Origin of the sequence: Parageobacillus caldoxylosilyticus NBRC 107762 (assembly GCF_000632715.1) — a bacterium.
Lineage (GTDB): Bacteria > Bacillota > Bacilli > Bacillales > Anoxybacillaceae > Saccharococcus > Saccharococcus caldoxylosilyticus.
In genome coordinates this window covers 1-57221 of sequence record NZ_BAWO01000034.1, presented here as the reverse complement: position 1 = coordinate 57221, position 57221 = coordinate 1, and the positions used below count along the sequence as shown (strand labels likewise).

55 protein-coding genes and 2 pseudogenes are annotated in these 57221 nt (G+C 45.6%); 49 read left to right on the top strand and 8 right to left on the bottom strand.

Annotated elements, in window-relative coordinates; all coding sequences use genetic code 11:
* Positions 1-18 precede the first annotated feature (18 nt).
* Together GCA01S_RS19395 and GCA01S_RS10945 are read left to right on the top strand one after the other, a co-directional pair.
* Positions 19-171 (top strand): hypothetical protein, encoded by a 153-nt coding sequence (locus GCA01S_RS19395; protein WP_255212285.1) that lies wholly within the window; start codon positions 19-21, stop codon positions 169-171.
* 15 nt (positions 172-186) lie between these two features.
* Complete coding sequence (locus tag GCA01S_RS10945) at positions 187-750, top strand: shikimate kinase (protein WP_017436014.1); 564 nt, start codon at positions 187-189, stop codon at positions 748-750.
* A 176-nt stretch (positions 751-926) separates the two neighbouring features.
* On the opposite strand, the gene GCA01S_RS10940 is transcribed toward GCA01S_RS10945, so the two are convergent.
* Entirely contained in the window at positions 927-1241 is a 315-nt protein-coding gene (locus GCA01S_RS10940) for a hypothetical protein (protein ID WP_042409911.1), read from the bottom strand.
* Positions 1242-1434: 193 nt separating this feature from the next.
* Between GCA01S_RS10940 and GCA01S_RS10935 the strand changes: the two genes are divergently transcribed.
* From GCA01S_RS10935 to GCA01S_RS20145, 4 genes are all read left to right on the top strand, one after another.
* Positions 1435-3447, top strand: coding sequence for a glycosyltransferase family 39 protein (locus GCA01S_RS10935; protein ID WP_042409909.1), 2013 nt, complete (start codon positions 1435-1437; stop codon positions 3445-3447).
* A 13-nt stretch (positions 3448-3460) separates the two neighbouring features.
* On the top strand, positions 3461-4429 hold the full coding sequence (locus GCA01S_RS10930) for a glycosyltransferase family 2 protein (RefSeq protein WP_042409906.1): 969 nt from the start codon (positions 3461-3463) through the stop codon (positions 4427-4429).
* Positions 4401-4823: a GtrA family protein gene (locus GCA01S_RS10925; protein ID WP_042409920.1), complete on the top strand. Its 423-nt coding sequence runs from the start codon at positions 4401-4403 to the stop codon at positions 4821-4823. The genes GCA01S_RS10930 and GCA01S_RS10925 overlap by 29 nt, the downstream gene beginning before the upstream one ends.
* Before the next feature lie 205 nt (positions 4824-5028).
* Positions 5029-5244, top strand: coding sequence for a hypothetical protein (locus tag GCA01S_RS20145; RefSeq protein ID WP_155835571.1), 216 nt, complete (start codon positions 5029-5031; stop codon positions 5242-5244).
* Here the strand turns inward: GCA01S_RS20145 and GCA01S_RS10920 are convergent.
* From GCA01S_RS10920 to GCA01S_RS10910, 3 genes are all read right to left on the bottom strand, one after another.
* Complete coding sequence (locus GCA01S_RS10920; protein ID WP_042409904.1) at positions 5195-6436, bottom strand: glutamate-5-semialdehyde dehydrogenase; 1242 nt, start codon at positions 6434-6436, stop codon at positions 5195-5197. The two genes, GCA01S_RS20145 and GCA01S_RS10920, sit on opposite strands and share 50 nt — an antisense overlap.
* Positions 6433-7557 (bottom strand): glutamate 5-kinase, encoded by a 1125-nt coding sequence (gene proB / locus GCA01S_RS10915; protein ID WP_017436007.1) that lies wholly within the window; start codon positions 7555-7557, stop codon positions 6433-6435. Before proB ends, GCA01S_RS10920 begins: the two co-directional genes overlap by 4 nt.
* A 326-nt stretch (positions 7558-7883) precedes the next feature.
* Positions 7884-8441, bottom strand: a complete 558-nt coding sequence (locus GCA01S_RS10910) for a VanZ family protein (RefSeq protein ID WP_042409901.1) — start codon at positions 8439-8441, stop codon at positions 7884-7886.
* Positions 8442-8629: 188 nt separating this feature from the next.
* Between GCA01S_RS10910 and ilvD the strand changes: the two genes are divergently transcribed.
* The 4 genes from ilvD (at position 8630) to paaI (ending at position 14323) form a co-directional block, all read left to right on the top strand.
* Complete coding sequence (gene ilvD, locus GCA01S_RS10905) at positions 8630-10321, top strand: dihydroxy-acid dehydratase (protein ID WP_375781804.1); 1692 nt, start codon at positions 8630-8632, stop codon at positions 10319-10321.
* Between the two features lie 620 nt (positions 10322-10941).
* Positions 10942-12093: an iron-containing alcohol dehydrogenase gene (locus GCA01S_RS10900; RefSeq protein WP_017436003.1), complete on the top strand. Its 1152-nt coding sequence runs from the start codon at positions 10942-10944 to the stop codon at positions 12091-12093.
* Between the two features lie 24 nt (positions 12094-12117).
* A complete protein-coding gene (locus GCA01S_RS10895) occupies positions 12118-13587 on the top strand; it encodes an aldehyde dehydrogenase family protein (RefSeq protein WP_042409898.1) in 1470 nt (489 codons plus the stop codon).
* Between the two features lie 334 nt (positions 13588-13921).
* Positions 13922-14323 carry a hydroxyphenylacetyl-CoA thioesterase PaaI gene (gene paaI / locus GCA01S_RS10890; RefSeq protein ID WP_017436001.1) on the top strand — a complete coding sequence of 134 codons (402 nt, stop codon included), beginning with the start codon at positions 13922-13924 and terminating at the stop codon, positions 14321-14323.
* 236 nt (positions 14324-14559) lie between these two features.
* Here paaI and GCA01S_RS21320 read toward each other — a convergent pair whose 3' ends face one another.
* Positions 14560-14643: a hypothetical protein gene (locus GCA01S_RS21320; protein ID WP_369492342.1), complete on the bottom strand. Its 84-nt coding sequence runs from the start codon at positions 14641-14643 to the stop codon at positions 14560-14562.
* Positions 14644-14901: 258 nt separating this feature from the next.
* Between GCA01S_RS21320 and paaK the strand changes: the two genes are divergently transcribed.
* The 13 genes from paaK (at position 14902) to paaX (ending at position 26430) form a co-directional block, all read left to right on the top strand.
* Positions 14902-16227 carry a phenylacetate--CoA ligase PaaK gene (gene paaK, locus GCA01S_RS10885; protein ID WP_042409895.1) on the top strand — a complete coding sequence of 442 codons (1326 nt, stop codon included), beginning with the start codon at positions 14902-14904 and terminating at the stop codon, positions 16225-16227.
* 91 nt (positions 16228-16318) lie between these two features.
* Positions 16319-17287, top strand: coding sequence for a 1,2-phenylacetyl-CoA epoxidase subunit PaaA (gene paaA / locus GCA01S_RS10880; protein WP_042409893.1), 969 nt, complete (start codon positions 16319-16321; stop codon positions 17285-17287).
* Between the two features lie 19 nt (positions 17288-17306).
* Positions 17307-17660, top strand: a complete 354-nt coding sequence (gene paaB / locus GCA01S_RS10875) for a 1,2-phenylacetyl-CoA epoxidase subunit PaaB (RefSeq protein ID WP_017435998.1) — start codon at positions 17307-17309, stop codon at positions 17658-17660.
* Positions 17636-18478 (top strand): 1,2-phenylacetyl-CoA epoxidase subunit PaaC, encoded by an 843-nt coding sequence (paaC, locus tag GCA01S_RS10870; protein WP_042409891.1) that lies wholly within the window; start codon positions 17636-17638, stop codon positions 18476-18478. Before paaB ends, paaC begins: the two co-directional genes overlap by 25 nt.
* A 30-nt stretch (positions 18479-18508) precedes the next feature.
* Positions 18509-19003 carry a 1,2-phenylacetyl-CoA epoxidase subunit PaaD gene (paaD, locus tag GCA01S_RS10865; protein WP_042409888.1) on the top strand — a complete coding sequence of 165 codons (495 nt, stop codon included), beginning with the start codon at positions 18509-18511 and terminating at the stop codon, positions 19001-19003.
* A 31-nt stretch (positions 19004-19034) separates the two neighbouring features.
* Complete coding sequence (locus GCA01S_RS10860) at positions 19035-19346, top strand: EthD family reductase (RefSeq protein WP_017435995.1); 312 nt, start codon at positions 19035-19037, stop codon at positions 19344-19346.
* Positions 19339-20115, top strand: a complete 777-nt coding sequence (locus GCA01S_RS10855; RefSeq protein ID WP_042409885.1) for an enoyl-CoA hydratase/isomerase family protein — start codon at positions 19339-19341, stop codon at positions 20113-20115. The genes GCA01S_RS10860 and GCA01S_RS10855 overlap by 8 nt, the downstream gene beginning before the upstream one ends.
* Before the next feature lie 15 nt (positions 20116-20130).
* Complete coding sequence (locus GCA01S_RS10850) at positions 20131-20904, top strand: enoyl-CoA hydratase-related protein (protein WP_042409884.1); 774 nt, start codon at positions 20131-20133, stop codon at positions 20902-20904.
* Positions 20905-20925: 21 nt separating this feature from the next.
* Entirely contained in the window at positions 20926-22443 is a 1518-nt protein-coding gene (locus tag GCA01S_RS10845; protein WP_042409883.1) for an aldehyde dehydrogenase family protein, read from the top strand.
* Between the two features lie 97 nt (positions 22444-22540).
* Positions 22541-23419: a 3-hydroxyacyl-CoA dehydrogenase gene (locus GCA01S_RS10840; RefSeq protein WP_042409881.1), complete on the top strand. Its 879-nt coding sequence runs from the start codon at positions 22541-22543 to the stop codon at positions 23417-23419.
* On the top strand, positions 23413-24621 hold the full coding sequence (locus GCA01S_RS10835) for a thiolase family protein (protein WP_042409878.1): 1209 nt from the start codon (positions 23413-23415) through the stop codon (positions 24619-24621). Before GCA01S_RS10840 ends, GCA01S_RS10835 begins: the two co-directional genes overlap by 7 nt.
* Before the next feature lie 13 nt (positions 24622-24634).
* The gene (locus GCA01S_RS10830) at positions 24635-25423 is read left to right on the top strand and encodes an enoyl-CoA hydratase-related protein (protein WP_017435989.1); all 789 of its coding nucleotides are present in this window, start codon (positions 24635-24637) and stop codon (positions 25421-25423) included.
* 131 nt (positions 25424-25554) lie between these two features.
* Positions 25555-26430: a phenylacetic acid degradation operon negative regulatory protein PaaX gene (gene paaX / locus GCA01S_RS10825; protein ID WP_042409918.1), complete on the top strand. Its 876-nt coding sequence runs from the start codon at positions 25555-25557 to the stop codon at positions 26428-26430.
* 61 nt (positions 26431-26491) lie between these two features.
* Here the strand turns inward: paaX and GCA01S_RS10820 are convergent, their stop codons facing one another.
* Complete coding sequence (locus GCA01S_RS10820) at positions 26492-27016, bottom strand: gamma carbonic anhydrase family protein (protein ID WP_042409875.1); 525 nt, start codon at positions 27014-27016, stop codon at positions 26492-26494.
* A 68-nt stretch (positions 27017-27084) separates the two neighbouring features.
* Between GCA01S_RS10820 and GCA01S_RS10815 the strand changes: the two genes are divergently transcribed.
* From GCA01S_RS10815 to GCA01S_RS19870, 22 genes and pseudogenes are all read left to right on the top strand, one after another.
* Positions 27085-28038: an NAD(P)H-dependent flavin oxidoreductase gene (locus GCA01S_RS10815; RefSeq protein WP_042409872.1), complete on the top strand. Its 954-nt coding sequence runs from the start codon at positions 27085-27087 to the stop codon at positions 28036-28038.
* Positions 28039-28245: 207 nt separating this feature from the next.
* Positions 28246-29253: an ABC transporter substrate-binding protein gene (locus GCA01S_RS10810; protein ID WP_042409870.1), complete on the top strand. Its 1008-nt coding sequence runs from the start codon at positions 28246-28248 to the stop codon at positions 29251-29253.
* 27 nt (positions 29254-29280) lie between these two features.
* A complete protein-coding gene (locus GCA01S_RS10805; RefSeq protein WP_042409914.1) occupies positions 29281-30267 on the top strand; it encodes an ABC transporter permease in 987 nt (328 codons plus the stop codon).
* Entirely contained in the window at positions 30242-31036 is a 795-nt protein-coding gene (locus GCA01S_RS10800; RefSeq protein WP_017435983.1) for an ABC transporter ATP-binding protein, read from the top strand. Before GCA01S_RS10805 ends, GCA01S_RS10800 begins: the two co-directional genes overlap by 26 nt.
* Positions 31037-31258: 222 nt before the next feature.
* Positions 31259-32395, top strand: coding sequence for a Leu/Phe/Val dehydrogenase (locus tag GCA01S_RS10795; protein ID WP_042409867.1), 1137 nt, complete (start codon positions 31259-31261; stop codon positions 32393-32395).
* A gap of 17 nt (positions 32396-32412) precedes the next feature.
* A complete protein-coding gene (pdhA, locus tag GCA01S_RS10790) occupies positions 32413-33483 on the top strand; it encodes a pyruvate dehydrogenase (acetyl-transferring) E1 component subunit alpha (protein ID WP_042409865.1) in 1071 nt (356 codons plus the stop codon).
* Entirely contained in the window at positions 33480-34475 is a 996-nt protein-coding gene (locus GCA01S_RS10785) for an alpha-ketoacid dehydrogenase subunit beta (protein ID WP_042409862.1), read from the top strand. The genes pdhA and GCA01S_RS10785 overlap by 4 nt, the downstream gene beginning before the upstream one ends.
* Positions 34476-34492: 17 nt before the next feature.
* Positions 34493-35725 (top strand): dihydrolipoamide acetyltransferase family protein, encoded by a 1233-nt coding sequence (locus GCA01S_RS10780; protein WP_042409859.1) that lies wholly within the window; start codon positions 34493-34495, stop codon positions 35723-35725.
* Complete coding sequence (gene lpdA / locus GCA01S_RS10775) at positions 35726-37180, top strand: dihydrolipoyl dehydrogenase (RefSeq protein ID WP_042409856.1); 1455 nt, start codon at positions 35726-35728, stop codon at positions 37178-37180.
* Between the two features lie 465 nt (positions 37181-37645).
* Positions 37646-38188 (top strand): helix-turn-helix domain-containing protein, encoded by a 543-nt coding sequence (locus GCA01S_RS10770; protein WP_042409853.1) that lies wholly within the window; start codon positions 37646-37648, stop codon positions 38186-38188.
* Positions 38189-38228: 40 nt separating this feature from the next.
* On the top strand, positions 38229-40274 hold the full coding sequence (locus GCA01S_RS10765) for a hydantoinase/oxoprolinase family protein (protein ID WP_042409850.1): 2046 nt from the start codon (positions 38229-38231) through the stop codon (positions 40272-40274).
* A gap of 3 nt (positions 40275-40277) precedes the next feature.
* A complete protein-coding gene (locus GCA01S_RS10760; protein WP_042409848.1) occupies positions 40278-42044 on the top strand; it encodes a hydantoinase B/oxoprolinase family protein in 1767 nt (588 codons plus the stop codon).
* Between the two features lie 81 nt (positions 42045-42125).
* Positions 42126-42311, top strand: coding sequence for a cupin domain-containing protein (locus GCA01S_RS19875; protein ID WP_052510036.1), 186 nt, complete (start codon positions 42126-42128; stop codon positions 42309-42311).
* A gap of 251 nt (positions 42312-42562) precedes the next feature.
* On the top strand, positions 42563-43915 hold the full coding sequence (locus GCA01S_RS10750; RefSeq protein WP_042409846.1) for a purine-cytosine permease family protein: 1353 nt from the start codon (positions 42563-42565) through the stop codon (positions 43913-43915).
* 368 nt (positions 43916-44283) lie between these two features.
* On the top strand, positions 44284-46341 hold the full coding sequence (locus GCA01S_RS10745; RefSeq protein ID WP_042409844.1) for a BglG family transcription antiterminator: 2058 nt from the start codon (positions 44284-44286) through the stop codon (positions 46339-46341).
* A gap of 32 nt (positions 46342-46373) precedes the next feature.
* A complete protein-coding gene (locus GCA01S_RS10740; RefSeq protein ID WP_042409841.1) occupies positions 46374-46640 on the top strand; it encodes a PTS sugar transporter subunit IIB in 267 nt (88 codons plus the stop codon).
* Positions 46641-46789: 149 nt separating this feature from the next.
* On the top strand, positions 46790-48052 hold the full coding sequence (locus tag GCA01S_RS10735) for a PTS ascorbate transporter subunit IIC (RefSeq protein WP_042409838.1): 1263 nt from the start codon (positions 46790-46792) through the stop codon (positions 48050-48052).
* A 62-nt stretch (positions 48053-48114) separates the two neighbouring features.
* Positions 48115-48315: a hypothetical protein gene (locus GCA01S_RS10730; RefSeq protein ID WP_155835569.1), complete on the top strand. Its 201-nt coding sequence runs from the start codon at positions 48115-48117 to the stop codon at positions 48313-48315.
* A gap of 185 nt (positions 48316-48500) precedes the next feature.
* Positions 48501-48815 carry a hypothetical protein gene (locus tag GCA01S_RS10725; RefSeq protein ID WP_042409834.1) on the top strand — a complete coding sequence of 105 codons (315 nt, stop codon included), beginning with the start codon at positions 48501-48503 and terminating at the stop codon, positions 48813-48815.
* Positions 48812-49990, top strand: coding sequence for a pre-toxin TG domain-containing protein (locus GCA01S_RS10720; RefSeq protein ID WP_042409831.1), 1179 nt, complete (start codon positions 48812-48814; stop codon positions 49988-49990). The genes GCA01S_RS10725 and GCA01S_RS10720 overlap by 4 nt, the downstream gene beginning before the upstream one ends.
* A gap of 9 nt (positions 49991-49999) precedes the next feature.
* Positions 50000-50416, top strand: a complete 417-nt coding sequence (locus GCA01S_RS10715) for an immunity 70 family protein (RefSeq protein ID WP_003251423.1) — start codon at positions 50000-50002, stop codon at positions 50414-50416.
* A gap of 222 nt (positions 50417-50638) precedes the next feature.
* Positions 50639-50849, top strand: a pseudogene (locus GCA01S_RS19870) (peptide-methionine (R)-S-oxide reductase); the annotation flags it as partial.
* A gap of 123 nt (positions 50850-50972) precedes the next feature.
* Here the strand turns inward: GCA01S_RS19870 and GCA01S_RS10710 are convergent.
* Positions 50973-52304 (bottom strand): APC family permease, encoded by a 1332-nt coding sequence (locus GCA01S_RS10710; protein ID WP_042409828.1) that lies wholly within the window; start codon positions 52302-52304, stop codon positions 50973-50975.
* 222 nt (positions 52305-52526) lie between these two features.
* On the opposite strand from GCA01S_RS10710, the gene GCA01S_RS10705 reads away from it, so the two are divergent.
* From GCA01S_RS10705 to GCA01S_RS10690, 4 genes and pseudogenes are all read left to right on the top strand, one after another.
* Complete coding sequence (locus GCA01S_RS10705; RefSeq protein WP_042409824.1) at positions 52527-54272, top strand: ATP-binding protein; 1746 nt, start codon at positions 52527-52529, stop codon at positions 54270-54272.
* A 261-nt stretch (positions 54273-54533) separates the two neighbouring features.
* Positions 54534-54713, top strand: a complete 180-nt coding sequence (locus GCA01S_RS10700; protein WP_042409821.1) for a small acid-soluble spore protein H — start codon at positions 54534-54536, stop codon at positions 54711-54713.
* A gap of 831 nt (positions 54714-55544) precedes the next feature.
* Positions 55545-55661, top strand: a pseudogene (locus GCA01S_RS20140) (carbohydrate ABC transporter permease); the annotation flags it as partial.
* A 312-nt stretch (positions 55662-55973) separates the two neighbouring features.
* Positions 55974-56417 (top strand): MaoC/PaaZ C-terminal domain-containing protein, encoded by a 444-nt coding sequence (locus GCA01S_RS10690; protein ID WP_042409818.1) that lies wholly within the window; start codon positions 55974-55976, stop codon positions 56415-56417.
* Positions 56418-56554: 137 nt separating this feature from the next.
* Here the strand turns inward: GCA01S_RS10690 and GCA01S_RS10685 are convergent, their stop codons facing one another.
* Positions 56555-56890 carry a hypothetical protein gene (locus GCA01S_RS10685; RefSeq protein WP_042409816.1) on the bottom strand — a complete coding sequence of 112 codons (336 nt, stop codon included), beginning with the start codon at positions 56888-56890 and terminating at the stop codon, positions 56555-56557.
* Between the last annotated feature and the right edge of the window lie 331 nt (positions 56891-57221).

The window sequence follows — 57221 nt, the reverse complement described above, 5'->3', positions numbered from 1 at the left end:
AATGCTCCTTTAACCACGATTGCGGCGTTTCCTGAAAAAATCGGCATTCATGCGGCTGATATTTTGCATCAACGCATGACAGGCGAAATAAGTGAACCGAAACGGCTTATTTTACAGCCGGAGCTTGTCGTGCGGCAGTCGAGTTCATCTCATTTTCATGATCTGTTTTAAAGGAAGGGCGCTGATATGGGGACATATTGTAACATTCCGCTTCGGGAAAGAAATATAGTGTTAATCGGTTTTATGGGAGTAGGAAAAACAACGATTGGCCAGCTTGTAGCGAAAAAGCTGTATCGTGACTTTATTGATGTAGATCAGGAAATCGAGAAACGGCATCAAATGTCGATTCCGGCCATTTTTGAACAAATGGGAGAAGACTATTTTCGAAAAGTGGAGAGGGAACTGATCGTTGATCTTTGCACGAACACCCGCTTAAAAATTCTTTCCCTCGGGGGAGGCGCGTATTTGCAAGAGGAAGTAAGAAACGCTTGTTTATCCCATTGTATTGTCTTCTTTTTAGATTTGTCATGGGAGTGTTGGAAAGAGCGCCTTCCGTTAATTGTCGATAATCGTCCTGTGCTAAAGAATAAAACATTAGAGGAAATCGAACAATTATTTTTCCAGCGAAGAAACGCCTACTCCATCCACAATTCCCGTGTGTTAACGAACAACCTTGATCCGGAAACAGTAGCAAACGAAATCGTGGAATCGATCAAATGGACATGGGAAGTGTACGAACCAAATGAGTAACAGCGAGTTTGTTCCCATGCGATTCCGCTGAGCGGTAGCTGTTGTACAGACAGACGGCTTAATTAAAGATCGAACAGCTTATTTATTGTAATGAGAAACGGCGAGTCCGCAAATGGCGGGCTTGTTTTTTTATGGGAAAAATAGATAGGCAGACAACGGGAGAGGAAGTAAAAAGATTATTGCTGCCGATATAACTCGCGGATTTTCCGTTCATGCTGGAGCGTTTTGCTTGAGAGAAAATCGACCGTTTCCTGTGTTTCTGACAGTTCGATGCGCAGGCTGTCTACTTTTGTTTCCAACTGATTAAATCGCTTATCCATTTTTTCTTCTAGTTTTCCGACCATCTCTCGCATTTCTGTTCTAAGTTGGTTACCCACCTCTTGCATTTCCGCTCTAAGCTGGCTGCTCATTTGTTGAATTTCTGCATGAATATGGCCAGAATGCAGTTCCAATGCCTTCAAAATTTCTTTTAGCATGGCTTCTTGTTCCATTCTCTCCCCTCCTCCTTCTCCTATAAAAGCAAAGTAGAAAAGGAACATCTATTTTTATTTTGATATGTTGGTATGTAACTCGAATCAGCGTATGCGGCGAATGAGCTTTTTCACTCAATTTTCACCGTCCTGTTGTATGTTGGAAACACGTAAAAGAAGAGGTGGCGAATCAAGAAAGGGAGTGGGAAGGAAGATGAAATCGATCAGGCGGGTGGATGGATGGCTGCTTGTCATTGTCCTTCTATCTATTTTTTTCAATTTCTATCATATCGGCAATGCAGGGTCAAATGTATATTATACCGCGGCGGCGAAAAGCATGACGGCGAACTGGAAGGCGTTTTTCTTCGCATCGCTTGATCCAGAAGGATTTATTACCGTTGACAAGCCGCCTGTCGCGTTATGGTTTCAAGCGTTAAGCGTGGCCATCTTTGGTGTAAGCGACTGGGGTGTCCTGCTTCCGGAAGCGCTCGCTGGCGTCGGTTCGACGCTGCTGATTTATTTTATTGTCAGGCCATTTGCCGGCAAGGCGGCCGCTAGATGGTCGAGTCTGATTTTCGCTTGTACCCCTATTTTTGTGGCGGTGGCGCGCACGAACAATATTGATGCGATCTTAATTTTCACCTTGTTGGCGGCGTCATGGGCATTGATGAAAGCCGTACGGAAACAGCGGGTTTCGTGGCTGCTCGTTAGCTTTGCGCTCGTGGGCGTGGGCTTTAACATGAAAATGCTGCAGGCGTATATGGTGCTGCCGGCGTTTTATTTGTTCTATTGGCTGGCAGGAAAAGCGTCCTGGAAAAAGCGGCTTTGGCATTTAACGGCCGCTACGGTCGTCGTCTTGGCTGTTTCGCTTTCCTATGCGGTCATCGTCGACGCGATTCCGAAAGATAAACGTCCGTATATCGGCAGCAGTCAAACGAATTCGGTGCTCGAGCTGGCGCTTGGCTATAATGGGATCGACCGTTTAACAGGAGCGGCGGGGCCGGGCGGGAAGCGGGCCATGCACGGCGATATTGTATTACAAGGTGGAAATGGACCAACGAATCGTTCCGCAAACGAATCTTCTCCTTCATCGCTTTCTGATCATCCAAACGATCCGCTACATAGCCGGCCAAATTTCCCGAACGACGGGCGGCCTCCTGGCGGAATGGGGGGAATCGGAAAAGGAGAGACGGGAGATCCAGGTTTGTTCCGCCTATTTCAGCAACAGTTAGCCGGACAAATCAGCTGGCTTCTGCCGTTTGTGCTGTTTGCCGCGATTGGGTTGTTCGCGTCGATCCGCCGGCAGCGGGCGTTCACGCCGTTTCATCAATTTATGCTGTTTTGGTTCGCCTGGCTCGTGCCGATGGCCGTGTTTTTTAGCGTAGCCGGATTTTATCACCGTTATTATTTAAGCATGATGGCGCCGGCGATCGCTGTGCTGGTCGCGGTCGGAAGCGAGCTTTTGTGGCAGTTTTACAAGGAACAGAGCGGCTTTTGGCAATGGCTGTTTCCATGCGCGCTGCTTATGACGCTTTTGTTCGAATCGTATATTGTATTTCAATACAGCTCTTCATTATCAAGCATTTGGCCGCTGTCGATTGCGCTCTATGGACTGGCCATGTTTTGTTTTCTCATCGCATTTCGCCAGCAAAGGAAAGCGGCGCGCTATTTGAAAATAGCCAGCTTGTTTGGACTTCTTGTCATGCCGTTTTATTGGTCGCTCACCCCGCTATTGTATGGAGGCAATAGCACGCTTCCGTACGCCGGACCGGATTTAAAGCGTCCAAACGAATACGGACAGCGCGTTTTCGGAGATAGGGAGGAAAGAGAAGTCCATGCGGATTTGCTTGCTTATCTGGAAAAGCATTATAACGGGGAAAAATATTTGGCGGCAACTATCCGCGCTAATACGGCGGCCGAGCTGATGCTAAAGACGGATAAAGCAGTCATGGCGATGGGCGGATTTTTAGGGACGGATCCGGTGCTGACAACGGAACAATTAGCGAAAATGGTGAGAAATGGCGAAGTGAAATATTTTCTTATCTCCGGATTTGGCGGAGGCGGCGAAGGAAACAGCGAGCTGATTCAGTGGATTCAGACGCATTGTCAAGAAGTGCCGCAAGCGGAGTGGCAAACGAATGCGGCAACAGCGGCGCGCCGGAGCGAACGGAATGGAATGCCGTCGCCGATGGAGCGCGGTGTGAAGCTTTACAAATATGAAGGATAGGAGGGGTTGATGTATGGTAAAGTATTCCATAGTGATTCCGGTCTATAATGAGGCGCTTGTCATTCGCGAAACGTACCGCCGGCTAAAGCGCGTGATGGAACAAACCGATGGGCCGTATGAACTGTTGTTTGTCAACGACGGCAGCGAAGATGAAACCATCGACATTTTAAAAGAACTTGCCGTGAAAGACGAAACGGTCAAATATGTAGATTTTTCCCGCAACTTTGGCCACCAAATCGCGATTACGGCTGGAATGGATTATGCGGCGGGAAAAGCGATCGTCATTATTGACGCCGATTTGCAAGATCCGCCTGAATTAATTTTAGACATGATTGACAAATGGAAAGAAGGGTATGACGTTGTTTATGCGAAGCGCGTGAAACGAAAAGGAGAAACGATGTTTAAAAAGGTTACCGCCTATCTGTTTTACCGGGTGCTGCGGGCGGCGACCGAAATCGACATTCCTGTTGATACCGGCGATTTCCGCCTTATTGACCGGAAAGTGCGCGATCAGTTAGTCTATATGAGAGAGCGGAGCCGCTTTGTCCGTGGGCTCGTAAGCTGGGTCGGATTCAAGCAGACAGCCGTGGAATATGAGCGGGAGGAGCGGTTTGCCGGGGAGACGAAGTATCCGCTCAAGAAAATGATTCGCTTTTCGCTCGACGGAATCACTTCGTTTTCGTATAAACCATTGAAGTTCGCCAGTTTGTTAGGCTTTTTCCTTTCTGCCTCAAGCGTGATTGGCATCATCATCACTTTATATTTAAAGCTATTTACGCATTCGACGGTGGCGGGATGGGCGTCGCTTTTCATGGCGACCTTATTGTGCAACGGCGTTATGTTTATGATGCTTGGCATGATGGGAGAATATATCGGCCGTATCTATGATGAAGTAAAGCAGCGCCCGCTATATATCGTCAAAGATACATGGGGAGTCGGAACAAAATATGAATATGAAAAAGTACCGTTTTATATGGAATGAACGAGAAAACATGCGAATGTTATGGCGCTTTTGCCTTGTCGGGGTCGGAAATACGTTCGTGGACTTTATTGTCTTTTTTCTTCTTACCTCGTTTGGTGTTACTGCGCTATTGGCGCAAGTATGCTCTTATACCGCCGGCGTGGTCAACAGCTATGTATGGAACCGGATGTGGACGTTTCAAGTGAAACAAAAAGCGAACATCGGAGAGTTTTTGCGTTTTATGATCGTCAATGTGCTGTCGCTGGCGGTGACGCTTCTTCTGCTTTTTCTCTGCCGGGACGTTGGGCACTGGCCGCTGTTTGCCGGAAAACTGATCGCGACGTTGGGAGGAATTGCTGTCAATTTTGCCGGCAGCCGCTTTTGGGTGTTTGCCTCGAAACCGTCCCATTCCTAACATGGGTGTACAAAGTTTCTCGTACATCAATGTTCTATTAGTTAGGCGTTTGATATTCCAAATCGGATGAACAAAGACAAAAAGGAAAAGCACCATGCAAATGTATTTTTGTTTGGGAAAAATATATGTGGTTACTTGTCCGGATACCATTAGCGGTGCATTCGTGATCAAGAAAAACTGACGGGAATGATGGGGAAATTATAATATGATCGTTGGCATTGCCGCAACGGCTGGAAGTATGATTGATCATCCTGATACGATGGTTATTTTCCCGCTTGCCGTCATTGGGCATGTGGCCTTGCGGCTTATGCGAACGTCAAAATGGCAGAGTCAAAGCCGAATCCATCGCGTTGGATTCGGCTTTTTCCGTGTTAAGAGCGGATTTGCCCCGTGCCGTAGACGAGCGATTTGGTCGTCGTGATCGCGCGCAATCCCATCGGGCCGCGGGCGTGGAGCTTCTGTGTGCTAATGCCGATTTCCGCTCCGTAGCCAAACTGTTCGCCGTCGGTGAAGCGGGTTGAGGCGTTATGGTAAAGCACGGCGGCGTCAATCGCTTGGAAAAAGAAGCGGACGTTGTCGTTTTGTTCGGAAATAATCGCTTCCGAATGCTTCGTGCCGTAACGGTTAATATGGTCGACCGCTTCTTTGATGTCTTGCACGAGTTTAACGGCTAAAATCGGCGCCAAATATTCGGTGCTCCAGTCGGCTTTGGTAGCCTGCTGGATAAAGGAATACGATGAAGCAAGTCGCGAATCGCCGCGCAGCTCGACGCCGCGCGCATGAAGCGTTTCGATGAGTTCGCTGATATACGGCCAGTTTTGATGGATTAACACCGTTTCCACCGCATTACAAACGGATGGACGCTGCAATTTCGCGTTCAATACAATATCGATTGCCATTTGTTTTTGCGCCGATTCATCGATAAAAATATGGCAGTTGCCGACACCGGTCTCCAGCACCGGCACGGTGGCGTTTTCGATGACGGAGCGAATCAGCCCTGCCCCGCCGCGCGGAATTAATACGTCTAAGTAGCCGTTTAAACGAAACATTTGCTGGGCCGCCTCCCGGCTGGTGTCTTCGAGAAGCTGGATGGCATCGGCAGGGACGGCGGTATCGCGAAGCGCCTCTTTCATGACGTAAACGAGTGCTTTGTTCGAATGAAGCGCGGAGGAGCTGCCGCGCAATAAGACGGCGTTTCCCGTTTTTAAGCAAAGGCTGGCGGCATCGACGGTGACGTTTGGCCGCGCTTCGTACACCATGCCGATGACGCCAAGCGGCACGCGCACCGTTTGAATGCGCAGTCCATTTGGCCGCGTCCATTCTTCGACGATTTCGCCGATTGGGTCAGGAAGCCCCGCAACTTGGCGGACGCCGTCGACGATTTGGTCGATTCGTTCGCTGGTTAGCTGCAACCGGTCGATTAAGGCAGGAGAAAGTCCTTGTTCTTTTCCGAGCGCAACGTCTTTTTCGTTTTCTTGCAAAATCCATTCTTTTTGTTTTATCAGCGCTTCGGCGATGCGTGCTAACGCTTCGTTTTTTTCTTCCGCTGACAGGAGGGCTAACGTTTTCGCTACTTGTTGCAGCCGCTTGGCTTTGGTAAGCAATTCGTTCATTTGATAACACTCTCCTTTCGTAATGATACCCAATTATCGCGGTGGATCACTTCAGGGCGATGGTTAATCGAATATTTTCTTGCCTCATTGCTGGCAAGGCCTTTGACTTGTTCTAAATCGCCAGAGGAGTAATACACTTGGCCGCGGCCGATGACGGCTCCTTTTCGGTTGACGACTTCAACGACATCCATGGCGGAAAACGTGCCATACACGGCGGTAACACCGGCGGGCAGCAAGCTTTTTCCACGCTGCAATAGGGCGGTTTCCGCTCCTTCGTCAATTTCGATTTTCCCAGCCACAGGTGCGTGATAAGCAATCCATTGCTTGCGCATTTGCATATGTCCGTGGAACGGTGAGCCGATATACGTCCCGTCTCCTTTTCCTTCCAAAATGTCGAAAAGTTTTTCTTTCCCTGTACCCGTTCCGACAAACACGCTTACCCCAAACGATAACGCTTTTTGCGCGGCGAGAAGCTTTGATTTCATGCCGCCGGTTCCGACCGCAGAGCCGCTGCCGCCCGCCGCTTCAATCATTTCATCGGTAATATTCGGAAGAAACGCGTATTTTTTCGCCTTTGGATTTGTTCTCGGATTATCATCATACAACCCGTTAATATCGGTTAAGATAATGAGCGCATCCGCGTGCAAAAAGCCGCTGACAAGGGCGGAAAGCATATCGTTGTCGCCAAATGTCAATTCCTCGACGGACACGGAGTCGTTTTCGTTAATGATCGGCAAAACTCCGCATTCCAGCAATGTGGTGATGGTGGAAAATAAATTATGAAACCGTTCGCGGCTATAAAAGTCTTCTCTTGTTAATAAAATTTGTCCGGTCGTAATACCGAACTGTTTAAACGCGGAAATATAGCCTTGCATCAGCAGCCCTTGCCCGACCGCTGCCGCTGCTTGTTTTCCCGCGGTGGTCGTTGGCCGGGACGGATAGCCGAGCGGTCCAAATCCGGCAGCGACCGCACCCGATGTAATCAAAATGACTTCGTGGCCTAATTGTTTCATATAGGCGATCGCTTCGACATGGTCGAAAAGTTTTTCGTGGCAAAGAACGCCTTTCGCGTCCGTTAATGAACTGCTTCCGATTTTCACGACGACTCGCTGCTTTTTCATACGTATCCTCCTTTCTGCCTGCTAATAAAAAACGCTTTTTCCCTTCCTTGTAAAAGGACGGAAAAAGCGTTCCGCGGTACCACCTTTTTTGGCGCGACATGCGCCCACCTCTTGGCCCGTAACGAGGGCGGACGGCTTATGTTTGCATAAGCGGCCTTTGTAGGGCAGGTTCAATCGACTTCCCGTGAGGAACCTTCCAGCCTACGAGTTCCACTCTCTTGCACGTTCCATCGATTTACTAGTCCCGTACCGTTTTCCGTATCAACGATTTGTTAGAAATTATCCATACAAATCAGCAGATTGTCAAGGGGTTTTTCTTCACTTTGTTATTTGCTAGAGTAATTGCTTTGTTTAGCGCGTAACGGCTTTGCCATCAGCTGGTCTAATAGGCGAAACAATAACACTCCGATTGCTGTTCCGAACGTGTTTAAAAGAATGTCATCGATATCAAACGAGCGAAACGGAACGAAAAACAATTGGACGATCTCAATACATAAGGAAAGAAGAAATCCAACGATAACGATGGTTTTCGGCCGAAGGGTAGAAGAATAGCAAGAAGCAAAAAAACCAAACGGTATAAACAACGCAATATTGCCGCCAATGTTTCGCACGGGAACGAGCCAATAAAAATGGTGAAGCGACTGCCGGATGCTCGCAAATGGAATGAGATTGATGCCGACATACGTTTCCCCTTGCAAGTGCGGATATGCATAAAACGGAAATGGGAAAATCGTTACACTATATATAAATGCGAGGGAAAAAGCGAATAATCCATGGATGATTTCGTGTTTGATAGAAAAAGTCCGTTTCCATATGTACACAATACCGCGAAATAATGCCCAAATGACCACAAACCCAATCAATGGCACAGCAAAATCGAACATAATAAACTCTCCCTCTATTTCCATTATATTGGAATTGTAATATATGATCTTGCAAGAATTCAAGCAGTTTCCAATTTTGACAAAATGATAGATGAAAGCGATGATTGCTTTTATCGAAATAAATGTAATTGTCATTTTATTTAAAAAAATGGTACAATACTAAAAACATCGAGCCTACAAAACTGCTAATGGAGGGATTCAGATTGAGAGAACTTCGCAGCAATATGATCAAAAAAGGATTTGACCGGGCGCCGCACCGCAGTTTGCTGCGCGCGGCAGGAGTAAAGGAAGAAGATTTTGACAAGCCGTTTATCGCCGTGGTGAACTCGTATATTGATATTATTCCGGGACACGTTCATTTACAGGAGTTCGGGAAACTTGTCAAAGAAGCGATTCGCGAAGCGGGCGGGGTTCCGTTTGAAATGAATACGATCGGCGTGGATGACGGAATCGCGATGGGGCATATCGGCATGCGCTATTCGCTGCCAAGCCGCGAACTTATCGCCGATTCGATCGAAACGGTCATTTCTGCCCATTGGTTTGACGGAATGGTATGCATCCCAAACTGTGACAAAATTACGCCGGGCATGATGATGGCAGCGATGCGGCTAAACATCCCGACGATTTTCGTCAGCGGCGGGCCGATGAAGGCGGGCGTGACGAGCGATGGGCGCAAAATTTCGCTTTCTTCCGTATTTGAAGGGGTCGGCGCCTATCAGGCAGGGAAAATTGATGAAAAAGGATTGCTGGAATTAGAAAAATACGGCTGTCCGACGTGCGGCTCCTGTTCGGGAATGTTTACGGCGAACTCGATGAACTGCTTGGCGGAAGCGTTAGGGCTTGCGTTGCCAGGAAACGGCACGATTTTAGCGGTAGATCCGGCCCGGAAAGAATTGGTCCGCCAATCGGCCAAACAATTGATGTATTTGATCGAGCATGACATTAAACCGCGTGATATTGTCACAGAAAAAGCGATTGACAACGCGTTTGCGCTTGATATGGCGCTTGGCGGCTCGACGAACACCGTATTACATACGCTGGCGATTGCGAACGAAGCAGGCATCAACTATTCGCTCGAACGAATTAACGAAATCGCCGCACGCGTGCCGCATCTTGCCAAACTGGCGCCAGCTTCCGATGTGCATATTGAAGATTTGCACGAAGCGGGCGGCGTATCGGCCGTATTACATGAATTAGCGAAAAAAGAAGGAACGCTGCATCTCGATACGTTGACCGTGACCGGAAAGACGCTTGGGGAAAACATCGCCGGCTGTGAAGTCAAAGACTATAACGTCATCCGCCCAATTGACAATCCGTATTCCGAAACAGGCGGACTTGCCGTATTGTTCGGCAATCTCGCTCCGGATGGCGCGATCATTAAAACAGGCGGCGTGCAAGACGGCATTACGCGCCACGAAGGGCCGGCGATCGTATTTGATTCGCAAGAAGAGGCGCTCGAAGGGATCGCAAGCGGGAAAGTAAAACCAGGCCATGTCGTCGTCATCCGCTATGAAGGGCCAAAAGGCGGACCGGGAATGCCGGAAATGCTCGCGCCAACTTCGCAAATCGTCGGCATGGGGCTTGGCACGAAAGTCGCGCTCGTGACGGACGGACGGTTCTCGGGGGCCTCGCGCGGTTTATCCGTTGGCCACGTTTCTCCGGAAGCGGCGGAAGGCGGCCCGATTGCCTTTATCGAAGACGGGGACATCATTGAAATCGACATTACGAACAGAACGATTAACGTGAAGCTTTCGGACGAAGAATGGGAAAAACGGAAAGCGAACTGGAAAGGGTTTGAACCAAAAGTGAAAACCGGTTATCTCGCGCGCTACTCGAAGCTCGTTACTTCCGCAAGCACGGGCGGGATTATGAAAATTTAACAGTCTTGTCCAAAGGCCTGTTCAACGGTTTTGCGACCGAAGTGAACAGGTCTTTTTATTGGGAAAATAAAAAGACAGTGCTTAAAACTGTACGTGATAGAAGTATAGCAGGGATATTAGATTAATAATCCCAATAAAAAAGATATTTGCATGTTCTTCAATTTAGAAAAAGATGATTATTTTTCTTTTTCACGTAAAGGTAAAAAAATAATTGACAATTTTGAATATTAATGCTATTTTTAGTTTGTATATAATGATAAATACATATAACGTTTTATAAACGTAATAGATATTTATGATTTTTTGATTAAGGATTATGTGTTATAGAAACAAGAAGGAGGAAAAATGATTTTACATTACATTGATACATCTGCAAGAAATGAAGGTATTGAGCTGTAAATTAAATACTATTTGTTAATTTTATCAATTGCAATATGTTGTTGCTAATATGGTAGGATTCCATGTTGATATAAATATATATTTACATGGTATATTTTTTGAATTTTTAAATAAAAGGAGGCGAAATTTTTAGAATTATGTAATTTTAATACATTATGGATCTTAATGATGGAATACTATTTGCGAATAAAAGAACAAGAAACATTAAAGGAGGTTTTTATATGCAATTTCAATTTGGAATCCCAAGCCAAGCAATATTTGGGGAGGGAAGTATTCAAAAACTTCCAGAAGTTTTAGCGCAATTTGACGCGAAAAAGATCCTATTAGTGTATGATAGCGGTGTGAAAGCAGCAGGTATTATAGATCATGTTCATCATCTATTAAGTAATGTGGAAGCGGATGTTGTTGTTTTTGATAAAGTACTTCCAAATCCACCAGATACCATCGTGGAAGAAGGGGCGAAATTAGCGAAAAATGAACAGGTGGATGCTATCGTTGCAGTTGGTGGCGGGAGCACAATTGATTGCGCGAAAGCTATCAATATTTTGCTAACAAATCCAAGGCCTATTCATCAATATGATGGATTAAACCTTGTAAAAAATCCGACAAAACCTCTCATTGCAGTTCCAACTACAGCAGGTACGGGCAGTGAAGTGACAGCATTTACTGTGATTACCGATACGACAGGTCTAAAAAAGATGGTTATTGGCGGGCAAAATTGTGGGGCAACTATTGCTTTGCTAGATCCTGAACTAACTATTGGGCTTCCGCCTGCGGTTACAGCTGCCACTGGGATGGATGCTTTGACTCATGCTATTGAAGCGTACGTTTCAAAAGCCGCCTCCATTCCAAGTGATATTAATGCGTTAAAAGCGGTTGAACTTATTTTCCATAACCTTGAAGAAGCTTATAAAAATGGAACAAATAAAGAAGCCCGAACAAATATGCTTCTCGGAAGCATGTTGGCTGGATACGCTTTTAATTCTGCGGTGCTCGGATTAGTTCATGCGATTGCCCACCCGCTTAGCGTTCATTGCGGGTTAGCTCACGGTGTGGCGAACGCTTGCTGTTTGCCTTATGTAATGGAGTTTAATGCGGAATGCGAAAATGTTGCGAAAAAATACAAAGACATTGCTATTGCTATGGGGCTTAATGTACAAGGTTTATCTATTAAAGAATCTGCTCAATGTGCAATTGATGCAGTTAAAGAATTGTCTAAAAGAATCGATATTCCTACTTTACGGGAATTAGGTGTTAGAAAAGAACAATTTGATAGACTCGCAGAAGATACGTTAAAAGAAATTGCGATTTTATTTAATCCGCGAGAGGCAACAAAGGAAGATGTTTTACGTATTCTTGAAATCGCTTACTAAATCTATGGTTAAAGGGGGAAGAGGATGAAAAAGTATCAGTTGTTTATTGACGGAAAATGGGTAGATTCTGTTTCTGGAAAAACGTTTACGTCGATTAATCCGGCAACGAAAGAAATTAACGGAATCATCGCAGAAGGGGATGCAGCGGATGTTGATTTGGCGGTAAAAGCGGCCCGCAAAGCATTTGAATCGGGTCCATGGGCTTCGATGTCTCCAAGCGAACGCGGCCGGTTATTATATCGAGCTGCCCAAAAACTATGGGAGAATGTTGATTATTTAGCAGAAGTGGAATCAAATGACAACGGACTCACGATTAATGAAACAAAGCTGATCGCCATTCCAGCTGCCATTGATGTACTTGAATTTTACGCGGGAATGGCAAACAAAATTCAGGGGGATACGCTTGCGTCTCCGGCAAATCGTTTTAATTATACGCTCCGTGAGCCAGTTGGAGTAGTCGGTGCCATTGTTCCGTGGAATTTCCCGATCATGCTGACAATGTGGAAATTGGCGCCGGCACTGGCAGCAGGGAATACGATTGTGATCAAACCGGCAGAACAAACACCGATTAGTGTACTAGAATTAGCAAGATTGTTGCAGGAAGCCGGTATTCCAGACGGTGTCATTAATGTGGTGAACGGTTACGGCCCTACGGCAGGGGCTGCACTTGCTTCTCATCCAGATGTGGACAAAATCGCATTTACCGGTTCAACGGCAACAGGAAGGCTTATTATGCAGGCAGCAAGTAAACATTTAAAGCCGATTTCTCTGGAATTAGGAGGAAAATCCCCAAATATCGTGTTTGATGATGCTGATATTGATGCGGCAATTAGCGGGTCATTATTTGGCATTTACTTCGCGCAAGGGCAAGTGTGTGCGGCAGGTTCAAGGCTGTTTGTACAAGAAACTATTTACGACCGTTTCGTCGAAGAGTTTGCCCGCAAAGCAGAGTCAATCCGCGTCGGCCATCCGCTTGACCCGAATACACAGATGGGTCCGCAAGTATCCGAAGAGCAGTTAAATATCATTGAAAGGTATGTTCAAATTGGCAAGCAAGAAGGTGCCACACTTGTAACAGGAGGTAAGCGAAATGAAGAGTGTGGCAATGGATTCTATTATACTCCGACCGTATTTGCGGACGTTGACAACAATATGACGATAGCAAGGGAAGAAATCTTTGGTCCTGTTGTATCCATTATTCGTTTTAAAGACGAAGAAGATGCATTGAAAAAGGCAAACGAAAGTATTTACGGATTAGCATCAGGTGTATGGACAACAAATTTAGTCCGCGCCCATCGAATGGCACGCGGATTGAAAGCGGGAACAGTGTATGTGAATACGTTTAGTATGCTAGACAGCGCCGCCCCATTTGGCGGAATGAAACAAAGCGGATTTGGACGTGAGCTTGGTATAGAAGCAATGAACATGTATACACAAACAAAACATGTGTGGGTGGATTTAAGTCAAGAGAAATTTAATTGGTATGGCTTATAAAATAACCATTACTCGTTTAAGGTCTTTCCATGTTCTTCGATTTAGGAAAGACCATTATTTTTGAAATTCTTCTTTTTCATGTAAAAGCAATAAAATAACGGTTGACAATTTTTAATATTCTATATATTTTTTGGTTTAAAAATAATATCTGCCTCGTTATAGAAACGTTATATCATATAACTTAATGTGTGATGATATCGTTTTCGTACTGATCAGAAGAAAAGCAGATATTGAAGCAGTTATCCTTTCAGAAATAAGAGAAAGTGATGCAGTACATCATCCATGAGGCTCAATGAAAAGAACTATTGATAAAAAAGTAATTAGGGGTGGGAAGATGGGCGGTTTGATGGAAAAAATGAAGGAAGATCCTTTTGCTAATTATTTAGGGATCACTATTGAAGATGTCGAAGAAGGATATGCCAAAGTATCAATGGAAGTAAAGGAACATTTGCTGAACTTTCACGGCAGTACCAATGGAGGAGCTATTTTTTCTTTGGCTGACGTGGCTTTTGCTTGTGCTAGCAACTCTCATAATCAAGCGGCGGTTGGCATCGCGATGACCATGTATTATATGCAAGCCAGCGAAATAGGTGATAGGTTGGTGGCGATCGCGCGCGAGGAAACAAAACCGAACCGTCTCGGGGTATATCGAATCGAGGTGTTGAATGACAAAGGAGAGTTAATTGCTTTGGCCGAAGGAATGGTATATCGGAAGAAAGACAAACTCGTTCCATAAACGCCAAGGAAGGGAAAATGAAACCCAGTTCCGCAAAATGTTTAAAAGAAGCCAAGGTTTTGCCTGGAGCAGACAAGATGTCCAAATGATGGCAGGAAATACTAGGAAAGCGAACAGAGGTCGCTTCTAATTTCGCATCTTGGATACGATAATCAGACGTGCTCCAGCAGCCTGGTGCAGCACGGAATGTCACTCCATTTGGGGAGCAGGCAGAATCAGACGTTCCAATGAGATTGCTAAGTTGCGGTCTTTTCACGATATTTAATCGGGAAAAGGCCGTTTCGTTTTTCTTGAGAGCGACGGTGATTGTAAAAATGGATATGCTCTGCCTCCTACAACAGGGTTCGCCATTTTTAGGAGTGGCCATAAAAAATCTCCTCCCAAGCAGATTCCTAGTAACATCCTATCCAAGGGCCTCTTTTTTGCATAAAAGCAATAAAATAATAGTTGACAATTTAGAATATTAGCGATATTTTTAACTTAAGTATGATGATAAATATGTATTACGTTATATAAACGTGATATATATTTGCTTTTTTAAAATATTAATGAAAGCGATTTAAAAAGGAGATGGGAGCATGATTTTGCATCGCATTGAAACGGCTTCGAGAGCGGAAATGGAAGCGTTGCAGCTTGAGAGGCTGCAACAAACGGTCAAGCGGGTATACGAGCATGTGCCATTTTATCGCCAAAAGCTGGACGAAAATGGCGTAAAACCGGAGCATATTCGCACGCTGGATGATGTGAAGAAGCTGCCATTTACAACGAAAAAAGATTTGCGGGACCATTATCCGTTTGGGATGCTTGCCGTTAGAATCCAAGATTGCATCCGCGTTCACGCCTCGAGTGGAACGAGCGGAAAGCCGACGGTAGTGGCGTATACGAAAAACGACATTGATCATTGGGCAGATGTGGTGGCGCGCGCGATTACCATTGCTGGCGGAGAACCGGGGCATATTGTGCATAACGCCTACGGATACGGGTTGTTTACCGGCGGGCTTGGACTTCATTACGGAAGCGAACGGTTAGGCGCGGTAACCGTCCCGGTGTCGGGAGGAAATACGGACCGGCAAATCATGATCATTGAAGACTTCCAGCCAGATATTATTTGCGGTACTCCTTCCTATGTGCTAAACATCGCTGAACGGATGAAAGAGCTCGGCAAAGATCCGCGCAAAACATCGCTGAAATACGGAATTTTTGGAGCGGAACCGTGGTCGGAGGAAATGCGGAGAGCGTTGGAAGAGGAGTTTGCGATTAAAGCGTGCGATATTTATGGATTGAGCGAAGTCATCGGACCTGGCGTCGCCATGGAGTGCCATGAGGCACAAAACGGCCTGCATGTAGCGGAAGACCATTTCTTCGTCGAGGTGATCAATCCGAAAACACTGGAACCGGTCGAAGAAGGGGAAGAAGGAGAACTTGTCTTTACGAGTCTGACAAAAGAAGCGTTTCCAGTCATTCGCTATCGCACGGGTGACGTCGCTTCGATTACAAAAGAACGATGTATCTGTGGCCGGACGACAATCAGAATGTCAAGAATAAAAGGCCGTGTCGACGATATGCTCATCATCCGCGGCGTCAACGTCTTCCCGTCGGAAATTGAGCATCATTTATTGACGGTACCGGAACTTGCCCCTCATTATCAGCTGCATCTTTTCCGCAAAGGAACACTGGATGTCGTGGAGTTGCAAGTCGAAGTTTGTGACCGCTTCTACCAGGAAGTCGGCGGAAATCTTCACGATGAACGCGTTCATTCCTTAGTAAAGGAAATACAGTATCTGTTGAAAACGAATCTCCTTGTATCGATAGATGTTCATGTGCATCCGCCTAGATCGCTTCCTCGTTCGGAAGGAAAAGCGGTCCGTGTCGTAGACCGTCGCAAAGAAAAGGCATTATTATGAGAAAATTAATAATTTTATAGTTGCAATATTTATAACGTTATTTTATAATGACGTTAGAAAAACGTTATATAAAAATGGGAGGCAAAGAAAAATGCCTGTTGTCACATCGTTTAGGCGGTTATCGGAAGAGGAAAAGTATGAGCGGTTTATGCAAAGAATTGAAGCGGGGGAAAAAATTGAAGCAGACGATTGGATGCCGGAAGACTATCGCATGACGTTAATTAAGCTTATTGCGATGCATGCTATTAGCGAAATTATGGGAGCGCTTCCGGAGAAGGAATGGGTTCCGAAAGCTCCTTCGCTAAGAAGAAAGCTTGGCATTATGGCGAAAGTGCAGGATGAAATGGGGCACGGCCAGCTTCTGCTTCGCGTTGCCGAAGACTTAATGGCCCCGCTTGGAAAAACGCGCGAGGAAATTATGCAAGATTTGTTCAAAGGGGATTTAAAGTTTCATAACGTGTTCCATATGCCTGCGCCGACCTGGGCGGACGCCGGTTTAATCGGCTGGCTCGTCGACGGGGCAGCGATCATTACACAGACCAATATGCTTGATGCGTCTTACGGACCGTATGCGCGGGCGCTAAAGCGGATTTGTGCCGAAGAAGTGTTTCACGCCCAGCACGGCGAATCGATCATTTTGGCTCTTGCCGAAGGAACGAAGGAGCAGAAAGAGATGCTGCAAGACGCATTAAATCGCTGGTGGGAAGCGCTGCTGATGTTCTTCGGTCCGGCAAGCTCGGAGACGACAGGTGCGTCCAAACAAGACATTACGATTAAATACCGCATTCGTACGAAAACAAATGAACAATTGCGCCAAGATTTCTTTACAAAATATGTGCCGCGCATTTTGGCGCTTGGGCTAAAGCTTCCAGATGAAACAATGCATTTTGATGAAAAGCAAGGAAAGTGGATTTACAAACAGCCGGATTGGAACAAATTTAAAGAAATCATCCGCAACAACGGGCCAAAATCAAAAGAGCGGCTTCGCCTTCGCGAATTATCTTACTACCATAATGCTTGGGTTCGTGAAGCGTTAAGCGGCCAATCAGCAGCAGTGTGAAAAGTGGAGGGATTTAGCAATGAGTGATGGCGCAAAAGGCTTTTATCAAGTGTTTGAGGTATTTAGCAGGAAAAATGACACGGCACCGCTCCAGCATCAATTTAGCCTGCTTGCCCCAAACCACGAAATCGCGCTGGTGATGGCGCAGGAAAATTTTATGCGGCGTGAGCCGGTGTCCGATATATGGGTCGTGAAACGCTCCGATATCCGCATGATGACGGAAGAAGAAAAAACATCGTTGCAGCGGCTCGATAATAAAGACTATCGTACTACAAAAGGGTACGGGTACTTGAAAAAGAAATGGCGTCAATACGAACAGCAAATGCTCGATGAAAAAGAGATTTTTTCATGGAAAGGCGAGATCAGGCGATGAAAATCACGAAACCAGAGGAACTTCATCAACATCCTGAATATAAGGAAGCGCTTGTCGAGCTGTTGTTCCAGCTTGCGGATGACGATTTTATCCTTTCTTACCGCGGTTCGGAATGGCTTGGACTTGCGCCGCATATTGAAGAAGATATCGCGTTTTCTTCCATCAATCAAGATACGATGGGGCATGCGGCGATGTATTATCAACTGCTAGAAGACATTGGTATTGGAAAAGCGGATGATTTGGCGCACCAACGTCCATCGTCCGAACGCCGAAACGCAGTTTTGCTCGAGGAGGTAAACGGACCTGGTCATTATTTGCACGAGCCCCGCTATGATTGGGCGTTTGCGGTTGTTCGCCATTATTTTTACACGCAGGCGAAAAAAGTGCGCATCGACTCGTTGAAGCATAGTTCGTATGAACCACTCGCTCAAGTTGCTGTTAAAATCAACATGGAACTTTATTACCATCTCATGCATTGGAGAACATGGTTCATTCAGCTTACGAATGCTCAAGGAGAGGCCCGCGAACGTATGAAAAATGCGGTTGCGAAAGTATTTGAAGATTTTGGCGGCGTGTTGACGCTCGGAGCGAAAGGAGATAGAATGGTAGAATTTGGACTTATCGAAAGCGAAGAGACGTTAAAACAACGTTGGGTTCAAGCGATGAAACCGATTTTTGAAGAAGTAAACCTCGATTTGCCAAGCGAGTTCGGCATGAAACGAGGCAATGGACGAAATGGGGAACATACGGCAGATTTAGACGAAGCGATTATGACATTGTCGGAAGTATATCGCCTCGACCCTCTGACAGCGTGGTAATCTACAAGTTTCTCAGAAAGAAGGGGTAACATGACCTTCAATCTTGCGGTAGAAAGAATTATAGAAACATTAGATTCCGTCAAAGATCCTGAAATTGATTCGGTCAGTGTCATAGATTTAGGGATGGTCGAAGACGTTCAGGTGCAACACGGCAAAGTTACAGTCAAACTACTTCCGACATTTATTGGCTGCCCGGCACTCGATATTATTCGACAACGTGTCGAACAGACTCTTTTGCGGTTAGAAGGAATCGAGCACGTTAATGTAGAATTTATCCGCCATCCACCATGGACATCTGACCGAATTACAGAGAAGGGACGGGAAAAGTTAAAAGAATTTGGCATCGCGCCGCCGCCGCGGCAAATCGGCCCAAACGGCGAGTGGCATGTCGAGTGCCCATATTGCGGATCCGCCTTGACGGTGATGGAAAACTTATTCGGTCCGACCGCCTGCCGCAGCATTTTTTACTGCAAGCAATGCAAAAATCCATTTGAAACGATGAAACCGGTTTCGACATGGATGTGAAAAAATTTAAATAGAAAAGGAGAAGAGGACGATGGTAAAAATGATTGCCCTTTACAAACAACCGCAAGATAAAGAAAAATTTGACGAGCATTATTTTCAGACACATGTGCCGATTACGGCGAAAATCCCAGGGCTTCGCAACATGAAAGTGACGAAAATTACCGGAACGCCGATGGGAGGGGAGAGCGAATATTACTTATTATGCGAAATGTACTATGACAGCTATGAGGCGTTTAAGGAAGCAATGAAGACTAGCGAAGCGAAAGCGTCCGCCAAAGACTTAATGTCCTTTGCCGGCGATATCGTCACATTGATGGTTGGCGAGGAAGTGGAAAATGACTAAGTTTGCCTATATCCGCACGCGTGTCGAAGACGAAATTGCCGTTGTTGAGCTCTATCGTCCCGATGTATTGAACGCATTAAACCGGCAGATGGTTACCGAAATTGTTTCCGCGCTAGAGGCGTATGACCGCAATGACGGGGTGCGCGTCATTGTCCTTACGGGAAGCGGGCGCGCGTTTGCGGCCGGAGCGGACATTGACGAGATGGCGGGCGATGATCCGATTAAACTCGAATTATTGAATCAATTTGCCGAATGGGACCGCCTCGCTCTCATTAAAAAGCCGATGATTGCCGCCGTCAACGGGTTTGCGTTAGGGGGAGGATTTGAGCTTGCCCTTAGCTGCGATTTGATTGTTGCTGCAGAGACGGCGGAATTTGGATTTCCGGAAGTCAATATCGGCGTGATGCCAGGCGCGGGAGGAACGCAGCGCCTGACGAAACTCATCGGCAAAACAAAAGCGCTCGAGTGGCTGTGGACGGGCGAGCGCATGTCGGCAAAGGAAGCGCATGCGCTAGGGATTGTCAATCGCGTCGTTGCCCCTGAGTTATTGCTTGAAGAAACGATGCGGTTGGCGCGAAAATTGGCCGCAAAACCTCCTTTATCGCTTCGCCTTATTAAGGAAGCCGTGAATAAGGCGGTCGATTACCCGCTCTATGAAGGCATGCAGTTTGAGCGGAAAAATTTCTATCTTCTTTTTGCCACCGAAGACCAAAAAGAGGGAATGGCGGCATTTATCGAAAAACGGGAGCCGCGTTTTCAGGGAAGATAAAGGAGGTGCTGTCGATTGTACGAAACGATTCATTATGAAGTGCGCGACCATATAGCATGGCTTACGCTAAACCGCCCTGATAAACTGAATGCGTTTACAGAACAAATGAATAAGGAAATCACGCAGGCGCTAAAGCAAACGGCTAACGATGCCAACATACGCTGCCTCGTCATCACCGGAGCGGGCCGGGCGTTTTGCTCGGGGGAAGATCTCGGCGGCGTGACAGAAGAGATGAACCACGGGGAAGTGTTAAGAACGCGTTATGCGCCGATGCTGAAAGCGCTCTACCATTTAGAAAAACCGGTTATTGCGGCGGTGAACGGCGTTGCCGCCGGCGCGGGAATGAGCTTGGCGCTCGCCTGCGATTTCCGGCTTGTCTCGGAAAAAGCGAGCTTTGTTGAAGCGTTTATTCACGTTGGCCTCATTCCAGATGCGGGGAATTTGTACTATCTGCCGCGCCTCATCGGCCACGCCAAAGCGCTTGAATTAGCCGTTTTGGGTGAAAAAATTTCCGCGCAAAAAGCGGCGGAGCTCGGGCTGGCGACCTCGGTCGTTTCGGAGGCAGCGTGGGAAGAAGAAGTGCAGCGCTTTGCCGAGCGGCTGGCCGCCATGCCGACGAAAGCGATCGGGTTGATCAAACGTTTGTTACGCGAGAGCTGGCATTGCACCTTTGAAGATTACTTGGAAAAAGAAGCATACGGCCAGCGTATTGCCGGACTGACCCAAGACCACCGAGAAGGCATTCGCGCTTTCTTCGAAAAACGCAAAGCCGTCTTTCAAGGAAAATAAGAAAGAAGGAGTGGAAGGAAAATGGCAACCGTAAAAGAAACAAAAATGGAAACACTCGCAACGAAACGGGATATGTATCATCTTATTATTAACGGGGAACGAGTTGAAAGCGCTTCGGGCGAAACGTTCATCACCTACAACCCAGCGACAGGCGAGCCGGTCGCAAAGGTAGCGAAAGGGACGAAAGAAGACGCGGAACGCGCGATCCAAGCGGCGCGCCAAGCGTTTGACCATGGCAAATGGCGCCATTTTCCTGTCAACAAACGGGCGCGTATTTTAAACAAAATTGCTTCGATTATGCGTTCTCGTTTTAACGAGCTGGTAGAATTAGAGATTTTAGATACAGGAAAAGCACTTTCCGCCGCACAGGGGCAAGTGATGCAGGCAATTGAAGACTTTGAATTTTACGCCAGCGCCATTGTCGGCCATCGCGGTACGGTCAACAACATGCCGGGTTCGTTCCATAACTTTACGGAAAAAGAGCCGGTCGGGGTATGTGCGCAAATTATCCCATGGAACTATCCGCTCATGATGGCGGCGTGGAAAATCGCGCCGGCGATTGCGGCAGGCTGCTCCGTTGTCGTCAAACCAGCTTCGCTGACGCCGCTCACTTGTATTGTGCTGGCGGAAATTTGCCACGAAGCCGGCGTTCCGGAAGGTGTCGTCAACGTGGTTACCGGGTCTGGCTCGGAAGTCGGCAATTATTTAGTGGAACATCCGCTTGTCGACAAAGTCGCATTTACCGGTTCGACGCCGGTCGGGAAGGATATTATGGAAAAAGCGTCGAAAACATTAAAACGAGTCACCTTGGAACTTGGCGGCAAATCGCCGAACATCATCTTTGAGGATGCAGACATTGATGCAGCTGTTAACGGCTCATTATTCGGAATTTTCTATAATACCGGACAATCTTGTGAAGCGCGCTCCCGTTTGTACGTACATGAGAGCATTTACGATCAATTCATGGAAAAGTTTGTAGAAAAAACGAAAAAATTAAAGCTCGGCAACCCGTTTGATCAAGATACGCATGTCGGTGCCATCATTAGCCGCGAACAACTAGAAGTTATTGACAGCTATGTTAAATCTGCTATCGAAGAGGGAGCTACGATTGTCACTGGCGGGAAAGAAGCGAAAGTGGAAGGATTTGAAAACGGATTCTGGTACGAGCCGACGATTATTACGAATGTCAACCATGAAATGAAGGCGGTCAGAGAGGAAATTTTCGGCCCGGTTGTCGTTGTGATGAAATTTAACGATGAAAAAGAAGTCATTAAATTGGCTAATGACAGTGAATATGGTTTGGGATCGGCCATCTGGACGAAAGATCATGCACGCGCGATTCGCGTGGCGAAACAAATTCAAGCCGGCATTGTCATGATCAACAGCCCGTTCTCCGCGTTCCCAGGCACGCCGTTTGGCGGATATAAACAGTCCGGATTCGGGCGCGAGCTTTGCATCGAAACACTCGATTTATATACGGAAACGAAAAGCATTCTTTCTTATTACGGAAGCCGTCCGCTCAATCCGTTTGGCGTGTAAACAAAAAAATATGGCAGCATAGCACTCTATCCGGCAGGGTGGAGTGCTTATTTTCCATTGTCCAACATACATATAGAACGATTAAGGAGGGATTTTTATGATTCATCGCATTGTTGTTGTTGGATCTGGTGTCATGGGGAGAGGAATTGCCTATGTCAGTGCGGTAGGAGGTTTTGAAACGATTCTTGTCGATGTGAAGGAAGAACAGCTAGAAAGCGCGAAACAAGAAATAGCCGCGATTTTTGTACAAGCCGTCTCCCGCGGCAAATTGACAGAAGCCGAGCGGCAGGAAGCGGAAGCGCGCCTGCGTTACTTCTTGGATTTAGCCGAGGCGGTGCGGGAAGCGGACTTAGTGATTGAAGCCGTCCCGGAAAAATTAGAGGTGAAAAAACAAGTGTTTGAGACGATCGACAAGCATGCGCCGGCGTCTTGCTATTTTGCGACGAATACATCGACGATGAGCCCAACGGAAATCGGCTCGTTTACGAAGCGGCCGGAAAAAGTGATTGCGATGCACTTTTTTAATCCGGTCCACAAAATGAAGCTCGTCGAAATCATCCGCGGTTTAGAAACGAGCGATGATACAGTCAACGTTATTCAGCATGTCGCGGAAAAAATGGGCAAAGAAACAGTCGTCGTGAACGAGTTTCCGGGCTTTGTGACAAGCCGCATCAGCGCGTTAATCGGCAATGAAGCGTTTTACATGCTTCAAGAAGGAGTCGGAACGCCGGAACAGATTGACAAAGCGATTAAACTCGGACTTAACTTTCCGATGGGTCCGTTTGAGCTCGCCGATTTGGTCGGGCTGGATACAAGGCTGAACAACTTAAAATATTTGCATGAAAAATTGGGAGAAAAATACCGCCCGGCTCCGCTCCTCGAGCAATACGTGAAAGCGGGACGGCTTGGCCGCAAAACAGGAAAAGGGGTATATGATTACACAAAGCAGGGAAACAAGGGGGATGAATCATGTTAAGAGAAGTCGTGATTGTCGATGCGGTGCGCACGCCAATAGGGAGATATAAAGGAGCGCTCAAAGACGTCCGTCCCGATGATTTGGCGGCAACAGTCATCCGCGCGCTCGTGGAGCGCAATCCGAGTCTTCCGGTCGAACAAATTGAAGATGTGGTGTTTGGCAACGCCAATCAGGCTGGAGAAGATAATCGCAACGTCGCGCGCATGGCGGCGCTGTTGGCTGGCTTGCCGATCGAAGTGGCGGGAACGACGGTAAACCGCTTATGCGGTTCCGGGCTCGATGCTGTCAATTATGCGGCGCGCGCGATTATGACAGGAGAGGCGGAAATCATGATCGCCGGCGGAACGGAAAGCATGACGCGAGCGCCGTTTGTCATGGCAAAGCCAAGCTCCGATTTTCCGCGCGGTAATATCGAAATGTTTGATACGACGATCGGATGGCGCTTTATCAATCCAAAAATAGAGGAAATGTATGGAACTGACAGCATGCCGCAGACGGCGGAAAATGTCGCGAAACGGTTCGGCATCACTCGGAAGGAGCAGGATGAATTTGCTTATGAAAGCCAAATGAAAGCGAAAAAGGCCATCGAAACGAACCGCTTTGCCGATGAATTAGTGCCGGTCGTCTACTATGACCGAAAAGGCAATCGCGTCGTCGTCGACAAAGATGAACATCCACGTCCGGATACGACACTTGAAAAGCTGGCCAAACTGCCGCCGCTGTTTGAAAACGGCACGGTGACAGCGGGAAATGCTTCCGGCGTCAACGACGGGGCAGCGGCGCTGCTACTAGTGAGCGCGGAAAAAGCAAAAGAGCTCGGGCTGAAACCACTCGTCAAATACGTCACGTCCGCCGTGGCGGGCGTAGAGCCGGCCGTGATGGGAATCGGTCCGGTTTTCGCGACAAGAAAAGCGCTTCGCCGCGCCGGACTGACAATCGATGACATTGGCCTTGTCGAATTGAACGAAGCGTTTGCCTCGCAATCGATCGAATGCATCCGCCAGCTGGAATTAGACCGCGCGAAAGTCAATGTCAACGGCGGCGCGATCGCCCTTGGACATCCGCTTGGTGCCAGCGGCGCCCGCATTTTGACGACGCTTATTTATGAAATGAAAAAACGAGGCGTGAAATATGGGCTGGCGACGATGTGCATCGGCGTCGGACAAGGAATTGCTACGATCGTGGAAAATACGGAGGAATAAAGAGGGGAACGAGATGAAAATGACAATGGCCAACGTATTGCTGGAAAAGAAAAACCATATCGGCTACGTGACATTGCACCGCCCGGAAGTGATGAACTGTTTCGATTACGCCACGCTATGCCAGCTTGGAGAAGCGGTTGAGCGCATTCATCTTGACCGCGACATTCGCGTTGTGATTTTTACTGGCGCGGGAGACAAAGCGTTCAGCGCTGGTGCGGATTTAAAAGAACGAAAGATGCTAAACGAAATGGAAGTGCGTCGCAACGTGAAAAAAATTCGCGATGTTTTCGATGCGGTGGCCAACTTGCCGCAGCCGACGATTGCCGCGGTAAATGGCTATGCTCTTGGTGGCGGATTTGAACTAATGCTTGCCTGTGATTTCAGAATCGCGGTGAAAGGAGCGGTCATGGGTTTAACGGAAGTGAGCTGGGCGATCATTCCGGGAGCTGGCGGAACGCAACGGCTTCCTAGGTTAATTGGCGAAGCGAGGGCGAAAGAGTTAATTTTAACAGCCCGTAAAATTACCGCCGAACAAGCTTATGAATACGGTCTGTTAACAAAAGTAGTAGAAAAAGAAAATTTAATGCCAAGCTGTGAAGCGTTGGCACACGAGATGATGCAAAATGGTCCGATTGCTTTGCAGCAAGCGAAGTACGCAATTCAACAAGGCATGAATGTCGATTTGCAGACAGGCCTTGCCATTGAAGCGAAAGCGTACGAATTAACGATTCCGACGAAAGATCGTTTAGAAGCGTTAGCTGCATTTAGTGAAAAGCGCAAACCACAATTTACAGGGGAGTGACTCATCGCCGAGCCTCCCTTTTTTTATCCAAAATAACAATTTAACGTTATTTTTTCGTTCGTCTTGCCAACGTTATAAAAATTTGCTACGATTATGTCTTGAAAACAAGATAAAGGGTGTCCACAATGAGCATGAATACGCGATCGATGATTTTTACGATTTATGGCGATTACATCCGCCATTACGGCAATGAAATTTGGATCGGCAGTTTAATCCGGCTGCTGAAAGAGTTTGGCCATAACGACCAAGCGGTGCGCGCGGCGATTTCGCGCATGAGCAAACAAGGATGGGTCAAAGCGGAAAAACGCGGCAATAAAAGCTACTATTCGCTCACCGAACGTGGAGTGAAGCGAATGGAAGAAGCGGCAAAACGCATTTATAAAATCCGCCCCGAAAAATGGGACGGAAAGTGGCGCATTTTGGTGTATACGATTCCAGAAGAAAAGCGGAGCGTGCGCGATGAATTGCGAAAAGAGCTCGTGTGGAGCGGATTTGGCACGATCTCAAACAGCTGCTGGATTTCGCCGAACAACTTAGAAAAACAAGTGTACGACCTGATCGATAAATATGAGATTGAACCGTACGTCGACTTTTTTATTGCCCAATATGACGGGCCGCATACGAACAAACTGTTAGTCGAGAAATGTTGGAATTTAGAAGAAATCAATCAAAAATATGAGGAGTTTATTTCCGTCTACAGCCAAAAATACATTATCGACAAACATAAAATCCAGCGCGGGGAAATGTCCGATGCTGAATGTTTTGTCGAGCGGACGAAGCTCGTGCATGAATACCGCAAGTTTCTTTTTATCGACCCGGGCCTGCCGGAGGAGCTGCTGCCGAACGAATGGATGGGCAGCCATGCAGCGGCGCTGTTCAGCGACTATTACAAGGAATTGGCGGTGCCGGCGAGCCGCTTCTTCGAATCGGTATTTATGGAAGGAAATGAACTAAAGAAAAAAGATGAGGAGTACGACGTGTACGACCATCCTTTTATTGTGGATTGATGCTTTTTTGCAGAAAAGCAGAAACGCGCTGCCTCGTAAAAGCAGCGCGTTTGCTTTCCTTTCATTTGTGCTGGTTGGCTAGCAATTGACGGTACTCTTTTCCTTTTTGCACATACGTGTCAATTGATAGTTGAATCAAAGCCAAGTCTTTTTCCGTAATTTCGCGCACGACTTTGCCCGGTGACCCAACGACTAGAGAGCGCGGCGGGATTTTTTTGCCGGAAGGAATAAGCGTGTTGGCGCCAATGATGCATTCCTCGCCGATTTCCGCCCCGTCTAAAATCGTCGATCCCATGCCGATAATCGACCGTTTGCGAATCGTGCAGCCGTGCAAAATCACATTATGCCCCACCGTCACTTCATCTTCGACAACAAGCGGCGACCCTTCGTATAAATGGCAGGTCGAGTTGTCCTGAATGCTGCAGCGCGCGCCAATGATAATCGGCGCTTCGTCCCCCCGTAAGACCGCGTTAAACCAAATCGTTGATTCTTTGCCAATCGTGACGTCCCCAATAATATGCGCCCCTGGGGCGATAAATACGGTTTCATCTACGGTTGGCATTTTGCCTTTGTATGGATAAAGCATTCCCATCCTCCTCAAAGTATGATAAGTTTATGATAAGTATAACACAATTTTAACGGGGTGGGAATTTTATGAATGATATTTGTCGACTTTTACAAATTCGTTATCCGATCATTCAAGGGGGAATGGGAAACATCAGCAACGCAAAGCTGGCCAGCGCCGTGTCGGAGGCAGGCGGGCTGGGGACGGTCGGCGTTGGCACAATGCCGCCTGACGAAGTGGAAGAAATCATTGTTGAAACGAAGCGGCGCACCAACCGTCCGTTTGCTGTCAACATTCCGCTTCAAGTCACGCCATATTTGGAAGAAATGGTGTCGCTCGTGTTGAAACATCGCGTTCCGGTCGTCTCGCTATCGGCGGGAAATCCGGCGCCATGGATCCCCCGCTTTGCCGCGCAGGGGATAAAAGTCATTGTTGTCACCGCATCGGTCAAACAGGCGAAAAAAGCGGAAGCGGCAGGAGCGGACATCGTCGTTGCCGAAGGGTATGAAGCAGCGGGCATCAACTCTTCGCTGGAACTGACGACCATGACATTGATTCCGCAAATCGCCAGCGCGGTGAACATTCCCGTCGTCGCCGCCGGCGGAATTGGCGACGGAAGAGGACTGCTCGCCGCCCTCGCTCTCGGCGCGCAAGGGGTGCAGTTAGGAACGCGTTTGATTGCAACGAAGGACGCTCCGTTTCATGAAGCGTACAAACAGCTGATTACGAATGCCGAAGATAACGAAACGGTGATTGTCGGCCGCACGGTCGGACGTGTGCGGCGTATCATGCGCACGCCGTACGCCGAGAAATTACTCGAATATGAAAAACAAGGAATGCCGCCGGAACAGTTTCAAGAATATACGTCGGAAGACCGTCATCGCCGTGGGGCGCTTCATGGCGACTTCCACGAAGGGTTTGTCAACGCCGGGCAAATTGCTGGCTTGATCGACGATGTGCCGACAGTGGCGGAACTGTTCGGGCAAATGATGGCGGAAGCGAAGCAGCAGCTTGGAAAGCTTCGCGTTATTTTAGGAGAATGATATCGAGAGGGTGTCTGCGATAAGACGCCCTTCATTTTTTTACGATTATTATTTTTTTGAAAATTATTGACTTTATTCGCTGGCTATTGATAATATTTATTTAGTATAACGTTATTTTAACGTTATTAATGTTTTTTATAATAAAAAATGTAATCGCTTCCAAAATGTTTGCCAAACCAATTTTGAAGAAAACGAGGGGGATTAAGGATGAAAAAAGCAGTGAAACGCCTCGCTGTACCTGTGCTTGCAGGTATGTTAGCGCTTACAGGATGCGGAAAGGAGGAAGCGACCGGCGGCAAAGGAGATGGGAAGGAAGGCAAGACAGTAACGGTCGGTGTCACGCAAATTATTGAGCATCCGTCGCTGGATGCCGCTTTTAGCGGCTTTAAAAAGGCATTAGAGGACAATGGATTCAAAGAGGGGAAAAACGTCAAATACGACGTGCAAAATGCGCAAGGCGACCAAAGCAATAATCAGACGATCGCCAATAATTTTGTAGCGGAAGGCGTGGACCTCATTTTCGCCAATTCGACTCCTAGCGCGCAAAGCGCCTTAAATGCGACGAAAGACATACCGATTGTGTTTACATCTGTTACCGACCCGGTCGGCGCCGGCTTAGTCCCGTCCATGGATCAGGCGGGAGAAAACATTACCGGAACAACGGACAGCCACCCGGATGCGATTCGTAAAACCATTCAGTTTATTGACGAACAAATGGATGCCAAAACAGTCGGCTTGATTTATAACGCCGGGGAGCAAAACTCGGTGGCACAAATTAAGAAAGTGAAAGAAGCAGCGAAAAATACCGACTTGAAGTTTGTTGAAGCGTCCGTGTCGACGACGGCGGAAGTGAAGCAGGCCGCGGAGTCGCTGGCCGGGAAAGCGGATGTGTTTTATATCGTGACCGACAACACGGTCGTATCGGCGATCGAATCGGTCGTCAGCGTGGCAAACGAACACAAAATGCCTGTGTTGGCTGGCGAACTGGATTCGTTAAAGCGCGGCTGTTTTGCGGCATATGGATTTGACTACTATGACATCGGCTATCAGGCGGGGAAAATGGCGGCAGCGATTTTAAAGGGCGAGAAAAAGCCGTCGGAACTAAAGCCGGAATATCCGGATAAACTGAAGCTCGTCATTAACAAAACAGCGGCGGAAAAGCAAGGAGTCAAGCTGAAACCAGAGTGGGATAAGATGGCGGAGTATATCGAATAAACGGAGAAAGGATGAAGACCGTTGTTCATGTCGATGATCGGTGCGGTGGAAGCGGGAATTATTTATGCGATTATGGCGCTGGGCGTGTATTTGTCTTTTCGTATTTTAGATTTTCCGGATTTAACCGTGGACGGCAGCTTCGTTACCGGAGCGGCCGTAGCGGCAACGCTCATTGTCAGCGGTGTCAATCCGTTTGCGGCGACAGCCCTGGCCCTTGTTGTCGGCTTTCTTGCTGGATGCATTACCGGGCTGCTCCATACGGCGGGAAAAATTAACGCGCTTTTGTCGGGAATTTTAATGATGATCGCCTTATATTCGATCAATCTCCGCATCATGGGACGCTCCAATGTTCCGCTTCTCAATCAAAAAACAATTTTTACGACCATTCAGGAATGGGGGATGAAGGCGGGGCTCGATCCTGCCGCGGCGAAAACGTGGGGGGTTTTCCTCTCGATGACGCTGCTTACGCTGCTATTCAAATGGTTTACGGATTGGTTTTTGCAGACGGAGATCGGGCTTGCGATCCGTGCTACCGGCGACAATCCGCGCATGATTCGCAGTTTGTCGGCCAATACGAATTTATTAATTATCATCGGCCTCGGCCTTTCCAACGCGATGGTCGCCTTTTCCGGGGCGCTGATCGCCCAATACGGTTCGTTTGCCGATGTCGGCATGGGAATTGGCATGATTATTATCGGGCTTGCTTCCGTCATTATCGGAGAGGCGGTGTTTGGCACCAAAACGATTGCCAGAACAACGCTTGCGGTAATCGGCGGCTCGATTATTTACCGCATTGTCGTCAGCCTGGCGCTACAGGCGCAGTTTTTAGAAACCGGTGATGTCAAATTGATTACCGCCTGCATCGTGATCATCGCGCTCGTTGCGCCGCAAATCGTCCGCCAGCGCCAGGAGAAAAAGCGGAAAGAACGGCGGCGGCAGGAGCGGGCGCAGCTTGCCGCCGTTTCGGCAGGCGGAAAGGGGGAGAGCGATGTTACGGTTAAATCGGATTTATAAGGTATTTAACGAAGGGACGCCCGATGAAAAAATCGCCCTGCAGCATGTGAATTTGACGCTGAAAAAAGGAGATTTTGTCACGATTATCGGCAGCAACGGCGCCGGCAAGTCCACGCTTATGAACTTGATTTCCGGTGTGCTGTTTCCCGATGAAGGGACGATTTACATCGATGGCCAAGACGTCACGTCCATGCCGGAATACGTCCGCTCCCGCTATATCGGACGCGTCTTTCAAGACCCGATGGCCGGCACGGCGCCAAGCATGACGATTGAAGAAAATTTGGCAATGGCGTACGCCCGCAGTCAAAAGCGCACTCTAAGACGCGGGGTGACGAAAAAACGGCGCGATTATTTCCGAGAAATATTATCGACGCTTCACCTTGGGTTGGAAAATCGCCTGCAGGCGAAAGTCGGACTGCTTTCCGGCGGGGAGCGGCAGGCGCTGTCATTGCTCATGGCGACGTTTACCGAACCAGCGATTTTGCTTTTAGATGAGCATACCGCCGCGCTCGACCCGGCGCGGGCGGAGCTGATTACGAATTTAACGAAAGAAATTGTCAAGAAACACGGCTTGACGACATTGATGGTCACCCATAATATGCAGCAGGCGATCGATTTAGGAAACCGTCTCATTATGATGGATAAAGGACAAATCATTCTTGAAGTCGACGAAAACGAAAAGAAAGGATTGACCGTCGAGAAGCTGCTGGCGGAATTCCAACGCATCCGCGGCACGCAGCTCGCAAGCGACCGCGCGGTATTAAGCTAAACATAGAAAGCAAGATAAGTGATCCGGAAGTTTATCTCTTTTTTAAAAAGTAAAACGAATTAAATATATAACGTTTTTTAAACGTATATATAGTTTATAGGAATAAAATGATTATCTCTTTCGATTTTCCGTGTTCGGCTTTTGGGCTTTGCCCGCCGTCATCAGGGAAAAAGTCCTTTTCCCCGCCGCTGGCAACAAAACGGTTTAGGGAGGAGAAATGATATGAGCACCGTCATTAAGCAAATGAGTCAGGTGGATATATTTGCGCAAATGCGTGAGCATGAGCAAGTAGTGTTTTGCAATGATGAGCAAACAGGATTAAAAGCGATTATTGCTATTCATAATACGACGCTCGGCCCGGCGCTTGGCGGATGCCGCATGTATCCGTACGCGACGGTCGAGGACGCTTTGTTCGACGTGCTTCGTTTATCGAAAGGAATGACGTATAAATGTTTGGCGGCCGATGTCGATTTTGGCGGGGGCAAAGCGGTCATTATCGGCGATCCCCGCAAAGACAAAACGCCGGAATTGTTTCGCGCCTTCGGCCAGTTTGTCGAATCGTTAAACGGCCGCTTCTATACGGGAACCGATATGGGAACGGCGCCGGACGATTTCGTTCACGCATTGAAAGAAACGAATTGCATCGTCGGCGTTCCCGAAGCATACGGCGGCAGCGGTGATTCCTCGGTGCCAACGGCCTTAGGCGTCATTTACGGCATTCAAGCAACGAACAAAGTCATTTGGGGCAGTGATGCTCTGTACGGAAAAACATACGCCATTCAAGGATTAGGCAAAGTAGGCAAGAAAGTCGCCTTGCAGCTGTTGGAAGAAGGAGCGGATTTATACGTTTGCGACATTAACGAAGCAGCGGTCGAAGAAGTGGTGGCGTATGGCAAAAAACTCGGCGCGAGCGTAAAAGCAGTAAAAGGGTCAGAAATTTACAGCACCGATGCCGATGTGTTTGTTCCATGCGCTTTTGGCAATGTCGTGAACGATGACACGATCCATCTATTCAAAGTAAAGGCGATCGTCGGCTCGGCGAACAACCAGCTTCTCGACGTGCGCCACGGGCAGCTTTTAAAGGAAAGAGGAATCGTATACGCACCCGATTATATTGTGAATGCCGGCGGGCTGATTCAAGTGGCTGACGAGCTTTACGGACCGAATAAAGAGAGAGTGCTCGAGAAAACGAAAACGATTTATTCGACGCTTCTTCATATTTACGCCCAGGCCGAAGCCGAGCAAATCACCACGGTCGAAGCGGCCAACCGTTTTTGCGAGGAACGGCTGCGGCAGCGAAGCCGCCGCAATAACTTTTTTACCCATCATAAGCGGCCGAAATGGGATATTCGCCGCTGACAACAAGGAGGGATTCGATGGAACGGCAATTCCCAATCAGGCAAATCATGGATGAACAAGGGCGGATCGTAGAGCACGAGTATCGGGGGCAAATAACGGAAGAACTCGTAATGGCGATGTACCGCCATCTCATCCGGACAAGAACGTTTGACCGCAAATGCGTCAGCCTGCAACGGCAAGGGCGGATCGGCCCGTACGTTCCGTTTGAAGGGCAGGAGGCGTGCCAAGTCGGCAGCGCCCTCGCTTTAGAGGACGAAGATTGGATGTTTCCGACGTATCGCGACCACGGGGCGATGATGACGTTCGGCCGCACATTGACACAGACGCTTTTGTATTGGAAAGGGCGGACGGAAGGATGCATCCCGCCGCAAGGGAAAAAAATCGTGCCGCCGTACGTTCCGATCGCCACACAGCTGCCGCAAGCTGCCGGAGCGGCATACGCGGAAAAACGGAAGGGAACAAAAAACGCGGTGATCGTTTATTTTGGAGACGGCGCGACATCGGAAGGCGATTTTCATGAGGGGTTGAATTTTGCAAGCGTTTTCAATGCTCCAGTCGTCTTTTTCAATCAAAACAATCAGTATGCGATTTCCGTGCCGATCACCCGGCAAATGAAATCAAAAACGATCGCGCAAAAAGCGCTCGCCTATGACATCCCTGGCATTCGCATCGACGGAAACGATATTTTCGCCGTCTATTTTCACACCAAACAAGCGTTAGAGCGGGCGCGAAACGGGGAAGGACCGACGCTGATTGAGGCGGTCACCTGGCGCTACGGCGCCCATACGACTTCCGATGATCCATCGAAGTACCGCGATCAAGAAGAAAGCAAACGGAGACGGGAAACGACCGATCCGATCATGCGGCTTGAGCGTTTTATGCAGCGGGAAGGCTTTTGGGATGAAAACTGGGCCAACGATGTACAAGAAAGGGTAAATGCGGAAGTGGAGCAGGCGGTGGCGGAAATGGATCGCTATCCAAGCGCCAATCCGGAAGATATGTTTGATTATGTGTTTGCCGAGCCGACGTGGACGATTGCCGAGCAAAAACAAGCGTATATGGAGTGGAAACGGGGGATGGAAGGATGACAACAGCGGTGAATACAAAAACGTTGACGCTCGTGCAGGCGGTAAACGACGCGTTGCGCACGATGTTAAAAGAACGCGACGACGTCATTTTGCTTGGCGAGGATATCGGGAAAAACGGCGGGGTGTTCCGCGCGACCGAAGGCTTGCAGGCGGAGTTTGGCGAGGACCGGGTCATCGATACGCCGCTTAGCGAAGCAGGGTTTACCGGAGCGGCGATCGGGATGGCGTTAAACGGCTTTCGTCCGGTCGTCGAGATTCAATTTTTAGGATTTATTTATCCGGCGTACGAACAAATTATGACCCATGCGGCGCGGATGCGGGCGCGGACGATGGGGCATTTCACCGTCCCGATGGTGATCCGTGCCCCGTACGGCGCGGGGGTGCGCGCTCCGGAAATCCATTCCGACAGCACGGAGGCATTGTTTACCCATATGCCCGGCATGAAAGTCATCTGCCCGGCCTCGCCATATGACGCGAAAGGACTGCTGATTGCCGCGATTGAAGATCCGGACCCGGTGCTGTTTTTGGAGCCGATGCGCAGCTACCGTGCGTTTCGCGAAGAAGTGCCGGAAGGAAAATATACGGTGGAAATCGGCAAAGCGAAAAAATTGCGCGAAGGCGATGACGTGACCGTGATCGCCTGGGGAGCGATGGTGCCGGTGGCGCTGAAAGCGGCGGAAAGCGCCGCGAAAAAAGGGATTCACGCCGATGTGATCGACTTGCGCACGCTCTATCCGCTCGATAAAGATATGATCGCCGCGTCGGTGCAAAAAACGGGACGAACGGTGATTGTCCAGGAAGCGCACGCCACTGGAGGACTTGCAAGCGATATTGTCGCGCTGATTAACGATACATCGTTTTTGTACCAAAAAGCGCCTGTGGCGCGCGTCACTGGATTCGATGTCCCGGTGCCGTTTTTTGCCTACGAAGACGATTATTTGCCGACGCCGGCGCGCGTCTTGCACGCGATTGAAAAAACAGTCAACTTCTAGCGGAAGGGGTAGAAACGATGGAAGTAAAGCTTCACGATATCGGCGAAGGGATGACGGAAGCGGTTGTATTAACGTATCTCGTGCAAAAAGGTGACTATGTCAAGGCCGATCAGCCGCTCGTCGAAGTCCAAACAGATAAAATGGTGGCGGAAATCCCCGCTCCGGCGGAAGGAATCGTGCAAGACATTCTTGTACGCGAAGGGGAAACGATTGCGGTCGGCACGACGATTTTGACGTTGCAGACAAGCGCAGTGGTTCAGCCCAATCCCGCTTCTTCCTCCAATGCAGCAGAATCTTTCCGTTTGCCAAGCGCCAACGAGGAAACAGGCGGTTCCGTCCTGACGAAGAATATCCGCCGCGTGCTTGCCACGCCGTATACGCGCAAGATCGCCCGCGAACATGGCGTCAATTTGGAACAAATTGCAGGCACTGGTCCAGGCGGGCGCATTACGGATGAAGATGTATACCGCTTTATTGAGGCAAAGCAAACAAAAAGCGCAAGCAGTGCAGCGGCTCTTGAAGCGGCGCCGAAAAAAGAAAATTCGTCCGCGTCCGCCACATCGGTCCTTCCGTTTTGCGGACGCCGCAAACAAATCGCGAAAAAAATGGCGCAGTCGCTATATACGATTCCGCATTGCACCCATTTTGAAGAAGTCGATGTCACAGAACTCATTCGTTTCCGCGAAGAGCTGAAGCAGCATGACATCCACATTTCGGCAACGGCGTTTTTCATTAAAGCGCTGTCACTGTCATTAAAGCAGTTTCCGATTTTTAACGCGCGCCTTGACGAAGAGCGGGAAGAAATTCACTTATACGCCGAGCATCATATCGGCATTGCCGTCGACACCGAAGACGGCTTAATCGTACCAGTGATAAGGCATGTAGAAAGAAAATCGCTGCGGGAAATTCACGAAGAGGCGAAACAGCTTACGAAACGGGCTCAGGAAAACAAGCTGTCCGTTTCTGAAATCACGGGAAGCACCTTTACCATCAGCAACGTCGGCCCGCTTGGCGGAAGCATCGGCGCGACGCCGATCATCAACTATCCGGAAGTGGCGCTGATGGCGTTTCATAAAACGAAAAAACGGCCAATGGTGATGGAAAACGACGAGATCGCCGTCCGTTCGATGATGAACATCTCGATGTCGTTTGACCACCGTGTGGCTGACGGAGCGACAGCGGTCGCGTTTACGAACTATTTTGTGAGACTCATTGAAAATCCGAAACGAATGCTTATGGAGTTGGTGTAAATGGTCGTTGGAGAACTGGCACAGGAACGGGATGTCGTCATTATCGGCGGCGGGCCGGGCGGATATAGCGCGGCGATCCGCGCCGCCCAGCTCGGTTTGTCGGTCACATTGATAGAAGAAGGGGAACTTGGCGGCGTCTGTTTAAACAAAGGATGCATTCCGTCGAAAGTATTTGCCCATGCGGCGCAAAAGATGGCAGACATCCCGCATCTAAAAGACATCGGAATAGATTTAGAGAACACTGGCTTCCAGCTTGGCAAGCTGCAAAACTATAAAGCGAAAATCATCACTCAGCTCCGCCAGGGCGTCGAAGCGCTTTGCAAGGCCAACCGCATCGAGATCCTCCGCGGCCATGCCTCGTTTTTGGCGGAAGACCGCATCGGTGTTGAAGCGGGCGATGCTTTTGAAGTCTACCGTTTCCGGCATGCGATCATCGCTGTCGGCGCGTCGCACGTTTCGCCGCCGACCGTTTCCGTTGACCATGAACGGATATTAAACGTCGATTCCATCTATAGTTTAGAAACATTGCCCGGCCATTTGCTTGTATATGGGAACGACTATATCGCGCTCGAAGCAGCAATGAGCTTCCACGCGTTTGGTTCGCAAGTGTCAGTCATCAGCGATGACGGTACGTTTGGCTTGGACGACACCATTGCGAAAGAACTACAGCGCATATGGAAAAAACGAAAAATCAAACTGTATACACGATGCCAGATCGAACGGGCCGAATCCTCCCTCGACTGCGTTGCGGTCACGATCCGGACAGCAGAAGGAGAAACGGCCACCCTTGAAGGCTCCCATTTATTTGTTTCGTGCGAGAAAAAAGCAAATACCAATGGATTAGGCATTGAGCGGCTTGGCATGAAAACGGATGAAAACGGGTTTATCCAGGTCAACCGTCAGGCGCAAACATCCCTTTCCCATATTTATGCCATTGGCGATGTCACGGGCGCGCCATTTTTGGCCGTCAAAGCGATCAAGCAGGGAAAAGCGGCGGCGGAAGCGATCGCTGGGCAATTGGTGGAAGTCGATCTTACCTTTCTTCCAACTGTCGTCCATTCGATCCCGCCAATCGCCAGCGCCGGCCTGACAGAAACAGAAGCGCGCCGCCAGTACGGGGCGGTCCGCATCGGCGAATTTCCGCTCGCCGGAAACGGATATGCAAGCATCCTCGGGCAAAAGGACGGGGTCATCAAAGTGATCAGCGACGCCGCCACCGATGTCCTTCTGGGCGTGCACATCATCGGCGCCGGGGCGGTGGAGCTGATTTCCAGCGGAGTGCTCGGCTTGGAAATGGCCGCGCGCGAAGAGGACTTCCGCTTTCCGTTCTATCCGCACCCAAGCGGAAACGAAGCGCTGCTGGAGGCGATCGAAGCACTCCGCGCGCAGGCAATCCACCTGGCACCGGCAAAGCAAGGGAAAAAAGAAGACCATACAAAAGGAGTCACTATCTAGTAGCGGCACAAAAAGGATGTCTCGAAAAAGGTTTCGGGACATCCTTTTTCATCGGATTGGAAGGTACAACGTTAGGTTAGGAGATTTGATGAAGTTGTTTTCATAACGGAAGAGGCTTGGCAAGGGTAGAGATCGCGTACTTCGAACCCAGTCGTATCAAGGATTTCAAGCTTATTCCAATAAGATAGTATTTCATATGAAACGAGGGAGATGGGTAGGAAATCTTTTTTGTTTAGATAAGCAATAAGGGGACGATGATAGCAAATTAAAAGCACTCATAAAAGTTTGTACACTTTTATGGTGCTTCAGGCTGTCGATAAGCTGAAAAAATAATATTTATATTTTTTATAATATTATTTAAATTTTATAAAAATATATGTTAATATTTAAGAGAAAATACAGTATTACTTAAATAAAATTCAGTAATTCTAAAATAATTGACGTGGTATTGAAAGGAAGTTTAGTATGGATGAAATTCATAAGAAAATAAAGGACATACGATTAAGAAATGGTTTAACACTTAAGGAACTTAGTGAAAAAACAGACTTATCCATAAGTTTTTTATCCCAAGTTGAAAGAGGAACCTCTTCTTTGGCCATTACATCTTTAAAAAAGATTGCAGATGCATTAAATGTAAAGATCACGGAGTTTTTCGAAACTGAATCAAACGATAATTATCTTGTAAAAGTAGGACATCAAAAACCTTTTAAGATTGAGGGGTCTGATTTTACCTATGTGCGTTTAAGCGGTGAATTTAACGGAAGGGTACTTGAACCGATGCTTGTTACTTTAGCTCCCAACCAAAAACGAACTCAAACCTTCAATCATCCTGGTGAAGAGTTTTATTATGTGTTAAAAGGAGCTGCATTATTTAACGTGGATAACCAAGAGTATTTAATTCGCCAGGGGGATAGTTTGCATTTTCCTTCAACTTGTCCTCATTTTGTTGAAAATGTGCTTGACGAAGAAGCCGTCCTGCTTTGTGTATTGACCCCAGTTATTTTTTAACTGGTTTAGCAAATAACTCTTATAGGAAAGGTGGAGAATAATGAGAGTTGCAACAGATATTGGCGGAACTTTTACGGACTTAGTCTATGTTGATGATGATGGAAATTTTGGAGTAGCCAAAAGCCATACGACACCTCCAAATTTTGAACAAGGGGTTATTGATGTTATTCGAAAAAGCGGAATTAATCAGCAAGCCATTCGGACATTTATTCATGGCACTACCGTTATTATTAACGCTTTAACAGAAAGAAAAGGAGTAAAAACCGGGCTTATTACGACAAAAGGGTTTAGAGACGTTTTAGAAATTGCCAGAGGGAATCGTCCGGATCTCTTTAATCTTCGTTACAAAAAACCGGAACCTTTTGTGGAACGCTATCTCCGCCAAGAAGTGGAAGAGAGACTTAATTATAAAGGAGAAATTATTGTTCCACTAAATAAAGAACAAATTAAAGAAATCGTTTCTTATTTCAAAAAAGAAAAAGTCGAGGCGATTGCAGTTTCCTACCTTCATTCATACGTAAATCCAATTCATGAACAAGAAACGGTAGAAATCATTAAAGAACTTTGGCCTGATGTCGCTGTGACCGCCTCTCATGAAGTGACAAAAGAATGGCGTGAATATGAAAGAACGAACACCGCAGTTTTGAACTCCTATGTAAAGCCTATTGCCGCTTCTTATATTGACCGCTTACAATCGAAACTCATCGAAAATAAAACCAATAGTCAGAATTTTATTATGCAATCCAATGGCGGAACAACCACATTTAGTCAAGCTAAACAAACTCCGATTCATATGGTGGAATCTGGACCTGTAGCCGGGATTTACGGTGCTGCCGTTCTAGGAGAGATGATAGGGGAAAAGAATATTATTGCCTTTGATATCGGAGGAACTACGGCAAAATGTTCACTCATTAATAATGGTGAAGTGAAAGTAACAACCGATTACTATATCGAAAAAAATGAGCGGAGTGCTGGTTACCCGATTAAAGTCCCGGTTGTAGATATTGTCGAAATTGGTAATGGCGGTGGCTCTATTGCCTGGATTGATGAGGCCGGTTCTTTGAAGGTAGGACCGCAATCAGCCGGAGCTTTGCCAGGACCTGTTGCCTATGGGTTAGGAGGAACAGAACCGACAACAACGGATGCGAATCTAGTAACTGGGCGCCTATCTCCAGAAAATTTTGATTATAAAGTAGATTTAGAGAACGTGCGCAGAGCAATTAAAGAAAAAGTGGCTGATTATTACGGAATTTCTGTAGAGGAAGCGGCATTAGGAATCATAAGAATTGCGAATTCTAACATGCTTAATGCGCTAAAACTCATTTCTATTCGAAAAGGTTATAACCCGAGAGAATTTACACTTATTGCATTTGGTGGCGGAGGTTCTATGCATGCACCTGCTCTTGCTAAAGAATTAGGCGTGAAAAAAGTCATTGTTCCTGTCGCATCCTCTGTTTTCTCAGCTTGGGGAATGTTAATGACGGATCTTCGTCACGATTATATCCAAACGTATATTAAGAGACTAACGGATATTGATTTGACAGAAATCAACAAGGAATGGGCTAAGCTAGAATCAAGAGCCATTTCCCAATATAGCGAAGAGGGAATCGGAGAAGAAAATGTGTTATTTACGAGATTTGCAGATATGAGATATTTAGGGCAAGAACATACCGTTAAGGTACCTGTTCCAAATGGAGAATGGACAAGCGACACTCTAGAAGAGATCGCTCATCGATTCCATCAATTACATGAACAGCACTACACATTTAAGCTCGAAGATACACCTACTGAAATTGTAAATCTTCATTTAACAGCGTTTGGAAAAGTGAAAAAACCAGTTTTGAAAAAGATTCGAAAAACTGGAAGAAAAATAGAAAATGCTTTAAAAGAAATTCGCCCTGTATTTTACGAAGAAAAAGGCTGGCTTGATACGAAAGTTTATTACCGCCATTTATTGGAATCAGATATGGAAATTACAGGTCCAGCTATAGTTGAAGAGCCATCCGCTTCAACTGTTTTATATCCAGGCCAATCATTAACCGTTGATCAATATGGTAACTTAATCATTGATACGGGGGTGGAGTAATCGATGGTAAATGTAAAATCAAAAGTAGACCCGTTTACCCTTGAAATTGTAAAGGATTCATTAATTGCCATTGGGGAAGAGATGTTTTATGCATTAGCTAGAACCTCCATGAGCCCCATTATTTACGAGGTATTAGACTATGCAAGTGGCCTAACGGATGCAAAAGGCCAATTACTCACGCAAGGAAATGGTGTCACCGGTTTTATCGGAATGTTGTCGTTCATGGTAAAAGAAACATTGCGAAAGTTTGGCAAAGAAGAATTAAGACCGGGGGATATTATTATTATCAATGATCCTTATGGAGGGGGAGGGTCCCATCTATCAGATGTTGGGCTTGTCATGCCGATTTTTTACGATGGTGAACTTATCGCTTTCTCTGCCAATAAAGCACATTGGACAGAAGTGGGCGGAAAAGATCCCGGTTCGTTTAGCAATGATGCAGTGGAAATATTCCAGGAAGGGCTGCAATTCCCTTGCGTAAAGTTGTTTGAAGAAGGAAAAGTAAATCAGGCGCTTGTCGACATTATCCGATCGAATGTCAGATTTCCTGATTTATCACTAGGCGATATGTGGGCGCAAGTCGCAGCATTGCGAACAGGCGAAAAACGTGTACGCGAATTGTGTGACAAATATGGAAAGGATATTGTGTTAGCATCTATCGAACATTTGTTAGATCACGGTGAACAATTGGCACGGAAAGAGCTGAAAAAACTTCCAAAGGGGACTTTTGAAGCGGAAGATTATATTGATGACGATGGTTTTGGTAACGGACCATTTAAAATCAAAGTGAAAGTAACGATTACGGATGATGAATTTATTTGCGATTTTCGCGGAAGTCATCCACAAGTACCGGGCCCGATTAATTGCTCATATACAGCGCTAGTGTCTGCCGTACGAACGATATTTTTAGCTGTTACGAACCCATCTCAAGATGTAAATGATGGAGTTTTCCGCCCGCTGAAAGTGATTACGGATCCGCAATCAGTTTTATCGGCGGAGCGGCCAGCCCCTGTATCGATATATTGGGAAAGTATGTTAGCAGGTGCGGATTTAATTTGGAAAGCCTTAGCTCCGGTCGTTCCGCATCGTTTGCCTGCAGGGCATTTATTATCAGTTTGTGCGGTAGTACTAGCAGGAAAACATCCAGATACGAATGAACCATTTTTAATTGTGGAACCTTCTGTTGGTGGATGGGGAGCAGCGGAAGGGCAAGATGGCGCTCGTGGACAATTCTGTCTTGGTGACGGTGAAACGTATAACGTGCCGGTTGAAGTCGCTGAAACTCGTTATGGTGTCATGGTCGAAGAGTATGCTTTAAGAACAGACGGAGCTGGTGCAGGGGAATACATCGGTGGTTCAGGTGTCATTCGCTCCTATCGTGCTTTAACAGATAAGCAAATGGTATCTGTCACATTTGGGCGAAACAAATTTTTACCTTGGGGAATCAATGGCGGACATTCAGGATCTGCAAATGAATTTATTATCCAAAAAGCAAATGGAGAAGTAGACGGTCCTTATGGAATTTATCCGAGATATCCGCTTAACAAAGGGGATGTTGTCAAGTTAATGACAGCAACAGGGGGAGGTTACGGAAATCCTCTCGACCGTCCAGCTGAAAAAGTAGCAAGAGATGTAAAAAACGGATATTTCACCACAACCCAAGCGAAAGAAATATTTGGCGTCATTTTGAACCCTGATACTTTTGAAATAGAAGGATATACCCCTTTAAGAAGCGAGAGGATGAAATCAAAATGCAAGTCATCACAATGAAAGATTTACCAACAGAAGAGCAGACTTCTGTATTCCTTTGAAAGGTTTCTGAACAAAAAAACGTAAGCGGAAAAAATAGCCATGGGAAAAGTCGTCATTCCTTCGGGAGAACATGTGCCGCTAAATGGGGTTTCTAGCCATAAACAAAATGAATACTCCATTGTCATAAAAGGAAGTTTTATTGCTGAAAGTGGAGGAAAGCAGTATCGGATCAATGCAAGGGACGCCACTTTTATTCCAGCAGGGGGAAGAACATACGGCTTATAACGATCACAATGAAGTCTGTGAGATCGTGTGGGTATTAGTTGGCTAAAAAGGTTTAATGACAATTAGTTTTTGATACAAAGTCTTGTTATATATGTCTTCTTCTTGAAAGAGGCTTGCTCATGATGTTGGAGTTAGCCTCTTTTTATAAAGTAATCTTACATTTGCAATTTGCAAGTGAAAGAGCCGAAACAGAAAAAATCGAAATCTTAATTTTTGGTTAGAAAGCGACAAAAAACAAAGGGGATGAGAGAATGGAAGAAAAAGGGTTAAACAAATCCATCGAAAAAGATGAAGCATTTTCAGCCATTCCTTTAAGTGAAAGGCAACATTGGTTAACTCCTGCGATGATTTTTGGAGGGCTGGAATTTTCCATCCCTGTTCTAATGGTAGGCGCCATGCTAACAGCTAGTTTTGGGATTACTGAAATATTTTGGATTTTAATCGTCGCAATGATTGGGTTTCAATGGGTAGGGAATGCGATTCAAGGTTATATTGGAGCTAAGACAGGGAGATCTTCTTCTGTTATTGCGAGAACGAGTTTTGGTGCTCAACAAGCCCGTTTTATTGTCGGTTTAACCATTTTTGTCGTATCTGTTGGATGGTGGGCGGTACAGACGGCTGTTACTGGAAATGCGATTTCCGCCATGATTGGTATCGATTATAAACATGAATGGATTCCATGGGCAGTTGTAACCACAATAACGGGATTATTATTTGCGCTTCCGGCTATTTTAGGTTATTCTTCGATGAAATGGACAGATTATATTGCAGTTCCAGCGGGACTACTTTTAATTGCCGGGGGAATTTTCTATGCACTAAAAAATACAGGATGGCAGACTATTGCATCTTGGGATCCGAAACCTTCCATGACGTTTTCCGCTGCCGTTAGTTTAATTATTGGTGTTAATGTTTCGCAGTGGGTCATTTCATCTGATTACACCCGTTATGCTAAGCCGAAGATCAAGGATAATATATTGATCCCTCTGGGCATCATTGCTGTTGGCTTACCACTATTTTTTATCGGTGCTGTGATGTCTGTTGGTATAGGGGATGCAGATATCGTTAATGTAATGTTAAAGCTTGGTTTTCCTGTCTGGGGATTTTTAATTCTTTGGTTTGCTACTTGGACGAGTCAAATCGTCAATAACTATAGTATGGGACTTGCATTAGCTAATATGTTAAACGTAAATTCTGGGAGAGGAAGAGCATTATTAACTCTTTGTGGAACTATTATTTCTTTAGTGATTGCATTGGCAGGAATATTAGACTATTTTATGGATTTTCTATATATGACCGCTTTGATTTATCCGGCCATTGCAGGTGTTATGATGACGGACTTTTTCTTCATCCGTAAGCAACAGTGGGTAGACAATAAAGGCTGGAACTGGATGGCGACCATCGCTTTAGTCGCAGGTACATTACTCGGTTATTGTACACAATATGTACATCCAATTGGGCTGCCGGCCGTTCAATCTGTTATCGTATCTGGTTTTGTTTATTGGGTGGCTATGAAAATAAAAGCAAAGGTTGCCCCTGATAATTTTACAGATCCATTCAACAATACTTTAAAAACAGATGTAAATACAGATACGACTATTGTTTAATTTAGATAAAAGGGATAATGCATAAAATTTTTTGTAAAGCATTAGCTACTAGACCAAAAGAACAAGAGAGACCGAACTCATCGAAGACGTTCATCTGTTAGCTAGTATAGGCTGAATTGTTACGGGAGAGAAAAATGAAAACAAAGAAGCGTTCGAAATGTTTGTGAAGCTTTGTGAATTCGTTTGTTACCACATCTGTGTGCGGATGTGGTTTTTTATTGTACATCGGTCTATATTTTGCACAGTCCTACTCACAACATTTGGGCTTATCTTTTGCCGAAATTTCAATATAATGAACAGTAAGAGGAGTCTAGATTCCATCTAATGAGTATGATTGTTTGCACAATGGAATGAAGGAGCACTCCAGCATGATACTCAATGCCCGTTGTGTCCAAATCTTGAATATGTTGCTTAGTTCTTCTACTCACGTCACCGCAGACAAGCTGGCTCAGTCCTTGCAAGTATCAAGGCGAACGGTTTATTACGATATTCAAAAAATAAATGATTGGCTACGAAGTCAAGGCTTTTCGCAACTGAAACATGTGCGCGATCTCGGTTTTTATTTGGACGATCAAGTCAAAAAGCAAATGGCGCAAAAATGGCAAACGTTACAAACGATTCGACATTACGAGTATTCTTCGGAAGAAAGAAAAGCTTGGATTGGATTATTGATTTTTATTCGCAACCGTCCGATTTTTTTACACGACTTGTTAGAGAAAATGCAAGTCAGCCGAAGTACTTTATTGAATGATATCAAGGAACTCAAAACGGAATGGCAGTTGTTTCAGTTGCAATTAGCATTCCATCGTAAACAAGGATATTTCATTAAAGGTGAAGAAATGCAAAAACGGAAGGCAATCGTACATCATGTCGCACAGCTTTTGGCAACGGTTGGCTATGAACGTCTATGTTCTGAGTTGTTAGGCGGGCGCATATCATCTATCAACGATATTATTCGCCAATCAGAAGCATTTTCTTCCATTCGTTATACGAATGACGTTATTCAAACATTAACCATTTATCTTTCTATTTTTATAAGACGATGGATTCGTGGTAAATACATTCAAATGGATGAGCAGGAAAAAGAAGTGTTGCGATCGACTCGGGAATACAAAACGGCTCATTATATCATTACTCAAATTGAAAACGCTTTCCAAATCAATGTTCCTAAAGATGAAACTTGTTATCTCGCAACCTATCTTCTGGGTTCAAGAGTCACAGACGATAAGCAAATCGATCAAAGCAATGAAATCGCCATTTTAAAACAAATGGTCAAAAACATGGTCGATGATTTTCAAACGTACGCTTGTGTACAATTCAAACATCGTGAAGAGTTGAAAAAAAATTTATTGATTCATATGAAACCGGCTTATTACCGCTTAAAATATGGTCTTCATTTGCAAAATGAATTAACCCAATCTGTCAAAGCAAATTATCATGACATCTTTACTCTAACGAAAAAAGTTGTTCATCATGTGGAGAACGTCGTCGGTCAATCCGTAAGCGATGATGAAATTGCTTATATTGCAATGCATTTCGGTGGATGGCTTGACAGAGAGGGGGTATCTGTCCCGACACGGAAAAAAGCGCTCATTGTGTGCGAAAGCGGCATTGGTACATCAAGAATTTTACAAAAACAAATTGAAGAACTATTACCAACCGTTGATGTCATTGACATTATCTCGGTAAGAGAATATCGAGCTTATTCTTTGGAACATGTTGATTTTGTTGTTACAACCATTCCGTTACAACCGCGAGATGTTCCCGTTTATATGGTTCGTCCTATTTTAACCGCTGCGGATAAAATATTGCTTTTAAGAGAAACAAACGAACTATCCGAAACGAGAACTCTATCAGTCGAAGCATTATTGGAAATCGTTAAAAAACATGCAACGATCATTAATGAACAAGCGTTAATTCAAGAACTACACGAATATATTAGTCAAAGTCAAAGAAAGGAGATTTTTAAAAAACCGATGTTGAAAGATTTGCTTACAAAACATCACATTCAATTTGTTGAAGAGGTAGGTGATTGGAAAGAAGCGATTGTGCTTGCTGCTAAACCGTTATTGGATGGCGGTTATATTACAAACGAATATATTCAAGCGATGATTGACAATGTGATGACATTGGGACCTTACATCGTGATTGCACCAGGAGTGGCTTTGCCGCATGCCCGGCCGGAACAGGGAGTAAAGAAAATAGGGATGAGCTTTCTTAAAATCAAAAACGGTTGTCTATTCTCGGAAAAAGAAGAACACCGGGTATATGTTTTAATCGTTTTAGCTGCCATTGATAATGAAACACATTTAAAAGCGCTATCACAACTGACAAAATTGTTATCAGACAAAGAAAATATGCGTGTATTATTCTCGACCAATTCGGTAGAAGAAGTACTCACATTAATCGAAGCATATTCTCATTAAAATAAGAGTTCAAACCAAGGAGGTACAAAAAAATGAAAAAAATTCTCGTCGTTTGCGGAAATGGACTTGGAAGCAGTTTTATCATCGAAATGAATGTCAAAAACGTGTTAAAAGAGCTGGGAATTGAAGCCGAAGTTTCTCATACTGATTTAGCCACAAGCAAAACAGAAAAAGCCGATTTATATTTAGGGGCAAAAGATTTAGTGGAAGTACTGGATGACGGCACGCGCAATGTGGCCAAACTGACAAATATTCTTGACCTTGATGAACTAAGATTCGTGCTACAGAAACATTTGTAATAGAAATAAGCAGGCGACCGCCTGCATAAAAGAAAAAACTTTCCCTTTTATTAGAAGTATACGAAAGAATGAGAAAACAAGAAAGAGATTTTTAGATAGAAAAAAATGATATTCCTAAAGCTTATGAATAAATAGGGGGCACATGTGCGATGTTTGATTTCATTATGAAAGATATATTAGGTTCGCCGGCGATTTTGGTCGGATTGTTTGCGTTCCTTGGTCTGTTGTTGCAAAAGAAAAGTTTTCCTGATATCGTTTCCGGCACGTTAAAGACGATTATGGGATTTGTTATTCTCGGCGGCGGCGCCAACATTTTAATCGGCTCGTTAAACGTTTTCGGGAAAATGTTTGAAAAAGCGTTCCATATTAAAGGGGTGATTCCGAACAACGAAGCGATTGTTGCCATTGCTCAACAAACGTTTGGAAAAGAAACAGCAATGATAATGCTATTCGGAATGGTTGTCAATATTCTTATCGCACGATTTACTCGTTTTAAATATATTTTCTTAACCGGGCATCATACGTTATTTATGGCCTGCTTGATTTCCGCTGTATTTGCTACTGGTGGGGTTACTGGTATTCCGCTTGTCATCATTGGTTCTGTTATTCTTGGAAGTTTGATGGTGTTGATGCCGGCGATTTTGCAACCGTATATGCGAGAAATAACGGGAACGGACCAAATCGCTTTAGGCCATTTTGGCTCGATCGGCTATTTTACTTCCGCATGGATCGGAAAGCGGCTTGGAAACAAAGCGCAATCCACTGAGGATATTAAAGTGCCGAAATCATTAGGATTCCTTCGCGATACATCCGTGGCGATGTCATTGACAATGGTTCTGTTATTCTTTATTGTTGCCCCATTTGCCGGAAAGCAGTTTATAGAGAAAGAGTTAAGCGGCGGCGTGAACTTCCTTGTCTTCTCCCTTATGCAAGGAATTACGTTCGCCGCAGGGGTATACGTTGTATTAGCGGGAGTACGGATGCTTATTGCTGAAATTGTTCCAGCATTCAAGGGGATTGCGGATAAAGTGGTGCAAGACGCCAAGCCGGCGCTTGATTGTCCGGCCGTATTTCCATACGCTCCGAACGCCGTCATCGTCGGTTTTTTATCCAGTTTTGCCGCGGGGATTATTTCGATGTTTATCTTGCCGCTCGTCGGCTTAAAAGTGATTGTTCCTGGGCTAATTCCGCACTTTTTCACCGGAGCCGCTGCCGGCGTATTCGGCAACGCCACAGGCGGCAGACGCGGCGCCATTTTCGGAGCATTTGCCAACGGAATTTTAATTTCCTTCTTACCAGCGCTCTTACTACCAGTACTCGGCTCGCTAGGATTTGAAGGAACGACGTTCGGAGATTCGGATTTTGGGATTGTGGGGATTTTGTTGGGGTATTTGATTAAGTTGTTTTCATGATGGAAGAAGAGTACCCCTACCTTGACAGAGTAGGGATCGCGCATTCGAGTCGCGTGGGAATCATGAATTCAAGAGTCCTCAATCCATATCAAGGAATTGAGGACTTTCATTTATTCTTCGATACCGTTCTTCAGCAAGGAAATAAAGGACGAGATGGAAGAATGGGAAGGTATGATCGTGTCAATCACTTGGACGGTTTGTTTATTTCGGATTTAAGTTTGGCAGTTCTTGTGGAAAACCTATCACCGGCTTGTACAACATGATTGACCGAGTTCTATTAAACTAAGGTAATTTCCGAAGGAACTTTGACATGTTTCACATAACAGAAATAATAGATAGGGAAAAAGTCCTCATTGTCATCTGGGAAAACAGGAATATATCATGATTTATCCTTATTTTCCTTGTGTTACCATTTAGATAGTGTGTGAATGGGGGAGAGGAAATCCAGGTGTTGTCTTTCTTGGAATCGATCGAAAAAGAAGTGAAACGCAGGGCCTACGAGACGATGAGCTATTGTCTCCAGTCTTATCAGGGGCAGGTCGAAGAAACGAGCGAGGAATTTGATCATGGCTTACATTCCTTTTACCACGTGAATGATGAATATGTTTCACATTGTCAAGGAGAGCCGAGGGAAGCGTCTGAGGCGATATACGGGGACTTGCGGCCAATCGAATCACATATTGATGCGGCCGCAGACGATCTTCTTCATGAAATAAGCAGGGGAATCGCCCGAATACAGCGAAAGATAGAGGAGTTATCATGACAACCATTCAAATCAAACCAGAGGAGCTGGAAGCGGTAGCAAAACATGTCCCCGATGCGGAAGACGCCTGTCAGCGCGCGCGAACCTCGCTTTCCTGGGAACTTCCCTCTTTAGTGATGGAGATTCCAGGAATCGGCTCTGATGCCATCCATGAGCTCAAAGACGAGCTTGTTTATTGGCTCCAGATCTATGAAGAAAAGCTGAATGAAGCGGAGGAACTGCTGTATCGAACAGCCGCGGCAATAAGACAGGCAGACCAAACGCTTGCCGATAACATGACAGAATTCGGTCTGGAGCTTCTTGGCTGGTATGACTTGCAGCGATTGTTTGGAGAATACGATCCAATCACCGGGGAACGGATTTCAGCAGGAGACCGCTGGCTGGCGGGAGGAATGCTATTGTTGTCCGTCATTCCTCCAGCCAAAGGAGCAGGCGTCGCCGGCAAAGCGGGGATCAAAGGAGCGAAAGCGGCAGAAACAGCAGCGGATGTTTCCGAATTAGTCTCGCAAACGAAACATGTTCTCCGCTATGATAAAGTTATGCCTGCCCTTCAAGCGGCGTATCTCCAAGTGGTAAAAGCGCCGATTACCCAAACGATCCGTTCGTTCAAAAGGCAATGGGAGAACCTTCTCGAAAATGTTGGCTCTGTCCTGCAGGGACCGCAGCCAGCCTTGGCAGAAATCGGTCCGGCCCGCGGTGTATGGATGAGTGGAGCTGAGAGGGAAGCAAAAGAAACGATGATGAACATAATTGGAAAAACTGGGGATAAGGTGGTTGGTAAGGGGACGGGTAATGCTAGACCGTCTTGGAGACAATCAGAAATTGACATAGGAAAAGAATATCCAGAATATAGTGCTCAAAAATCTTTTAAAAACGGAAAAGAAGTACCTTATGGAACCAAAGGAAGCTCAAGACCAGATTATTATAAAGAAGGATTTAGTATAGAAGTAAAAAATTATAAAATTATTACCCCAGAAGGTAGAAGCAGATTAGTAAACAATATTTCTACTCAATTTGAAAAGCGATTAGGTGATTTACCGAGAGGTACTAAACAAACTGTTATTATCGATATACGGGGACAAAATGTATCGGAAGAAATACTAGATGATTTGTATGATAAAATAATGAAAAAAACAAATGGTAAAGTAAATATTAGATTTAAAACTAATGAGTGAGGTGACAGAATGGCTGTAGGTTTTAAAGTAAAATATTATTGGTATCCAATTGGGCATGGTGACTTTTTACATTCGTTTTTTTCAACAGTAAGCTATCATTTAGAGCCAAATGGTTGGGGAACAAAGTATCCTCTTTTATTAAACAAACTATATAATGGCAAACTTGAGTATAAATATATTAAAGATGCTATTAAAGAAATAGATGAAATTCAAGAAAGTTTGAAAAATTACAGTCCATCACAAGTCATTTGGGATATTGAAGACCTTTCCAAAACACCACCATGGGGAGATAATATAAGTGATGAAATTACAGACTTATCTAACTATTTTGTTACAAGTGATGGAGAAGATTTAATAACTATTTTAAAAAAAGCCTTAAATAAGGCCTTAAAAGTAAAGTCAGACATTGAAATAGAAAGTATTTAAGTCCCTTTGCGGCTTATGCTTGTTTTGATAGTTGTGATCCTTGATCAGAGTGATAAATCAACCTAGGTGGAGGTTGACGCTTCCAAACAGCTTTCTCTAATGCTTGTATCGCGAATTGATGATTCATCCGTTCACTGATGGCCTATCCGACAATTCTTCGAGAAAACAAATCCATTATGGAAAACAGCGCTAGGCACTGTTCGCCAAGTATGATTCTGCTACGGTTGGCCAAGTTTTACAAAGCATTTTCATGAAGAAAATATTAAGACCGAATTAGATTTAAGCCACGATATCGTTCGCGTAGAAGCTCGTAGCTGAAAAGCCGATTCGCACTTAGGACATGTTTTTAATGACGGATCAGCATCGACAGGGCTTCGCTATTGTATCCATTCAGCAGCGTTGAGAAGATCTTGAAAAAGAAGGATATGGGTAGTATTTTACATTGTTTGAAAAAGAAAACCGCTAAACGGCGTCCGTTTAGCGGTTTTACATTTTTTTCGATCGTTGTTAATACTATTTTGGTGAACAAACGCATTTTGAGGGTGTTGGTGTTCGTTTAACTTGCTTGTTTCGCCGTTTTATCTTTTTGTTTGGTTGTAAGACTCCAATAAACAGGAATTCCGGATAACGTGATTAACACGGAAAGAAAAGCATCGAGCGGCTGATGGATGACGGTGCTTCCAATAATGTAAAGCGCTCCTGCGATCGCGACAATTGGCGTTACAGGATATAAAGGCACTTTATATAACGAATGATCGGGCTTTTGATTTTTCCGCAACAAAAACACGGCGTAAAACGCTAAGCCGTAAAATGAGAAAACGCTAAAAATGGCGATATCTGTCAAGCGATCTGGGCTGGTCATTAGCATCATCGCCACAGCGATCGCTGCTTGTAAGACGGTTGCTTGAACAGGAGTGTGAAACGTCGGATGAACGCGCGAGAAGAAACGGGCGCCAGGGAACAGCCTGTCTTCTGCCATCGCAAACGGCATGCGTGGGAATGTTAAAATTTTTCCATTCAAACAGCCGAAAATAGAAATTAAAATACCGATCGCAACCATTTTTCCGCCTACACCGCCAAATAGTAGCGCCGCAGCTTCTTTTGCGGCGTTCGGGCCAAGCTCGACAATTTTACTTGCAGGAAGAACGTGAAGGAGCGCGATATTGACGGCTAAGTAGCAAAGCATGACAATGACAATTCCAGTAATAATGGCTTTTGGCAACGTTTTTGCTGGATTTTTCATTTCGCCTGCCACAAACCCGACGTTCATCCAGCCGTCGTACGCCCAAAGCGTCGCTAACACAGCAGCCCCCATGCTGATCGCTTGGCTGCTTTCGCTTTTCATTCCGAATACAGGCACATCTCCTTGAAACATTCCAAACACAATAATAAGGAAGATTGGAAGCAGTTTTGCTAATGTTAACAAGCTTTGAACTGCACCGCCGTATTGTGTTCCTAGCATGTTAATGAGCGCAAGAAAAAGAACGGCTAAAATTCCGATCCATGTTTCCGTCTGCTTTGAAAAACCAAACACCCCTGCAAATAGCGAACCAAAGTATAATCCGAGCGCTCCGATCACCGCTGGGCCGTAGATAATCGTTTGCACCCATCCGCATAAAAAGCCCCAAAACTTTCCGTACACCTTTTCTACATAAACATACAGTCCTCCGGTTTTCGGAATTTTTACGCTCATTTCCGCGATCGTCAACCCGCTCGCTAATGTAATAATGCCGCCGATGATCCATGCCCATAGGGCCATTGTCGAGTCGCCGGCGGCGGCGATGACAACGCCTGGTTTCACGAAAATGCCGGAACCGATGACCGTGCCGATGACTAAAGATGTTGCGGCGATAAAGCCGATGCTTTTTCTTAATTCAGCATGCCTCATGGTGTTCACCTCAAAAGGACAAATGTTTTTCTTATGAGTACTGGATCATTATAACATAGGATTTAAGTAAATTTCTATTTTTTGAAAATTAAAATATTATAGATTTCACTTCATTTCTTGACATGAACGGGTTTTTTTGTACACGATGAAACATGTGACAATTTTCATGATATAAGTAGTATAATAAAAATCTACAACGAATGATGTAGGGAGTCGCGGGAAATGAATTGGATACGGTCACGTATTTTTTGGAAAATTTATATCATTAATTTAGCCGTTATTTTTGCTTTGCTAGCTTTAATGTTTATGATTGCTCGGATGTATTTGCCTGAAATCACCAAAGAGCAATATCGGCACATGACGGATAAAACCGTTTTGAGAATGAAAGAACAAATTGTTCAAATTGGCGAGGATTTAAATAAGTTTGAGCAATACGTGCAAAACGATCCACATTTTCGGGTGAATGATGCCAAGCAATGGTCAGAAGGGCTTGAACGTATTATTGAAATTTCTCCTTATATTGATGGCGCTACAGTATTAGATTCGCACGGATATGTGAAAGGTTTTTATCCGAATGACCTGAGCCGTCTATTAAACTATAACTTAAGTAAGCGTGAATATTTCCAACAAGCGTTGCAAACGAAAAGAGCTTACTTCAGCGATGTTGTTTCCGCGGATACGGGACGTTATTTGCTTGTCATTTCTGTACCTGTTTTAAATGAACGGAATGAAGTGGAGAGAGTCGTCAACTTATCGATGCGAATTAAACAAAATAAGCTATTTCGATCCATTGTTCAAAGTTTTCGAATTGGGGAGCACGGCTATACGTTCATCGTCGATCGCAATGGGAACATTATTTCTCATCCATCGAAAAAACGAATTGGCGATCATGTCGCTGAAAACGCTATTGTGCAAAAATTGCTCCGAGGACAATCGGGTTATGAAGAAGTCGTCAATACGGAAGGGGCAAAGATGCTTGCTTCCTATGCGTACATTCCGATTTTGCAATGGGGGGTTGTTGCGCAAGTCCCTGCTTCGGAAATTTATAAACCTTATGCGCTGTTTGAAAAGGCGCTTTGGCTTGCTTCTATTGCGGCATTTTTCATTTTATCGCTTTTAACGGCGCTCTATGCCCGGCAAATTGTCCATCCGATTCGCCGGTTGTGTGATGTGGCGGAAGAGGTCGCCAAAGGGAAAAAACATGTTCGCGCAGATGAAACCGATCCAACGGAAATTGGCTTGCTCGCAAAACGCTTCAATTACATGATTGATTCTATTCAACAGTCGGAAGAACTGTTGCGAAAATCGGAAAAACTAGCGGTTGTCGGTGAATTGGCGGCGGGGGTTGCCCACGAAATCCGCAACCCATTAACATCGCTGAAAGGGTTTATCCAGCTTTTAAAAGAGGGAGAACGCAATCAGATGTATTTCGATATTATTGAAGCGGAATTAGAGCGATTGAACGAAATTGTCGACGAGTTTTTATTGCTTGGAAAGCCGAATCCAGTAAAAAAGGCATACCATCATGTATCGGACATGCTGCAACATGTGATGAAGCTTCTTGAAGGGCAAGCGCTATTGCATCATGTGACCGTTCAATATTCCATTGATGAACAACTTCCTCCGCTTTATTGTGATGAAAATCAATTGAAACAAGTGTTTATCAACATCATCAAAAACGCAATCGAAGCGATGCCAAATGGCGGAATGTTACGGATCGAAGCGAAACCGCAGCTAGATTCTGTTCTTATTTGCATCACAGACGAAGGCTGCGGCATTCCGAAAGAGCGAATGGCTACGCTCGGTGAACCGTTCTACAGTACAAAAGAAAAAGGGACAGGACTAGGGCTAATGGTGAGTTTTAAAATCGTGGAAGCGCATGGTGGCAAAATGGAAATTCATAGTGAAGAAGGAAAAGGAACGACCGTGTGTTTGCTTTTTCCCATTTCCTCAAAGCAGGAGGGCTGAGTGAAAAGATCAGTCCTCTTGCTTTTTTAATTCCTCCTCACACACCAAAAATTTGATGTGGACATTGACACTGCGAATTTAGATGAAATGTTTGCGAATTCGATTATGGCCAATGTGGTTTTTTTGTTCATCAGTTCCTATTTTGCACAGTTCTCTGTTTGCTTGAAATGGAATTTGAAAGTGTTTCGACAACAACATGTATATCTAAGTAATTTAGAGCAAATATTAATAATTGTTACCAATCCAAAGGAGGTCATGATCATGAATGTACAACGAGCAAAAGAAATTGCCGCTTCACCAGTTATGGCTCATGTAACCTATAATGGGGTGCCTATCTATATTGAACAGGTCGATGAGGAAAATGGAACAGCGACAATCCATCCCCTTGATCAACCAGAGAATAAACAAAATGTTTCTGTATCTAGCTTAAAAGAACATTGAAATAATTTTCCAGCGGCGCTTCAAGAATTGAATTTGTGATCAAGGAAGTAGTTTGTCGCAGTCTAGATCGGATTGGAAATGGTGTTAAACTTCAGTTTGCTGATGGTATCAATGTAATGATGCTGCTGTAGATGGTGTATTAGGATTAAAAAATAATTTGACGTCTGGCCTCTTAAGCTGGGCGTTTTTTATTTTCCTGTTAAAATTGACCGCCATATGAAACAAACGAACGGTCTGAAACGAGAACTCGATCGGCCGGAGCATGATTGGAAATCGTTAAACAACATGCAGCGGTCATAAATGAACAGCATTAATTTAAGAACTGCACGAATATATTAAGGAAAGGGGATTTTAAAAGAAAACGATGCTGAAAGATTTGTTTACAAAATATCATATTCAATTCGTTGGTTGATGGTTTGGTTATCTTTACCATGCAGAAAATTTCACGTTTTTTGTAACCTTGATCAGAAAACAACCGGATTGTCAAGTACATTTTGTGGTGAAGAGTCCATCATATTTCTAAACAAATTACATAAACACACCGCTTTTAATCAATTTTTTATTAATGGAAAAATTATCTTTCAATTGCAATTTCAATGGACTTTTCAGGGGCAAGCTCACTAAAATCATCTGAAGTGTAAATGAAGCAGAAATAACAAATTTAACTTTGTCAAATCCTTCAGGGCTATCATCTATATCAGCAGATGAGTTGGATCATGTAGTGAAGTCATACGAAGAAAAGCTTGCTCTATTGGAAACAGAGCTTGAAAAGATACGGAAAGAACAGCTATATATTAGCAGTGAAGAAAAGCAAAAACGACGTGAATTTTCTCAACCCCGGTCGGCATTGCCGTGCTCCAAGGACAGTATACGATTCCTTGGGGGGAAATTTCAGCGGCGACGGTTGTCGTTACGATTCCGCTTGTCATCATGGTGCTCCTGTTCTAGCGCCGCATTGCGTCCGGGCTGACGAGCGGTTCGGTGAAAGAATAATGGAAAAGCCAAAAAGGATGCCGTTGTGTATGCATCCTTTTTTGATTAGGCGTGGGGGCATTGATTCGAAACACGAAACGGCGAATACACCGTTCTATCGGTGGCTCGTCATTCATATGCTAATGACAGACGCCGGAAAAGAGAGCGTTTTCAAAGAAAAGGTTTATCTAAAATATACAGAATTTCTTAAAATTAATTCCACTGCGTACTTGAAAGGGGGTGGGAGTGGATTGACTTTTTTGACGCCAAGTTAGGAGGTGATCCAAGTTGCGTTTTGACCGCCCTTTTGAAGCGTATGCCGTAGGTGAGCGCCATCGTTCGCGTGGGCGGACGATCACCGAGACGGACATTGTGCAGTTTGCCGGCGTTTCGGGTGATTTTTATCCGTTACATATGGACCGGGAATACGCGCAGCGGACGCAGTTTGGCGAACGCATCGCCCACGGGATGCTGACGATGTCGGCGGCGACTGGGCTGTGGGTGATGGAGCCGGGCATGGTTCTCGCTTTTTACGGCATTGATTCGCTTCGTTTCGTCCGCCCGGTGAAAATCGGCGATACGATTTACGTCGAATCGGAAGTGAAGCAACTGACGGAACGGGGCGAAGCGGCGGGGCTGGTCACGGTGCATCAACGCGTTGTCAATCAACATGGGGAAACGGTCGTCGACGCGATTGTGCACGTGCTTGTCGCCCGTGAAGGTAATGGATGAACGGATTCCACCATGAGGGGAATCGTCGTCAAGGATGTGATCCATAGCGGACGGCAGAGCCGCTCCCGATGAAAAACAAGGCACTATAATTCATTTTTCCGCTTAGTGATGATGGTCAAAAGGAGAAGGAGGGTTGCTCATGGCGATATCGATGCTCGATCCGGCCGAATTAAAGCGCCATCAACTGCTTTAACTGTTTTTACAGCTTCTTCAGGACTTAACACATCTGCATCCAATACTTCACCATTTTTTAGCTTAGCAATTAATTCTTCTGCTTTTTCAGGTGAAACTCCCATTTCAATTTGTCTTTGCTTAATAAGATCATAGTCTTTCTTGGTGTATGTAACTGCATGCTGTTTTGTGTTGTCAGCTTGAATTGTCTTTGCCTCAGTGATGCCGGTACTTGAAAATGCTAGCCCCAATGCAATGGCTATTGGTAATAATTCGTTTAATTTCTTAATTTTTACCCCCATCCCCCTTATTGTAATTTAAACTATATTATACAATATTTTTAATTGTTTACAAATACATTTTGATTACAATGTAAGTGCATTTAATATTTTCCTTCTTTCTTGGACTTGCTAAAAAATCTAAATGCCATAAAAACTAGTATGATAGAAACTAAAATAATAAGAATTGAAGCTCCTTGGAAGAGAAAATCACCAACTTTCATTTTTGATCACCTCCATATTTTGGTTTAATTTACAATATTGTAACAAATATTATAACATGTTAAATTCAATTGGTCATTAATTTGTCGGAATTTCCTGTCTTATTTTAGAAATAATAAAAGCCACCGCAATC

Excerpts from the sequence above, each read along its gene's own strand:
- GCA01S_RS10715 (WP_003251423.1), top strand. The coding sequence starts at position 50,000 with ATGGCTGTAGGTTTTAAAGTAAAATATTATTGGTATCCAATTGGGCAT.
- GCA01S_RS20145 (WP_155835571.1), top strand. The coding sequence starts at position 5,029 with ATGATCGTTGGCATTGCCGCAACGGCTGGAAGTATGATTGATCATCCT.
- GCA01S_RS10835 (WP_042409878.1), top strand. The coding sequence starts at position 23,413 with ATGTTAAGAGAAGTCGTGATTGTCGATGCGGTGCGCACGCCAATAGGG.
- GCA01S_RS10760 (WP_042409848.1), top strand. The coding sequence starts at position 40,278 with ATGGTAAATGTAAAATCAAAAGTAGACCCGTTTACCCTTGAAATTGTA.
- paaD (WP_042409888.1), top strand. The coding sequence starts at position 18,509 with ATGACCTTCAATCTTGCGGTAGAAAGAATTATAGAAACATTAGATTCC.
- GCA01S_RS10705 (WP_042409824.1), top strand. The coding sequence starts at position 52,527 with ATGAATTGGATACGGTCACGTATTTTTTGGAAAATTTATATCATTAAT.
- GCA01S_RS10860 (WP_017435995.1), top strand. The coding sequence starts at position 19,035 with ATGGTAAAAATGATTGCCCTTTACAAACAACCGCAAGATAAAGAAAAA.
- GCA01S_RS10785 (WP_042409862.1), top strand. The coding sequence starts at position 33,480 with ATGACAACAGCGGTGAATACAAAAACGTTGACGCTCGTGCAGGCGGTA.
- proB (WP_017436007.1), bottom strand. The coding sequence starts at position 7,557 with ATGAAAAAGCAGCGAGTCGTCGTGAAAATCGGAAGCAGTTCATTAACG.
- GCA01S_RS10745 (WP_042409844.1), top strand. The coding sequence starts at position 44,284 with ATGATACTCAATGCCCGTTGTGTCCAAATCTTGAATATGTTGCTTAGT.
- GCA01S_RS10910 (WP_042409901.1), bottom strand. The coding sequence starts at position 8,441 with ATGTTCGATTTTGCTGTGCCATTGATTGGGTTTGTGGTCATTTGGGCA.
- GCA01S_RS10700 (WP_042409821.1), top strand. The coding sequence starts at position 54,534 with ATGAATGTACAACGAGCAAAAGAAATTGCCGCTTCACCAGTTATGGCT.
- GCA01S_RS10710 (WP_042409828.1), bottom strand. The coding sequence starts at position 52,304 with ATGAGGCATGCTGAATTAAGAAAAAGCATCGGCTTTATCGCCGCAACA.
- GCA01S_RS10805 (WP_042409914.1), top strand. The coding sequence starts at position 29,281 with ATGTCGATGATCGGTGCGGTGGAAGCGGGAATTATTTATGCGATTATG.
- GCA01S_RS10750 (WP_042409846.1), top strand. The coding sequence starts at position 42,563 with ATGGAAGAAAAAGGGTTAAACAAATCCATCGAAAAAGATGAAGCATTT.
- GCA01S_RS19875 (WP_052510036.1), top strand. The coding sequence starts at position 42,126 with ATGGGAAAAGTCGTCATTCCTTCGGGAGAACATGTGCCGCTAAATGGG.
- GCA01S_RS10925 (WP_042409920.1), top strand. The coding sequence starts at position 4,401 with ATGAAAAAGTACCGTTTTATATGGAATGAACGAGAAAACATGCGAATG.
- ilvD (WP_375781804.1), top strand. The coding sequence starts at position 8,630 with ATGGAGGGATTCAGATTGAGAGAACTTCGCAGCAATATGATCAAAAAA.
- GCA01S_RS10900 (WP_017436003.1), top strand. The coding sequence starts at position 10,942 with ATGCAATTTCAATTTGGAATCCCAAGCCAAGCAATATTTGGGGAGGGA.
- GCA01S_RS10815 (WP_042409872.1), top strand. The coding sequence starts at position 27,085 with ATGAATGATATTTGTCGACTTTTACAAATTCGTTATCCGATCATTCAA.
- GCA01S_RS10820 (WP_042409875.1), bottom strand. The coding sequence starts at position 27,016 with ATGCTTTATCCATACAAAGGCAAAATGCCAACCGTAGATGAAACCGTA.
- GCA01S_RS10770 (WP_042409853.1), top strand. The coding sequence starts at position 37,646 with ATGGATGAAATTCATAAGAAAATAAAGGACATACGATTAAGAAATGGT.
- GCA01S_RS10780 (WP_042409859.1), top strand. The coding sequence starts at position 34,493 with ATGGAAGTAAAGCTTCACGATATCGGCGAAGGGATGACGGAAGCGGTT.
- GCA01S_RS10930 (WP_042409906.1), top strand. The coding sequence starts at position 3,461 with ATGGTAAAGTATTCCATAGTGATTCCGGTCTATAATGAGGCGCTTGTC.
- GCA01S_RS10935 (WP_042409909.1), top strand. The coding sequence starts at position 1,435 with ATGAAATCGATCAGGCGGGTGGATGGATGGCTGCTTGTCATTGTCCTT.
- paaA (WP_042409893.1), top strand. The coding sequence starts at position 16,319 with ATGCCTGTTGTCACATCGTTTAGGCGGTTATCGGAAGAGGAAAAGTAT.
- GCA01S_RS10945 (WP_017436014.1), top strand. The coding sequence starts at position 187 with ATGGGGACATATTGTAACATTCCGCTTCGGGAAAGAAATATAGTGTTA.
- GCA01S_RS10765 (WP_042409850.1), top strand. The coding sequence starts at position 38,229 with ATGAGAGTTGCAACAGATATTGGCGGAACTTTTACGGACTTAGTCTAT.
- GCA01S_RS10920 (WP_042409904.1), bottom strand. The coding sequence starts at position 6,436 with ATGAACGAATTGCTTACCAAAGCCAAGCGGCTGCAACAAGTAGCGAAA.
- GCA01S_RS10830 (WP_017435989.1), top strand. The coding sequence starts at position 24,635 with ATGAAAATGACAATGGCCAACGTATTGCTGGAAAAGAAAAACCATATC.
- GCA01S_RS10735 (WP_042409838.1), top strand. The coding sequence starts at position 46,790 with ATGTTTGATTTCATTATGAAAGATATATTAGGTTCGCCGGCGATTTTG.
- GCA01S_RS10740 (WP_042409841.1), top strand. The coding sequence starts at position 46,374 with ATGAAAAAAATTCTCGTCGTTTGCGGAAATGGACTTGGAAGCAGTTTT.
- GCA01S_RS10895 (WP_042409898.1), top strand. The coding sequence starts at position 12,118 with ATGAAAAAGTATCAGTTGTTTATTGACGGAAAATGGGTAGATTCTGTT.
- GCA01S_RS10810 (WP_042409870.1), top strand. The coding sequence starts at position 28,246 with ATGAAAAAAGCAGTGAAACGCCTCGCTGTACCTGTGCTTGCAGGTATG.
- paaC (WP_042409891.1), top strand. The coding sequence starts at position 17,636 with ATGGAAAGGCGAGATCAGGCGATGAAAATCACGAAACCAGAGGAACTT.
- paaB (WP_017435998.1), top strand. The coding sequence starts at position 17,307 with ATGAGTGATGGCGCAAAAGGCTTTTATCAAGTGTTTGAGGTATTTAGC.
- paaI (WP_017436001.1), top strand. The coding sequence starts at position 13,922 with ATGGGCGGTTTGATGGAAAAAATGAAGGAAGATCCTTTTGCTAATTAT.
- pdhA (WP_042409865.1), top strand. The coding sequence starts at position 32,413 with ATGGAACGGCAATTCCCAATCAGGCAAATCATGGATGAACAAGGGCGG.
- GCA01S_RS10940 (WP_042409911.1), bottom strand. The coding sequence starts at position 1,241 with ATGGAACAAGAAGCCATGCTAAAAGAAATTTTGAAGGCATTGGAACTG.
- lpdA (WP_042409856.1), top strand. The coding sequence starts at position 35,726 with ATGGTCGTTGGAGAACTGGCACAGGAACGGGATGTCGTCATTATCGGC.
- GCA01S_RS10730 (WP_155835569.1), top strand. The coding sequence starts at position 48,115 with ATGAATTCAAGAGTCCTCAATCCATATCAAGGAATTGAGGACTTTCAT.
- GCA01S_RS10795 (WP_042409867.1), top strand. The coding sequence starts at position 31,259 with ATGAGCACCGTCATTAAGCAAATGAGTCAGGTGGATATATTTGCGCAA.
- GCA01S_RS10720 (WP_042409831.1), top strand. The coding sequence starts at position 48,812 with ATGACAACCATTCAAATCAAACCAGAGGAGCTGGAAGCGGTAGCAAAA.
- GCA01S_RS10840 (WP_042409881.1), top strand. The coding sequence starts at position 22,541 with ATGATTCATCGCATTGTTGTTGTTGGATCTGGTGTCATGGGGAGAGGA.
- GCA01S_RS10800 (WP_017435983.1), top strand. The coding sequence starts at position 30,242 with ATGTTACGGTTAAATCGGATTTATAAGGTATTTAACGAAGGGACGCCC.
- GCA01S_RS10855 (WP_042409885.1), top strand. The coding sequence starts at position 19,339 with ATGACTAAGTTTGCCTATATCCGCACGCGTGTCGAAGACGAAATTGCC.
- GCA01S_RS10685 (WP_042409816.1), bottom strand. The coding sequence starts at position 56,890 with ATGGGGGTAAAAATTAAGAAATTAAACGAATTATTACCAATAGCCATT.
- GCA01S_RS10845 (WP_042409883.1), top strand. The coding sequence starts at position 20,926 with ATGGCAACCGTAAAAGAAACAAAAATGGAAACACTCGCAACGAAACGG.
- paaK (WP_042409895.1), top strand. The coding sequence starts at position 14,902 with ATGATTTTGCATCGCATTGAAACGGCTTCGAGAGCGGAAATGGAAGCG.
- paaX (WP_042409918.1), top strand. The coding sequence starts at position 25,555 with ATGAATACGCGATCGATGATTTTTACGATTTATGGCGATTACATCCGC.